56 protein-coding genes and 2 pseudogenes (1 of these 58 running past the window's edge) are annotated in these 55,046 nt (G+C 67.8%); 31 read left to right on the top strand and 27 right to left on the bottom strand.

The features are described from left to right. The 13 genes from ureC to BMY19_RS18815 all read left to right on the top strand — a co-directional run. Positions 1-157 carry the 3' portion of an urease subunit alpha gene (gene ureC / locus BMY19_RS18875; protein WP_020095175.1) on the top strand. 1,556 nt of this gene lie to the left of the window's left edge, so only the last 157 of its 1,713 coding nucleotides appear in the window; the start codon falls outside the window, past its left edge; its stop codon occupies positions 155-157. Between the two features lie 42 nt (positions 158-199). Next, on the top strand, positions 200-826 hold the full coding sequence (gene ureG / locus BMY19_RS18870; RefSeq protein WP_100252589.1) for an urease accessory protein UreG: 627 nt from the start codon (positions 200-202) through the stop codon (positions 824-826). 2 nt (positions 827-828) lie between these two features. Continuing rightward, entirely contained in the window at positions 829-1,665 is an 837-nt protein-coding gene (locus BMY19_RS18865; protein ID WP_100252588.1) for an urease accessory protein UreD, read from the top strand. Positions 1,666-1,841: 176 nt separating this feature from the next. Then, positions 1,842-3,074, top strand: a complete 1,233-nt coding sequence (gene urtA, locus BMY19_RS18860) for an urea ABC transporter substrate-binding protein (RefSeq protein ID WP_091681517.1) — start codon at positions 1,842-1,844, stop codon at positions 3,072-3,074. Between the two features lie 298 nt (positions 3,075-3,372). Further along, positions 3,373-3,834, top strand: a complete 462-nt coding sequence (locus BMY19_RS18855; RefSeq protein ID WP_020095607.1) for a (2Fe-2S)-binding protein — start codon at positions 3,373-3,375, stop codon at positions 3,832-3,834. Positions 3,835-3,848: 14 nt separating this feature from the next. Further along, complete coding sequence (locus tag BMY19_RS18850; protein ID WP_100252587.1) at positions 3,849-6,044, top strand: xanthine dehydrogenase family protein molybdopterin-binding subunit; 2,196 nt, start codon at positions 3,849-3,851, stop codon at positions 6,042-6,044. Then, on the top strand, positions 6,041-6,334 hold the full coding sequence (locus BMY19_RS18845) for a c-type cytochrome (RefSeq protein WP_056531349.1): 294 nt from the start codon (positions 6,041-6,043) through the stop codon (positions 6,332-6,334). The genes BMY19_RS18850 and BMY19_RS18845 overlap by 4 nt, the downstream gene beginning before the upstream one ends. Next, complete coding sequence (locus BMY19_RS18840) at positions 6,334-7,593, top strand: NAD(P)/FAD-dependent oxidoreductase (protein WP_020095604.1); 1,260 nt, start codon at positions 6,334-6,336, stop codon at positions 7,591-7,593. The genes BMY19_RS18845 and BMY19_RS18840 overlap by 1 nt, the downstream gene beginning before the upstream one ends. A gap of 20 nt (positions 7,594-7,613) precedes the next feature. Further along, a complete protein-coding gene (gene soxX, locus BMY19_RS18835) occupies positions 7,614-8,060 on the top strand; it encodes a sulfur oxidation c-type cytochrome SoxX (protein ID WP_234083010.1) in 447 nt (148 codons plus the stop codon). A gap of 29 nt (positions 8,061-8,089) precedes the next feature. Continuing rightward, entirely contained in the window at positions 8,090-8,542 is a 453-nt protein-coding gene (locus tag BMY19_RS18830) for a SoxY-related AACIE arm protein (RefSeq protein ID WP_020095602.1), read from the top strand. Between the two features lie 5 nt (positions 8,543-8,547). Then, entirely contained in the window at positions 8,548-8,868 is a 321-nt protein-coding gene (locus BMY19_RS18825) for a thiosulfate oxidation carrier complex protein SoxZ (protein ID WP_020095601.1), read from the top strand. A gap of 9 nt (positions 8,869-8,877) precedes the next feature. After that, on the top strand, positions 8,878-9,669 hold the full coding sequence (soxA, locus tag BMY19_RS18820) for a sulfur oxidation c-type cytochrome SoxA (RefSeq protein WP_100252586.1): 792 nt from the start codon (positions 8,878-8,880) through the stop codon (positions 9,667-9,669). A 175-nt stretch (positions 9,670-9,844) separates the two neighbouring features. Further along, the gene (locus BMY19_RS18815) at positions 9,845-10,531 is read left to right on the top strand and encodes a zinc metallopeptidase (protein WP_056531341.1); all 687 of its coding nucleotides are present in this window, start codon (positions 9,845-9,847) and stop codon (positions 10,529-10,531) included. Positions 10,532-10,788: 257 nt separating this feature from the next. On the opposite strand, the gene BMY19_RS18810 is transcribed toward BMY19_RS18815, so the two are convergent. Both BMY19_RS18810 and BMY19_RS18805 read right to left on the bottom strand, forming a co-directional pair. Next, a complete protein-coding gene (locus BMY19_RS18810) occupies positions 10,789-11,277 on the bottom strand; it encodes a DUF302 domain-containing protein (protein ID WP_091926754.1) in 489 nt (162 codons plus the stop codon). Between the two features lie 82 nt (positions 11,278-11,359). Next, positions 11,360-11,800 (bottom strand): hypothetical protein, encoded by a 441-nt coding sequence (locus BMY19_RS18805; protein WP_100252585.1) that lies wholly within the window; start codon positions 11,798-11,800, stop codon positions 11,360-11,362. A gap of 243 nt (positions 11,801-12,043) precedes the next feature. On the opposite strand from BMY19_RS18805, the gene BMY19_RS18800 reads away from it, so the two are divergent. Then, positions 12,044-12,988 (top strand): LysR family transcriptional regulator, encoded by a 945-nt coding sequence (locus tag BMY19_RS18800; RefSeq protein WP_100252584.1) that lies wholly within the window; start codon positions 12,044-12,046, stop codon positions 12,986-12,988. Positions 12,989-12,997: 9 nt separating this feature from the next. On the opposite strand, the gene BMY19_RS30955 is transcribed toward BMY19_RS18800, so the two are convergent. Then, positions 12,998-13,159: a hypothetical protein gene (locus BMY19_RS30955; protein WP_170862999.1), complete on the bottom strand. Its 162-nt coding sequence runs from the start codon at positions 13,157-13,159 to the stop codon at positions 12,998-13,000. Between the two features lie 331 nt (positions 13,160-13,490). On the opposite strand from BMY19_RS30955, the gene BMY19_RS18795 reads away from it, so the two are divergent. Together BMY19_RS18795 and BMY19_RS18790 are read left to right on the top strand one after the other, a co-directional pair. Beyond that, the gene (locus tag BMY19_RS18795; protein WP_026605312.1) at positions 13,491-14,597 is read left to right on the top strand and encodes a cyanuric acid amidohydrolase; all 1,107 of its coding nucleotides are present in this window, start codon (positions 13,491-13,493) and stop codon (positions 14,595-14,597) included. A 462-nt stretch (positions 14,598-15,059) separates the two neighbouring features. Then, the gene (locus BMY19_RS18790) at positions 15,060-16,253 is read left to right on the top strand and encodes a tyrosine-type recombinase/integrase (protein ID WP_100252583.1); all 1,194 of its coding nucleotides are present in this window, start codon (positions 15,060-15,062) and stop codon (positions 16,251-16,253) included. 184 nt (positions 16,254-16,437) lie between these two features. Here the strand turns inward: BMY19_RS18790 and BMY19_RS18780 are convergent, their stop codons facing one another. Continuing rightward, positions 16,438-17,727 carry a hypothetical protein gene (locus BMY19_RS18780; protein WP_100252582.1) on the bottom strand — a complete coding sequence of 430 codons (1,290 nt, stop codon included), beginning with the start codon at positions 17,725-17,727 and terminating at the stop codon, positions 16,438-16,440. Positions 17,728-18,683: 956 nt separating this feature from the next. Further along, positions 18,684-19,046: a hypothetical protein gene (locus BMY19_RS18770; RefSeq protein ID WP_139215650.1), complete on the bottom strand. Its 363-nt coding sequence runs from the start codon at positions 19,044-19,046 to the stop codon at positions 18,684-18,686. 205 nt (positions 19,047-19,251) lie between these two features. On the opposite strand from BMY19_RS18770, the gene BMY19_RS18765 reads away from it, so the two are divergent. Together BMY19_RS18765 and BMY19_RS30510 are read left to right on the top strand one after the other, a co-directional pair. After that, on the top strand, positions 19,252-19,440 hold the full coding sequence (locus BMY19_RS18765; protein ID WP_100252579.1) for a hypothetical protein: 189 nt from the start codon (positions 19,252-19,254) through the stop codon (positions 19,438-19,440). A 126-nt stretch (positions 19,441-19,566) separates the two neighbouring features. Further along, positions 19,567-19,938 carry a PilZ domain-containing protein gene (locus tag BMY19_RS30510; protein WP_139215649.1) on the top strand — a complete coding sequence of 124 codons (372 nt, stop codon included), beginning with the start codon at positions 19,567-19,569 and terminating at the stop codon, positions 19,936-19,938. 309 nt (positions 19,939-20,247) lie between these two features. Here BMY19_RS30510 and BMY19_RS30950 read toward each other — a convergent pair whose 3' ends face one another. Then, complete coding sequence (locus BMY19_RS30950) at positions 20,248-20,406, bottom strand: hypothetical protein (RefSeq protein ID WP_170862998.1); 159 nt, start codon at positions 20,404-20,406, stop codon at positions 20,248-20,250. 146 nt (positions 20,407-20,552) lie between these two features. On the opposite strand from BMY19_RS30950, the gene BMY19_RS30505 reads away from it, so the two are divergent. Then, positions 20,553-20,750, top strand: coding sequence for a hypothetical protein (locus BMY19_RS30505; RefSeq protein WP_139215648.1), 198 nt, complete (start codon positions 20,553-20,555; stop codon positions 20,748-20,750). 938 nt (positions 20,751-21,688) lie between these two features. On the opposite strand, the pseudogene BMY19_RS31370 reads toward BMY19_RS30505, so the two are convergent. Continuing rightward, positions 21,689-21,796 (bottom strand): annotated as a pseudogene (locus BMY19_RS31370) (porin family protein); the annotation flags it as partial. A 9-nt stretch (positions 21,797-21,805) separates the two neighbouring features. Between BMY19_RS31370 and BMY19_RS30945 the strand changes: the two are divergent. Beyond that, positions 21,806-21,982 carry a hypothetical protein gene (locus BMY19_RS30945; RefSeq protein WP_170862997.1) on the top strand — a complete coding sequence of 59 codons (177 nt, stop codon included), beginning with the start codon at positions 21,806-21,808 and terminating at the stop codon, positions 21,980-21,982. Positions 21,983-22,427: 445 nt separating this feature from the next. Continuing rightward, the gene (locus tag BMY19_RS18745) at positions 22,428-23,483 is read left to right on the top strand and encodes a winged helix-turn-helix domain-containing protein (RefSeq protein ID WP_244534955.1); all 1,056 of its coding nucleotides are present in this window, start codon (positions 22,428-22,430) and stop codon (positions 23,481-23,483) included. A gap of 167 nt (positions 23,484-23,650) precedes the next feature. Here the strand turns inward: BMY19_RS18745 and BMY19_RS31365 are convergent, their stop codons facing one another. Beyond that, on the bottom strand, positions 23,651-24,439 hold the full coding sequence (locus tag BMY19_RS31365; RefSeq protein WP_244534954.1) for a YqcI/YcgG family protein: 789 nt from the start codon (positions 24,437-24,439) through the stop codon (positions 23,651-23,653). A gap of 417 nt (positions 24,440-24,856) precedes the next feature. Between BMY19_RS31365 and BMY19_RS18735 the strand changes: the two genes are divergently transcribed. The 4 genes from BMY19_RS18735 (at position 24,857) to BMY19_RS18720 (ending at position 27,973) form a co-directional block, all read left to right on the top strand. Then, positions 24,857-25,762, top strand: coding sequence for an SDR family oxidoreductase (locus tag BMY19_RS18735; RefSeq protein WP_100252575.1), 906 nt, complete (start codon positions 24,857-24,859; stop codon positions 25,760-25,762). 409 nt (positions 25,763-26,171) lie between these two features. Beyond that, positions 26,172-26,885 (top strand): cobalamin B12-binding domain-containing protein, encoded by a 714-nt coding sequence (locus tag BMY19_RS18730; protein WP_170862996.1) that lies wholly within the window; start codon positions 26,172-26,174, stop codon positions 26,883-26,885. A 75-nt stretch (positions 26,886-26,960) separates the two neighbouring features. After that, positions 26,961-27,206 (top strand): DUF6894 family protein, encoded by a 246-nt coding sequence (locus BMY19_RS18725; RefSeq protein ID WP_100252573.1) that lies wholly within the window; start codon positions 26,961-26,963, stop codon positions 27,204-27,206. 2 nt (positions 27,207-27,208) lie between these two features. Continuing rightward, a complete protein-coding gene (locus BMY19_RS18720) occupies positions 27,209-27,973 on the top strand; it encodes a Crp/Fnr family transcriptional regulator (protein WP_170862995.1) in 765 nt (254 codons plus the stop codon). Positions 27,974-27,978: 5 nt separating this feature from the next. Here the strand turns inward: BMY19_RS18720 and BMY19_RS18715 are convergent, their stop codons facing one another. The 6 genes from BMY19_RS18715 to pufL all read right to left on the bottom strand — a co-directional run bounded on the left by BMY19_RS18715 (position 27,979) and on the right by pufL (position 33,043). Further along, positions 27,979-28,476: an HPP family protein gene (locus BMY19_RS18715; protein ID WP_100252572.1), complete on the bottom strand. Its 498-nt coding sequence runs from the start codon at positions 28,474-28,476 to the stop codon at positions 27,979-27,981. Beyond that, positions 28,476-29,132: a photosynthetic complex putative assembly protein PuhB gene (gene puhB / locus BMY19_RS18710; RefSeq protein WP_100252571.1), complete on the bottom strand. Its 657-nt coding sequence runs from the start codon at positions 29,130-29,132 to the stop codon at positions 28,476-28,478. The genes BMY19_RS18715 and puhB overlap by 1 nt, the downstream gene beginning before the upstream one ends. Continuing rightward, complete coding sequence (gene puhA / locus BMY19_RS18705; protein ID WP_170862994.1) at positions 29,129-30,052, bottom strand: photosynthetic reaction center subunit H; 924 nt, start codon at positions 30,050-30,052, stop codon at positions 29,129-29,131. The genes puhB and puhA overlap by 4 nt, the downstream gene beginning before the upstream one ends. Continuing rightward, the gene (pufC, locus tag BMY19_RS18700) at positions 30,049-31,143 is read right to left on the bottom strand and encodes a photosynthetic reaction center cytochrome PufC (protein ID WP_100252569.1); all 1,095 of its coding nucleotides are present in this window, start codon (positions 31,141-31,143) and stop codon (positions 30,049-30,051) included. Before pufC ends, puhA begins: the two co-directional genes overlap by 4 nt. Next, a complete protein-coding gene (pufM, locus tag BMY19_RS18695; RefSeq protein WP_100252568.1) occupies positions 31,140-32,141 on the bottom strand; it encodes a photosynthetic reaction center subunit M in 1,002 nt (333 codons plus the stop codon). The genes pufC and pufM overlap by 4 nt, the downstream gene beginning before the upstream one ends. A gap of 62 nt (positions 32,142-32,203) precedes the next feature. After that, positions 32,204-33,043, bottom strand: coding sequence for a photosynthetic reaction center subunit L (gene pufL, locus BMY19_RS18690; protein ID WP_100252567.1), 840 nt, complete (start codon positions 33,041-33,043; stop codon positions 32,204-32,206). Positions 33,044-33,188: 145 nt separating this feature from the next. On the opposite strand from pufL, the gene BMY19_RS18685 reads away from it, so the two are divergent. The 3 genes from BMY19_RS18685 (at position 33,189) to BMY19_RS18675 (ending at position 35,491) form a co-directional block, all read left to right on the top strand. Further along, positions 33,189-33,548 (top strand): SH3 domain-containing protein, encoded by a 360-nt coding sequence (locus BMY19_RS18685; protein WP_100252566.1) that lies wholly within the window; start codon positions 33,189-33,191, stop codon positions 33,546-33,548. Positions 33,549-33,591: 43 nt separating this feature from the next. Next, the gene (locus tag BMY19_RS18680; RefSeq protein ID WP_348529858.1) at positions 33,592-34,323 is read left to right on the top strand and encodes a DUF6629 family protein; all 732 of its coding nucleotides are present in this window, start codon (positions 33,592-33,594) and stop codon (positions 34,321-34,323) included. 139 nt (positions 34,324-34,462) lie between these two features. Next, positions 34,463-35,491 carry an SDR family oxidoreductase gene (locus BMY19_RS18675; protein ID WP_100252564.1) on the top strand — a complete coding sequence of 343 codons (1,029 nt, stop codon included), beginning with the start codon at positions 34,463-34,465 and terminating at the stop codon, positions 35,489-35,491. Positions 35,492-35,515: 24 nt separating this feature from the next. Here BMY19_RS18675 and BMY19_RS18670 read toward each other — a convergent pair whose 3' ends face one another. From BMY19_RS18670 to BMY19_RS18615, 12 genes are all read right to left on the bottom strand, one after another. Further along, positions 35,516-35,956, bottom strand: a complete 441-nt coding sequence (locus BMY19_RS18670; protein WP_244534952.1) for a cytochrome o ubiquinol oxidase subunit IV — start codon at positions 35,954-35,956, stop codon at positions 35,516-35,518. Then, on the bottom strand, positions 35,956-36,579 hold the full coding sequence (locus BMY19_RS18665) for a cytochrome c oxidase subunit 3 (RefSeq protein ID WP_100252563.1): 624 nt from the start codon (positions 36,577-36,579) through the stop codon (positions 35,956-35,958). The genes BMY19_RS18670 and BMY19_RS18665 overlap by 1 nt, the downstream gene beginning before the upstream one ends. Then, positions 36,576-38,678, bottom strand: a complete 2,103-nt coding sequence (locus BMY19_RS18660; protein WP_100252562.1) for a cbb3-type cytochrome c oxidase subunit I — start codon at positions 38,676-38,678, stop codon at positions 36,576-36,578. Before BMY19_RS18660 ends, BMY19_RS18665 begins: the two co-directional genes overlap by 4 nt. Next, a complete protein-coding gene (locus BMY19_RS18655; RefSeq protein WP_244534951.1) occupies positions 38,675-39,544 on the bottom strand; it encodes a COX aromatic rich motif-containing protein in 870 nt (289 codons plus the stop codon). Before BMY19_RS18655 ends, BMY19_RS18660 begins: the two co-directional genes overlap by 4 nt. 61 nt (positions 39,545-39,605) lie before the next feature. Beyond that, positions 39,606-41,309 carry a GMC family oxidoreductase gene (locus tag BMY19_RS18650; RefSeq protein WP_100252560.1) on the bottom strand — a complete coding sequence of 568 codons (1,704 nt, stop codon included), beginning with the start codon at positions 41,307-41,309 and terminating at the stop codon, positions 39,606-39,608. A 15-nt stretch (positions 41,310-41,324) separates the two neighbouring features. Beyond that, a complete protein-coding gene (locus tag BMY19_RS18645) occupies positions 41,325-41,984 on the bottom strand; it encodes a gluconate 2-dehydrogenase subunit 3 family protein (protein ID WP_100252559.1) in 660 nt (219 codons plus the stop codon). 13 nt (positions 41,985-41,997) lie between these two features. After that, entirely contained in the window at positions 41,998-43,056 is a 1,059-nt protein-coding gene (locus BMY19_RS18640; RefSeq protein WP_348529857.1) for a hypothetical protein, read from the bottom strand. Continuing rightward, on the bottom strand, positions 43,046-44,140 hold the full coding sequence (locus BMY19_RS18635) for an enolase C-terminal domain-like protein (RefSeq protein WP_100252557.1): 1,095 nt from the start codon (positions 44,138-44,140) through the stop codon (positions 43,046-43,048). Before BMY19_RS18635 ends, BMY19_RS18640 begins: the two co-directional genes overlap by 11 nt. 15 nt (positions 44,141-44,155) lie before the next feature. Beyond that, complete coding sequence (locus BMY19_RS18630) at positions 44,156-45,943, bottom strand: thiamine pyrophosphate-requiring protein (RefSeq protein WP_100252643.1); 1,788 nt, start codon at positions 45,941-45,943, stop codon at positions 44,156-44,158. 167 nt (positions 45,944-46,110) lie between these two features. After that, complete coding sequence (locus tag BMY19_RS18625) at positions 46,111-47,043, bottom strand: SMP-30/gluconolactonase/LRE family protein (protein WP_100252556.1); 933 nt, start codon at positions 47,041-47,043, stop codon at positions 46,111-46,113. A 74-nt stretch (positions 47,044-47,117) separates the two neighbouring features. After that, on the bottom strand, positions 47,118-48,884 hold the full coding sequence (locus tag BMY19_RS18620; protein ID WP_100252555.1) for a glycoside hydrolase family 15 protein: 1,767 nt from the start codon (positions 48,882-48,884) through the stop codon (positions 47,118-47,120). 77 nt (positions 48,885-48,961) lie between these two features. After that, positions 48,962-50,530: a GMC oxidoreductase gene (locus BMY19_RS18615; protein ID WP_100252554.1), complete on the bottom strand. Its 1,569-nt coding sequence runs from the start codon at positions 50,528-50,530 to the stop codon at positions 48,962-48,964. Positions 50,531-50,763: 233 nt separating this feature from the next. Here BMY19_RS18615 and BMY19_RS18610 point away from each other — a divergent pair, with 233 nt between their 5' ends. Together BMY19_RS18610 and BMY19_RS18605 are read left to right on the top strand one after the other, a co-directional pair. Next, positions 50,764-51,234 (top strand): DoxX family protein, encoded by a 471-nt coding sequence (locus BMY19_RS18610; RefSeq protein WP_100252553.1) that lies wholly within the window; start codon positions 50,764-50,766, stop codon positions 51,232-51,234. A gap of 424 nt (positions 51,235-51,658) precedes the next feature. Continuing rightward, the gene (locus BMY19_RS18605; RefSeq protein ID WP_100252552.1) at positions 51,659-53,038 is read left to right on the top strand and encodes an HD-GYP domain-containing protein; all 1,380 of its coding nucleotides are present in this window, start codon (positions 51,659-51,661) and stop codon (positions 53,036-53,038) included. 551 nt (positions 53,039-53,589) lie between these two features. Here the strand turns inward: BMY19_RS18605 and BMY19_RS18600 are convergent. Next, complete coding sequence (locus BMY19_RS18600; protein WP_210186926.1) at positions 53,590-54,624, bottom strand: catalase family protein; 1,035 nt, start codon at positions 54,622-54,624, stop codon at positions 53,590-53,592. 267 nt (positions 54,625-54,891) lie between these two features. Between BMY19_RS18600 and BMY19_RS31785 the strand changes: the two are divergent. Then, positions 54,892-55,046, top strand: a pseudogene (locus BMY19_RS31785) (catalase); the annotation flags it as partial.

The following is a 55,046-nucleotide window of genomic DNA, read 5'->3' as shown; positions in this document are numbered from 1 at the left end:
GACCCGCACGCTGACGAAGGCCGACATGCTCTGGAACGACGCCTGCCCGGAGATCCGCGTCGACCCACAGACCTTCGACGTCTTCGTCGACGGCGTGCTCGCCACCTGCGAGCCGGCCCGGACCCTGCCGCTCGCCCAGCGCTACATGCTGCGCTGAGCGGCGCCGAACCCCGCCACCCCTCTCACGGCCCCGCTCCCCATGACCGACGTGACTCCCGCGAGCGCCGCCCGGATCGGGATCGGCGGCCCGGTCGGATCCGGCAAGACCGCGCTGATCGAGCGGCTGATCCCCGTGCTGCGGGCGCGGGGCGTCGATCTCGCGGTGATCACGAACGATCTCGTCACCAAGGAGGATGCCGAGCGGCTGCGCCGCTCCGGGCTGATCGATCCGAGCCGCGTCGAGGCGGTGGAGGCCGGGGCCTGCCCGCACACGGTGATCCGGGAGGACCCGACCCTCAACATCGCCGCGGGCGACGCGCTGGAGGCGCGCTTCCCGGGCCTGCAGCTGCTCGTCTTCGAATCCGGCGGCGACAACCTCGCCTCGACCTTCTCCCTCGACCTCGTGGACTGGTGGATCTTCGTGATCGACGTGGCCGGCGGCGACGACATCCCGCGCAAGCGCGGCCCGGGCGTGCTGCGCTGCGACCTCCTCGTGATCAACAAGATCGACCTCGCGCCGCATGTCGGCGTCGACCTCGACGGGATGCTCGCGGAGGCCGCGCGGGTCCGGAGCGGCAGGCCGGTCCTCGCCACGAACGCGCGCGCGGGCCTCGGCATCGACGCGGTGGCGGATGCCATCGGCCGGGCCGTCCTGTTCGCGCCCTAGCCGTGCCCGACGACGTCCAGACCGGCCGCCGCGCGACGGCCCGCCTCGGCTTCGTGCGCGGCGGCGGGACCAGCGTGCTCGCCGACCAGCACGTGCCGTACCCGTTCCACATCACGAGGCCGTTCCGCCTGTATCCGCAGCGGCCGGAGCTGATCACGCTGTACCTGCAATCGGCCTCCGGCGGCCTCTACCGCGGCGACCGTCTCGGCCTCGACATCGCGATGGGTCCGGGCTCGGCGGCGCACGTCACCACCCAGGCCGCCACGGTCGTCCATCGCAGCGCCGACCAGCCGGCCCGCCAGGACACGCGGATCCGCGTCGGCGCCGATGCCTTCCTCCACTGCGTGCCCGATCCCCTGATCCTGTTCCCCGGCGCCGCCCTCTCGGCCTCGACCCGGGTCACGCTCGAGCCCGGGGCCCGTGCCGTCGTCTCCGAGAGCATTGCGTGTCACGACCCGGAGGGCCGCGGCAGGCCGTTCGAGCACGTCGAGCTCGCCCACGGCATCGAGACGGCGGCGGGGGCAGTCCTGGTCCGCGAGCGGGCGCGCATCGCCGGCGCCGAGTTCCGCGATCCGGCCTCGCCGCTCGGCCCGTGGCGGGCCTACGGCGCCCTCGTCATCCTCGGTCCGGCCCCGTGCCTGCCGGATCCCGGGGACGTCCAGGCCGCGGCCGACCGCACCGGCTGCCGGGCCGGGCTCAGCCCGCTGCCGAACGCGGCCGGGCTCGGCCTCCGGCTCCTCGCGCCCGACGGCGGCACCCTGGCGGCGGGGCTGGAGGCGGCCGCCGGTCGCGCCTTCGCGGCGCTGACCGGGCTCGCCCCGGCGCGCCGCCGCAAATAGGAAGCCGGCGCCCGGGAGCGCCGCCGCCGATATGGGCAGGCTGCCGATGTTTTCATCTTGCGAAATTTATTTTCTTTTGAAGAAATGTACCGAAGGAGACGATCCCGTGCGTGACGGCTGATCCGGTGCGGACGGGGCGGCCCACCTTCTCGAACGATCTGAAGGATTTGCCCCCCATGGCGACAGACGATCCCGCGCACTTCACCCTCCGCCGGCGCCTGCTGCTCGGGCTGGCGGCGGCCCCGCTCGCGGCATCGCTGCCGCGCGTCGCGGCGGCCGCCGAGGCCGGCGCTCTGGCGGTGACCGACAGCGAGGTGACGGTCGGCATCCTGCACTCGATCACCGGCACCATGGCGATCTCGGAGACCGGGCCGAGCCAGGGCGAGAAGCTGGCGATCCAGCAGATCAACGACGCCGGCGGCGTGCTCGGCCGCAAGATCAAGATCATCCAGGAGGACGGCGCCTCCGACTGGCCGACCTTCGCCGAGAAGGCCAAGAAACTCCTCGTCAACGACCATTGCGCCGCCGTGTTCGGCTGCTTCACCTCGGCCTCGCGCAAGGCGGTGCTGCCGGTCTTCGAGCAGTACAACGGCCTGCTGTACTACCCGACCTTCTACGAGGGCCTGGAGCAGTCGAAGAACGTCTTCTACACCGGCCAGGAGGCCACCCAGCAGATCCTCGCCGGCCTCGACTGGGTCCATAAGGAGAAGGGCGGCGACAGCTTCTACTTCATCGGCTCGGACTACATCTGGCCGCGCACCTCCAACAAGATCGCCCGCCGGCACATCGAGACCGTGCTCAAGGGCAAGGTCGTCGGCGAGGAGTACTTCCCCCTCGGCCACACGCAGTTCAACTCGGTCATAAACAAGATCAAGCTCACCAAGCCGAAGGTGATCTTCGCCACGATCGTGGGCGGCTCGAACGTGGCTTTCTACAAGCAGCTCAAGGCGGCGGGCATCGACCTGTCGAAGCAGGTGCTGATGACGCTGTCGGTGACCGAGGACGAGGTCGACGGCATCGGCGGCGAGAACATCGCCGGGGCCTACTCGTGCATGAAGTACTTCGAGTCGATCCAGAACGAGAACAACAAGGCGTTCGTGGCCGCGTTCAAGAAGATGTGGGGCGAGAAGACGGTCATCGGCGACGTGACGCAGGCGGCCTATCTCGGCCCGTTCCTGTGGAAGATGGCCTGCGAGAAGGCCGGCACCTTCGACGTCGACAAGGTCGTGGCGGCCTCGCCCGGCCTCGAGTTCAAGGGCGCGCCGGAAGGCTACGTGAAGATCGACGAGAACCACCACCTCTGGTCGAAGACGCGGGTCGGCCGGGCCAAGCCCGACGGCCAGTTCGAGATCGTCTACACCAGCCCCGAGCTGATCAAGCCCGATCCGTTCCCGAAAGGGTACCAGTAGGCCAGGCTGACGGCTGGGAGGATGCGCGTCGATCCGCTCGGAGAGCAGCGTCAGGCCAGCGGCCACGGCTCGGTGCTCGGTTCCGATCCAGCTGACGGCGGCCGGGATCTGCGGGAAGTCGGTTCGATGGCAGGAGAGGTCACGCCTTGGGCCTCAAGAGCCTTGGCGCCTTCGGGTCGCAGACGTCGACCTGTCCGAGCGCCGGATGGCTGCTGCCGACGGTCGCTCACGCCCTCCCTTGAGGCCTCCCCCGCTTTGAGGATACTGGATACATAATCTCGTTCGGGAGAGGGGTCAGATGGCACGACTGAACGTCAACGGCGTCGTGCGTGAGGTCGATGCCGAGGCCGACACCCCGCTCCTCTGGGTCATCCGCGAGCAGATCGGTTTGACCGGCACCAAGTACGGTTGCGGCATCGCCCAATGCGGCGCCTGCACCGTGCATATCGACGGGGCGGCCGTCCGCTCCTGCTCCGTGCCGCTCTCGGCGATCGAGGCGGGGCAGAAGATCGTCACGATCGAGGGGCTAGCGCCGGATGCCCGCCATCCGGTCCAGCAAGCCTGGGCCGAGCTCGACGTGCCGCAATGCGGCTTCTGCCAGCCCGGGATGATCATGGCTTCGGCGGCGCTGCTGGCGCAGAACGCGCGTCCGAGCGAGGAGCAGATCCGCCAGGAGATCACCAACATCTGCCGCTGCGGCACCTACAACCGTGTGCTCGCCGGCATCAAGATCGCCGCCGAGCGCGGCCAGTCCGGCTGACGGGGGACGAGCAGATGAGCCTCGAATCCAAGGCCTCCCCGAAGGCTGCCCGCCCCAGCCGCCGCACGCTGCTCGCCGGCGCTGGTCTCTTCACCCTCGGCTTCCACATCCCGTTCCCCGCACGGGCTGCAACCCTCGACGCGGCGCCCACCGCGCCGGAGGTCAATGCCTGGGTCGTGGTGAAGCCGGACGAGACCGTGGTCATTCGCATCGCCCGTTCGGAGATGGGCCAGGGCACGCTCACCGGCCTCGCGCAACTCGTCGCCGAGGAGCTCGACTGCGACTGGGCCAGGGTCACCACCGAGTATCCGAGCCCGGGCCAGAACCTCGCCCGCAAGCGCGTCTGGGGTGATTACTCGACTGGCGGCAGCCGCGGCGTGCGCGATTCTCACGAGTACGTGCGAAGAGGCGGCGCCGCCGCCCGCACGATGCTCGTTGCCGCCGCCGCGAAGGGCTGGGGCGTACCCGCCGCCGAGTGCCGTGTCGAGCGGGGCGTGATCACCCACGGCTCCTCCGGCCGCAGCATCACTTACGGCGCCGTCGCCGCGGAGGCGGCCAGGATCGAGCCGCCGAAGGACGTGGTGCTCAAGGATCCGAAGGACTGGACCATCGCCGGCAAGCCGCTGAAGCGGCTCGACACCCTGCCCAAGCTCGACGGCAGCCAGGTCTACGGGATCGATCTCAAGCTGCCCGGCCTGCTCAACGCCGCGATCCGCGACTGTCCGGTGACCGGCGGCAGCGTGAGGAGCTTCGACGCCGCGGCTGTGTCGGGCATGCCCGGTGTCCGAAGAGTGCTCCAGGTCGGCGACAGCGCGGTCGCGGTGGTGGCCGACACGTTCTGGCGCGCCAAGACCGCCCTCGACGCCCTGCCGGTCGCCTGGGACGAGGGACCGAACGCGACGGTTTCCAGCGAGACCATCGCGGCGACCCTGCGCGAGGGACTCGACGCCGAGCAGGCCTTCGTCGGCAACAAGGCCGGCGATGTGGCCGGCGCCCTCAAGGGCGCCGCCAAGGTGGTGGAGGCCGTCTACGGCGTACCGTTCCAGAATCACGCCACGATGGAGCCGATGAATGCCACCGCGCTCTGGACGCCGGAGCGCTGCGAGGTCTGGACGCCGACGCAGAACGGCGAGGCGGCTCTGGCCGCGACCGCCGACGCCGCCGGGCTGCCGGCCACGTCGTGCGAGGTCTACAAGATCCATCTCGGCGGCGGCTTCGGCCGGCGCGGCGCCACGCACGACTGGGTGCGTCAGGCGGTGCTCATCGCGCGGGAGATGCCGGGCACGCCGGTCAAGCTGATCTGGACCCGCGAGGAGGACATGACGCATGGCCGGTACCACCCGGTCACGCAGTGCCGGATGCGCGCCGCCCTCGACGGGGACGGCAACCTGACCGGCCTGCACATGCGCATCTCCGGCCAGTCGATCCTGGCCTCGGTCGCCCCCCAGCGCATGGTCGAGGGCCGCGACCCGGTCACCTTCCAGGGTCTCAATCCCGGAGGTCCGGAGGCCGCGATCGGCTACACGATCCCCAACATCCTGGTCGATCACGCGATGCGCAACCCGCACATCCTGCCGGGCTTCTGGCGGGGCGTGAACCTGAACCCGAACGCCATCTATCTCGAATGCTTCATGGACGAGCTGGCCCACGCCGCCGGCCAGGACCCGCTCGCCTTCCGGCTGAAGCTGATGGACAACCACCCGAAGCACCGGGCCGTGCTGCAGGCGGTGGCCGAGCGGATCGGATGGGCCAGCAAGCCGCCCGAGGGGGTCTACCGCGGCATCTGCCAGACGATGGGGTTCGGGAGCTACGTCGCGGGCGCGGCCGAGGTCTCGGTCTCCGACCGGGGCGAGCTGAAGATCCACCGTATCGTGGCGGCGACCGACCCCGGCCACGCGGTCAACCCGCAGCAGATCGACGCACAGGTGGCGGGCTCCTTCGTCTACGGTCTCTCGGCCGCGCTGTACGGCGCCTGCACGGTGAAGGACGGGCGCATCGAGCAGACGAACTTCGACAGCTATCCCGTGATGCGGATGGACGCGATGCCGGCGGTCGAGGCCATCCTGATGCCGTCCGGCGGTTTCTGGGGCGGCGTCGGCGAGCCGACGATCGCGGTCGCCGCGCCGGCCGTGCTCAACGCGATCTTCGCTGCGACCGGCAAGCGCGTCCGCCAGCTTCCGCTGAAGGACACGGATCTCCGCCGGGCATGAGGGCGATGACGCCGGCGCTCGCGCTGCTCGCCGCCCTCGCCGGCGGAACGGGCGCGTGCGCCGCCGAGATGCGGCCGCCGCCCGGCGCCTCGTCCTGCACCGGATGCCACGCCGAGGGCTCCGCGATGGGCGTGCTCGCGGGGCGGCCGGAAGCCGAGATCGTCGGCGCCCTCGAGGCCTTCCGGACCGGCGCGCGCCCGGCGACGCTCATGAACCGCATCGCCAAGGGGTTCGGCGCGCAGGAGAGCCAGGCCATCGCCGCCTGGTTCGCGGCGCAGGGATCGCGGTGATGCGCGCTCCTTCTCCGACCCGCCGCGCCCTGATCGGCGGAGCCGCGGCCGCCGCGCTGGCGCGCCCGGCCCTCGGTGGCACAGCGCCGCGCGTCGTGGTCGTGGGCGCCGGGTTCGGGGGTGCCACGGCGGCGCGCTGCCTCGCCGCGGGCGGCGTCGACGTGACCCTGGTCGAGGCGGCCGAGCGCTATGTCGCCTGCACGGGCAGCAACGCGGTCGTCGTTGGCCTGCGCGGGATCGAGGCCCAGACCTTCGGCTACGAGGCCCTCGGCCGGGCTCGGCTCCGCTTCGTGCGCGGAACGGCGGATGCGGTCGACCCTGTGGCGCGCCGGGTGACGCTCGGCGACGGCACAGTCCTGCCCTACGACCGCCTGGTGCTCTCGCCGGGCATCGCGCTGCGCTTCGACGCCGTGCCGGGCTACGACGCGAAGGCCGCCGAGGCGATGCCCCATGCCTGGAAGGCCGGGGCGCAGACGGTGCTCCTCGCCCGCCAGCTCGAGGCCATGCCGGAGGGCGGCACGGTGGTCCTCTCGGCACCCGCCAACCCGTATCGCTGCCCGCCCGGCCCCTACGAGCGCGCGAGCCTGATCGCGCATTTCCTGAAGACCCGGAAGCCGAAGGCGAAGCTCGTCCTGCTCGACGCCAAGGACACGTTCTCGAAGCAGAAACTGTTCGAGGCGGCCTGGGCGAAGCTGTACCCGGACGTGCTCGAATACGTGCCGCTCGCCTCGGGCGGTGCGGTCACGGAAGTCGACGCCGCCGCGATGGTCGTTCGCACGGACTTCGCCGAGTACAAGGCCGATGTGGCGTGCATCATCCCGCCCCAGCGCGCCGGCCCCATCGCGGCGCAGGCCGGCTGCGCCGACCGCAGCGGCTGGTGCCCGATCGATCCGGTGACCTTCGAATCGCGCCTCGTGCCGGGCATCCATGTCATCGGCGACGCGGCGATCGCAGGGGCGATGCCGAAATCCGCCTTCTCGGCGAACGCGCAGGCCAAAGTCTGCGCGCAGGCGGTGATCGACCTGATGGCCGGACGGGAGCCCGAGAGCCCGAGGCTCATCAACACCTGCTGGAGCCTCGTCGCACCGGGCAACGGCATCTCGATCGCGGGCGTCTTCCGCCCGACCGACGGACTCCTGGCGGACGTTCCGGGAGCCGGCGGTATCAGCCCCCTCGACGCGCCCGACGCGGTGCGCGCGCAGGAGGCGGCCTACGGCGAGAGCTGGTACCGGACGATCACCCGGGACGTGTTCGGATGAGGGAAGGCCGCGTGGCCGCCATGCTCGTGCTGGCAGTCGCCGCCCCGCCGGCGCAGGCCGGGGAGGGCCTGGTCCCCACCGCGATCGTCGGCGACGCCATCCCCGAGAGCCTGACCGGCGCGCCGGGCGATGCCGCGCGCGGCCGGGCCATCGTCGTGGACCGGACCCGCGGGCTCTGCCTTCTCTGCCATACCGGGCCCTTCCCGGAGGAGCGGTTCCAGGGCAACCTCGCCCCGGATCTCGCGGGCGTCGGCGGGCGGCTGGGCTCGGGTCAGCTGCGCCTGCGGCTGGTGGACGGACGGGTCTTGAACCCGGAGACGATCATGCCACCGTACTATAGCCTGACCGGGCTCACCCGCGTGGGGCGGCCGTGGCAGGGGCGGCCGATCCTGAGCGCGGCCGAGATCGAGGATGTCGTCGCCTTCCTGGCGACGCTGCGCGAGGCGGGTCCCGAGGAAGGTCGATGAGCAGGCACAGGAGTCGGAGCGCGCGTTCGATGGACCGGCGCGGCGTGCTCGCCGGGGCTGTCGGCACCGCGCTCGCCGTCGCGCTGCGCCCCGCCGCCGCGGCGACGCTCCCGCGCACGGAAACGACGGAATCCGCCATCCGACGCTTCGCGGGTGACAACCCGATCCGACCGGGCCGGGTGACCCTCGACCTGCCGCCGCTCGTGGAGAACGGCAACACGGTGCCGCTCACCGTCGCCGTCGAGAGCGCGATGACGCCCGAGGAGCACGTGCGCCGGATCGGGGTGTTCAACGAGAGGAACCCGCAGCCGAACGTCGTGACGGTCCACCTGCGGCCGGGCGCCGGCCGCGCGCAGGTCTCGACACGCATCCGGCTCGCCGACACGCAGCGCATCACCGCCATCGCCGAGATGAGCGACGGGACCTACTGGTCGGCGAGCGCCGATGCCATCGTGACCCTCGCCGCCTGCCTGGAGGGCTGACCCCGATGGCCCGCACGCTGATCAACCTGCCGAAGACCGCCGAGCCCGGCGACACGATCACGATCAGGACCCTGATCTCGCACCCGATGGAGACGGGCTTCCGCCCCGGTGCCGACGGCCGGATCCTGCCGCGCAACATCGTGACGGACTTCGTCTGCCGCTTCGAGGACGAGGAGATCTTCCGGGCCGAGCTGTTTCCCGCTTCGGCGGCCAACCCCTACCTGACCTTCACCTGGGTCGCGACGCGCAGCGGCCGCTTCAGCTTCACGTGGCGCGGCGACGGCGGCTTCGATCAGACCGAATCCGCGGCGATCACCGTGGCCTGAGTCTCCGCCGTGCCGCGCCGCTCGGGCTCCCCGCTGCAGACGGCGCTCGTGGCGCTGCTCCTCTCCAGCCCTCTCGCGCGGTCGGAGCCGGTCCCGCCGGCCGAGCGACGCTCGGGCTTCGACCAGATGAGCCCCGAGATCCAGGCGATGCAGCGGGACGACGGGGCCAATCCCGGCATGCTCGCGGTCGCGGACGGGGAGGACCTCTGGGCGAAGGCGCCCATCTCCGGGGGACTCGCCTGCGCCGGCTGCCACGGCGAGGCCTCGTCCACGATGCGGGGCGTCGCGGCACGCTATCCCGCTTGGGACGCGCGGACGGGCAGGCCCATCGACCTCCAGTCTCGCGTCAACGCGTGCCGCCGCGAGCATCAGGGCTCCGAGGCCCTCGCCTACGAGACCCCCGACCTGCTGGCGCTCACGGCCTTCGTCGCCGCGCAGTCCCGCGGGCTGCCGATCGCTCCGCCGGACGATCCCCGGCTCGAGCCCGCGCGGGCGGCGGGTCGCGCGCTGTTCGAGACGCGCCAGGGCCAGCTCGGCCTGTCCTGCGCCATCTGCCACGACGACCATCGGGGTCACCGCCTCGGCGCAGCGATGATCCCGCAGGGACACCCGACCGGCTACCCGCTCTACCGCCTCGAATGGCAAGGTCTCGGCTCGCTGCAGCGGCGCCTGCGCAACTGCCTCACCGGCATGCGCGCCGAGCCCTTCGGGTACGGCGCGCCGGACTATGTTGCGCTCGAACTCTACCTCGCGACGCGCGCCGCGCCGCTGCCGCTGGAGACGCCGGCCGTGCGCCCCTGATCGAGCTCGGACTGGCCACCGTTCGACGCCGCGCGCACCTCGTCGACCGCCGCGGTGACCCGCCGGACGGCCGAAGCGCGAACGCCTCAGCCACCGGTCGATCCACGACTGTGGCTTCAGCGGTCGAGCCGGCGCCGCGCTTCCACGGATTCGGCCCCGCGCCTACATACCCGGTATGCCGATCCTCCTGGCGCTCGGCGCCGCCCTGCTGTTCGGTCTCGTGTTCGGCCCCCAGTGGTGGGTGCGCCGGGTGATGCGGCAACACGCCACCGAGCGGCCGGACCTGCCCGGGACCGGCGGCGAGCTTGCCCGCCATCTGCTCGACCTGGCACGGCTCGAGCACGTTCCCGTCGAGATCGCGCAGGCCGACCACTACGATCCGGTCGCGAACGTCGTGCGCCTGTCGCCGGAGAACCATGAGGGCCGCTCCATCACGGCGGTCGCGGTGGCGGCACATGAGGTCTCCCACGCGCTCCAGCACGCGGCGGGGGACCGGCTGCTCGCGGCGCGGGTGACCTTCGCGCCGGTCGTGCAGGGCTTCGAGCTTGCCGCAGGCTTGGTGATGATGACCGCGCCCATCATGCTCGCCGTCATCAAATCCCCCGCCCTGCTCACCCTGCAGGTCGGGTTCGGCATCGCGCTCCTCAGCGTTCGCCTCGTGTTTCACCTCTTGACGCTGCCCGTCGAGCTCGATGCGAGCTACCGGCGGGCTCTGCCCATCCTGGAAACGGGCCGCTTCCTCGACGCTGACGACATGCGTGGCGCCCGCACCGTACTGCGCGCCGCAGCCCTCACCTACGTGGCCTCGTCCCTCGTGTCGCTCGTGAACATCGCCCGCTTCCGGCGATTCCTCCGGTTCTGAGACCTACCAAACGCGCGTCCGTTCCTGCTCTGCTCGGCCGCGAGCGGGTTGCCTTCGATCAGCCAGCCTCTGTCACCACCGAACGACCGCTCGAACGTCTCGGAGGGGTGGCTTTGGGAAGGTCTGGTCGCGGCCGAAGCTGCCGTGAAGCCGAACAAGCGTCGGAACCGCGCGTGGAACAGAGCTGCCGCGTCACGGCGCGCCCCGCGGAACGGAGACACTCGGCCCCGATCCGCGGCGTTCTCGAGCACCTCACCTCACGCGGCGGCCGCGGCGAGCGTGCTCCGAAGCAGTTCATCGAGTTCGCCAGCGACGCGGTCGACCTGCGGATTCTCGAACTGGCCGAAGGTGCTGACCGGGCGGTCGTACTCGAAGGCGACGCCACCCTCGGAATCCTCACGCAGAAGCACCCGGATCGGCGCGTACAAGGCGGCAGAAACGGCGTGCCGGGTCATCGACGCGGCCGTCAGCGGGTTGCCGATGTCGTACTGGACGGCCTTGCGGCTCAACCCGGCGGTGCGCAGCACGTCGCCATGGTCTCGGGAGCCGAAGATCGAGAGCGGCGCCTGCCGTTCGAGGAGGTCGCGCGCCTCGTCCACTCGTCCAGCCTTCAGGAGCTTGGCGTAATCGAGGTCGATGACGGGCACCGAAGCCTCCAAGGCGGATCGGACCGCCTCGAAAGACTTGGCCGAGGAAAGGGTGACGTGCTCGACCGCGATTTCGGTCGACGCGAAGTGGTCGGACATGATCTGATCTCCTGACTTCATGCAGCGGGCGGCTCGCCGGGCGGGCCTCGACTGCCCGTCCTCGGCCTGTCCGAGTGCTCGCTCAGTTCATGGCCTCAAGCGACCCGAGCTTGACCGTGTTCGTGTTGGCCTCGACCGCAGCAGGCGCGTCGGGCAGCCACCGGACGACGCCCGCGGTCGCGAAGCCCCCCTGCTTGAGGACCTGCGCGGCATGCGTCGCGACGTCTCGGCTCCGATAGGCGACGGTGATGGTGGCGGGCGCCTTGAAGGGCTCGACGGAGGCGATGGCCGGCCGAGCCTCCTGCCAGCGCGTGAGGGCCGGTACGAGGAGACCACCCTGCGCACGGACGTCGGCGGCGCTCAGCGCGAGACCCGGCGTATGGTGGGCCGCGCCGATGACGGCGGGGACGGAGAAGGCGCCGTGCGCGGCGGTGTCGAGGGTCACCTCCGACGCGGCGGCCGGCAGGAGGGACGCCACGGTCATCGTCAGGGCGGCGGTGAGGGTGATGGTACGATGGGTCATCTCTCGATCCTCTCGGTGTGACGGGGTGGCCCGTCTTTCGATGAGGAGGAGATGCTGCCGGGAGGCGTATTCATCAAACAGATGCGGTTGATACCCAGTATCTACGCCGTAAATGATGGTTCGGTTTTCGACGGCCGCGATGGCGCGGCCGATGCGGCTCGGAAGCCTGATGGTCTCGCTCGGTCGGATGCCGCATTGTCCGGTCGCCGAGACCATGGTCGAGAGCCACCGGCGGACCTGACCATGACGATCAAGCACCGTGACCTCGCGGGCATCGACCTGAACTTGGTCGTGGCGCTGGACGCACTCCTCACCGAGAGCAGCGTCACGCGCGCTGCCGCGAAGGTCGGCATCACGCAATCCGCCATGAGCAGCAGCCTTGCCCGCCTGCGCAGGCTCCTCGGCGACGAGCTCCTGACGCGCACGCCGGACGGCATGCGCCCGACACCGCGGTCGCTCGCCCTCCTCGAGCCGGTCCGCGCCGCCCTGCGCCAATTCCAGGGCATCGTCCTCCGGGAGGACGACTTTGTCCCCTCGCAGGTCGAGCGGTCCTTCACGCTCGCCATTCCCGGCAGCGTCGAGGTACGTCTCATCCCGCGCCTGCTCGCGTTCCTCGCCTGCGAGGCGCCCGGCATCCGCCTGCACCTGGTCGGCCTCGATTACGGGAGCGTGCTGGGGGACCTCGACGCCGACAGGATCGACATGGCCGTCGGCATGATCTCCGAGGGCCAGGTCCACCACAAGGTGCGGCCCCTCTATCGCTTCGGCTTCCTGAGCCTGTTCAATCCCCGGCTGCTCGGCGTGAGCGGTCCGCTCTCGCTCGACGACTTCGTCCAATTCCCGCACATCCTGACGTACCTGACCGGCGTCGGCCCGGGGGTGGTGGACAAGGCGCTCGCGAAGGTGGGCCGGACGCGGAGGCTGGCGGCGACGACGCCGCGCTTCGCCACCGTGCCGTTTCACGTGCAGGCCGCGCCCTTGATCGCCACGATGGCCGACGAGCTGGCCACGACCTTCGCGACCCAACTCGGCTTGGCGACGAGCCCCGTGCCGGTGCCGACCGAGGAGATCGTCATCTCCATGCTGTGGCACGCCTCCTATGACCGCGATCCCGCCCATCGCTGGCTGCGGGAGGTCATGGTTCGCCTGGGACGGGAGGCCGGTAGCGCCCGCGAAGACGCGGTATAACTCGTAGCCTCACGCCCCTCGGTCCCTGAGCCACCTTTCCGTTTGGGTGCCCCTGGAGGCAGCAAAGGCATCGACGACCCGGACAGGGTTGTCCTCGGCGATCCGATCTTCGAGATAAGGCGGGAACAGCGTCGTCTGATCGCGCTCGGCGCCGACAACGAACCGTTCCATGCCGCCCCCCGGGCGTGCCGGACAAAGCTACCACCATCGAGGTTTCGACACAGCCAGGGTCGCTACCGGAACGGCGGCATGGAGTGGTCTAGAGACGATCTGCTTCTACCACAGATTGGGCCATCCTGCTGGTTCGGCGTCGGGAGCCGATCAACGCGTTGCTTCTCCCGCGCAGTAGAAGGCTCGGGGATTCTCCGAATATGGTCCGGTCTGTGCTTGCCCCTGATGGCCACCCGATCGTGCCGGTCCCTGTCGTCGCTGGACGCGGACAGACGACGGGATCGCCCCAGTGGAAGGGCGGCGCCCCTTCTTGTTCCACCCCGGTTCCCCCATGCCCGAATGCCTCGTCTTCCGCGTGCCCGCGCAGCATCCCGCCGACGTCTCCGAGGTGATGGGCCTCGTCGCCTCCGGGGCGGTGGACGCGACCGAGATCGTCGCGATCTTCGGCAAGACCGAGGGCAACGGCTGCGTGAATGACTTCACCCGGCAGCTCGCGGTGATGGCCCTGGAGACGGCGCTCGCCACCGCCCTCGGCTGTACGGCGGCGGAGGTCGGAGCGCGGATCGCCCTCGTCATGTCCGGCGGCACCGAAGGCGGGCTGTCGCCGCACTTCCTCGTCCTCGCCCGGCGTGAAGGCCCCGCGGTGCCGGAGGGCAAGGCGCTCGCCATCGGCACGGCCTTCACCCAGGAGTTCCGCGCGGAGGAGATCGGCCGGATGGCGCAGGTCGAGGCGACTGCGGCGGCGGTTGGCCGGGCCATGGCAGAGGCGGGGCTCACCGATCCCGCGGACGTGCATTTCGTGCAGGTGAAGTGCCCGCTCCTGACGAGCGCCCGGATCGCCGAGGCGGCCGCCCGGGGCCACGGCGTCGCCACACACGACACCTACGCCTCGATGGGCTTATCCCGCGGCGCCTCGGCGCTCGGCATCGCGCTCGCCCTAGGAGAGGTCGACCGCGAACATCTCGCGGATTCCGCCATCGGCACCCGACGCGATCTCTTCTCCGGCCGCGCCAGTTGCTCGGCGGGGATCGAGCTGATGCGCAACGAGATCATCGTGCTCGGCAACGCCCAGGGCTGGACCGGCCCGCTCGCCATCGCCCACCGGGTCATGGACGACGGCATCGACCTGTCCGCGATTCGGCGGGTGCTTACCGACCTCGGCTTCCTGGAGGCGGGGCAGTTGCCGCCTCCTGAGGCGGAGCGCGTGATCGCCCTGCTCGCCAAAGCCGAGCCCTCCCATGACGGCCTGATCCGGGGACGGCGCCACATCATGAACGACGACAGCGATATCAACGCCACCCGGCACGCCCGCGCCCTGGTCGGCGGCGTGGCCGCCGCGGCGATCGGCCGGACGGACCTCTTCGTCTCCGGCGGCGCTGAGCATCAGGGGCCGGATGGCGGCGGCCCGGTAGCGGTCATCGCCCGCGTGAGGGACTGAAGCCGGGGGCGGGGAAGCAGAAGTGCGTCCGCATTGCCGAGAGTGAGGGACAAGGCCGCTCGGCCCGTCCCCTGCACCGGCCCTCCGCAACCGCACGTTGGTGAAAATCAGGCTGCGAGAGTGGGCGCAAGGCCGCAACAGCGAAATCGGCCTGCGCATCAACGGGCGATGAGGAACAACCCAAGCCGCGGGTACACGGCAGGAGCCATTTCGCCCGGAATTCTTCCCAAGAGAAGCTAGGCAGGCCGTCAGATGCAGCCAAGTGCTTGATTTTATTGGCGCGCCCTACGGGAATCGAACCCGTGTTTTCGCCGTGAAAGGGCGTAGCCAATTGTCCAGGAGCATCCAATTACGTCCAGCTAAACCATTGACTCGACTGAATTTCCGCCCAAACTAGCGTTTGGCCTACCCAACTTTGTGTGTCATGGTCCGAGCACGCCCACGGGACACTGGCGGGACACCATGGCTCGTAACACGCGCTCATCGAAGCTCGAAACTCGCACCAGCCGCCTGCGCCTGCCGGTGGCCAAAAAGCCCGTTTTCGCCCGCGTCGCGCCCGGTGTGTCGCTCGGCTACCGCCGCAACGAGACTGCCGGGACCTGGGTGCTACGGGTTGCTGACGGGAAGGGCAGTTCCTGGACCAAGCGGATTGGGCAGGCCGACGACTTCGAGGATAGCAACGGCCGGAGCGTGCTCAACTTCTGGGAGGCACAACAACAGGCTAAGGCGACAGCGGGTGGTGAGAAAGGGGAGGGCGCTCAGAAGACGCCGCTCACCGTCGAGGTTGCTGCTCGGACCTACCTTGCTGGGCTTGAGGCCCGAAACCAACGTACAGCTTACGACGCCCGCCGCCGCTTGGAACGCCTCTTCCTGCCCCGCTTTGGTTCGAGCCGCATCGAGAACCTAACGCGCCGCCAGCTCGAGGCTTGGCGCGATGGCTTGGTGCGAGCCGGCAGTGACGCCGAGCAGCGTCGCCGCAGCCAGGACACCGCCAATAGGGTACTCAGCATTGTCAAGGCGATGCTCAACCACGCGGTGGGCGATCCAACGAATGGTTTATCGGACGACAGCGCTTGGCGGCTGGTGCGCCCGTTCCAACGGGTTGGCCGGGCCCGTGAGGTCCACTTCACGGCCGTGGAAGTGCTGCGTCTCCTTGAAGGCTGCAGCGACGCAAGCTTCCGCGACCTGCTGACGGCCGGGTTTCTAACGGGCGCGCGCTATGGCGAACTCGCCGCCTGTCAGGTCCGCCACTTCGATGTCGAAGGCGAAACGCTGAACGTGCCACGGGGCAAGACGGGTGCGCGAATCGTCATCCTGCAGCCCGAAGCAGTAGGGTTCTTCTCACGGCTGGTGGGCGGCCGCCCGCAGGAGGCTCCGCTTCTGTGCCGCATCGACGGCGGAGCCTGGGGGGCAAGCCACCAGGTTCGGCCGATGAAACGGGCGCTCGTGGCCGCCAAGCTCGATCCGACTGGGACGTTCTATGCGCTGCGGCACTCGTACATCTCACGCGCGATCGAGGCCGGAGTGCCTCTGAACGTGGTGGCGGAGAACTGCGGCACCAGCGTGCGGATGATCGAGACAACCTACGCCAAGGTGCTCGCGGCCAAGCGGCGCGAGTTTATCGTCGCCGGAGCCCCAACGTTGTTCGCCGCCTAATATCTGTGCTCGGACACAGCCCCAAAAGGAAGTTGAATGCGTTCGCTTACGGTGGTCCTAGGGTCCGCGTAGAACAGCCGCCTTCTAAGCAGCAGGTCGTAGGTTCGAGCCCTACCGGGGTCGCCAGTAATTACAACGACTTAACTCTATTTTAGGGCCGCCGTTCCGACAAGCGGGCGGCTGCTCATTCCGACAAATTACCCCGATTTGTTCGAGTGAGGCGCCGCTTGCGCGTGCCGGCGATGATCTGGCGCTGCGTCCTTTTCACGTAGCGAGGTAGGGTTCGAGCGTTCTTGTGCCGGCTGATGGCCCGGATCTGGGCGTCGGTAAGCTCGGCATCCCCAAGCTCGGTCATGCCTCCATGGCGCCACGAGCGGAAAGACAGATCGAGCGGCAGATCGGCCGCCCGGATCATGTCCTTGGTGACGTGACGCATGTACGTGAGGTCGCCGGACCGGGCGAGCCATGGCACCGGCACCCCAGAGGCCTTGTCCACCCAATCACGGACGATGAGCAGGCCACCGATCCGCTCTCGCTTGATGGCATCGAGGCGCTCCATCAATTCGGGGAACAGGGGCTCGCCAGCGTCGAACAGCGGGATCCAGACCTCCTCGCCGGTCTTCGGATGGATGATGAACACCTCGTCGGGGCGCTCGCGCGGACGGTAGTGCTCGACGGTCAGCACGCCGAAAATGTGCTCCTCGCGCTGCAGCCATTCCCAAGCGACCATGGCAGCCGAGCCGAGGGATGCGTGCCCGTTGGCGTCACAGGCTGCCACGAAGGCGAGAAGCTGCTCATAGGAGCCGGTCGGCGTCTCCTTCGAGGTGTCCTTGAGACCCATCCGGCTGAATGGGTTCTGCTGCGGCACGATCTTCGGGTTTCCACGACGTACGACGTTCCAGGCCCGACGGCAGGATTTCATCGCGTGGTTGACGGTGGTCCGCCGCTCGCGAGGGCGCGTGACGGGCTGCCCCTTGCCGTCGAGCATCGGTTTGCCGTCAGGGCCAAGCACCGGCTCGTGGACGATCAGGAGCTTGTCGAAGAGGCGATCAACCACGTCGGTGGTGATGTTCTTCAGCGGCAGAGACCCGAACCGCCTGCCGTCCCGCAGGGTGTAGCCGGCGACGAGCGAGTACCCGAGATCGTGGTTGGTACGCTGGCTGCGGCTGAGCTTGGTGTACTTCTCCGACGCCTTGTAGGTCGCTGCGAGCCAGTCGAAGGATCCTTCGGCGGTCCGGTCCGGGATGAGGTCCGGCCGGCCGGCGGTGCGCCAGGAGTTGAGCTGTTTCAGCAGCACGGTTTCGGCCCGCCGACAGGCGACATCGTAGTCGGTCCCGAGGGCCTCATTACGCACCGGGCAGCCCGCCTGTTTCGCCCAGGTCGGCACTTCGAAGAAGTGGCCCCACGCCCGCTCCCCGCGCAGCCATTTCCGGCGCACGTAGCGGGGTAGGGGAAGGCGGGGCGGGCGCACCATCAGATCAGATCCGCGACGCTCTCAGCGACGGCCTCATGTTCGGAGATCTGGTGGCGGCGCGCAATGAACCGCTGGCAGGACTCAAGCGCCCAAACCGGCTCACGCTTCCGCCCCATGCCCCGAAGCGCTGTCGGGGGTGGGATGTCCCCATCGCGGACCCGACGAGCAAGCTCACCGGTATCCCGGCAGTCGAAGAAGGCTGCCACGAGATCGGCGCGCATGACGCCGGGCCAAGCGCCATGAGGCGGAAAGCGGGCAGGGAGAGCGCGCTCGGGCATCGGCTACCGAGCCCCCGCCAGTTTGAGCACGTCCGAATTTTCGTCGTGGCGACCGATGCCGAACTCCTTGAGAATTGCCGCCGGAACGAGGGTTTTCGGGCTGTTCGGCGCTTCGCTGTCCCGTCACGGCCAGTGCCCACGAGTGTCCTGCCAACGCTGTACCCGTGACCCCCTTTCGGCAGCGGGCTCCGAGGGGGTAGCGAAATGCGCCCCCCTTTCCTCAACCGCAGCCTGCGCGGCCAGCCGCGACTGGGTGACGTCTCATTCACCCTTTCCATGGCACCCGCGCACGCCCGCTGGTCGTTTTCTGCGACCCGCGGCTCAACCACAGGAGGTCTGACCATGACGCACCTGAAGATGCTCGCCGCCACTGCCGCACTCGTTGGCAGTCTCGGCTTCGCATCCGCAGCCAGCGCTGCACCTCTTGCGCCGATCGGTGCCGGAACCCTAGCAGGCGCTGCCCACGTCAGCACCGTAGCTATGGGCTGTGGTCCCGGCTTCGCTCGTGGCCCCCTCAGCCGCTGCCGTCCGATCGCCCGTGGCTTCCGGCCTGGTCCGCACTGCTTTGTGCGTCGGACCCCGGTCGGCCCGCGGCGCATCTGCCGCTAAAGAACATCGCTGCGTCGGGGCATCTGTCCCGGCGCACTTGGCTCTAGGCAGTCGGAATAGACCGAGCCCTTACCGGTGTCCCCCGATCAGGCCTCGCATCCTCAGGCTGTTGAGGTAGGCCCGCTGGAGAGGACACCAGAATGCGGCACCGCTTTCGCGGAGCGCCGCTGTGTCTTCAGTCTCGGCGACATTCATCGCCTTCAGCAGCCGGTCCTGGCCGAAGCGGTCGAGCGACTGCGAGAAAAGCGTGGTTCCGATCTCCTGCAGTTGAGCTTGATCGACAGCGTAGAACGGTGCGCAGTTCCGGCCAATGAGCGTCACGCGGACGATCATCCGTGCGGCTTGGTCGAGGCGGGTAGCATCTTGAGGCAGCGTAGCTTCAGGCGCCTTGGTCGGCCCGGCGACCGCATTGCAGCTCGTGAGCGCGAGCATGACCAGTGCGCAACGGGCGACAGAGCGGCGACCGCGGGCAAGAGATCGAGCGTGCACAGCCAAGCCTCTCCGTGAGGCGAGCCTCTTCTGTGGGTCGTAGGTCTGATCCTGTCGCTTGAGCATATCTTCAGGATGGCGAACGTCGCAATGGGTGTCGAGGCGCAGCCATTGGCCCTGCCGTCATCTTGCAGCTACAGGTCCACCCATGCCCGACAAGCTCGACGCTCTCCTCGAACGCCTAAAGGCGCACCAGCGCACTCTCATCCTGGCGATGGCCGAACACGATGGCCTGCCGGCGCAGAGCGCGATCCGCCAGGTCGCTGAGCTGGAGAACGTGATCGCCGCGGTTGAGGCGGTTGCGGCTGAGGAAGCGGATCGGAAGCGAAGGAGCTAAATGCTGTTGCCGAGCCCTGCGCTTGTGTGAGCAGCATTACCCATCAAAAGATATCCCGACCACGATTTAGAAGTCTTCAGAATGACGTTTATCCATTTTTAAGGAGCATAGATTGAATATGACGGAATGGGAAACGGCGATATCACTTGGTCGGATCAGAAAGTAGATCAGGCCGACCGCCATGAGACAAGCTGGATCGCACTAATTCGCCTGCCCGATGGCACGGAAATCCCGACGGTCGCGAAGGACCTCACCCTATCAAGCGCTCGACTTGCGGTTCCAGGGTCCTACGACTTACCTGACAGCTTCATGTTCAAATTGATCGGTCGCGATTTCGTCTGTGCCGCTCTGCTGGAATGGCGCTGGGGCGATAATGTGAAGGTTCGCATCGATCGGGTCGGAAAGCTGCCTCCTCCAGCAATGAAGGCACCTGCATCGACAAGCGTTGGGCCCACCGCGACGCTGCGAGCCCGTCGCAGCCCCTTTTCTCAAGGCTGACAGCACCGCCGTCCCATGACACCGTTTACCATGGCAATTTCTGACAAGAACGGATGCGAGGTGCGGATCGAAGGTACGTGGCAACTCGTGCCGCTGACCGAGGCACATGCCCACCACCGTGCGGCTGAGAAGCGTTGTCCGACCTGTCATGGTCGACTGCGCACCCAAGGGCTCTACTCAGGGCAGGGAGGTGTCGCGATGATGCATCACAACGCCCACGATGGTTGCCCAAGGATCCCCAAGCGCTACGCCGGCACGCCGAGGCCGCACCCCCAACCCTTGGACTAACGTGGACTGCCCGTGTGGCCACTATACGCGCGTCGGCTCCATATCGATCACGGGGCCGCCGACATCGAAGAACTCGTCCTCGAACCCGAAAGTCGCGTCCCTGTCCGCCTCGGGCTTCGGTCCCAGCGGCACGAGAACCGACATCATGCCGAGGCTCAGCGCGCCGGCGACCAAGGCCATCAGGATTGCGGCCGACGTTCTGACCACCGACTCGCGCCGCGCTGCAGGCACGGTGTTCCGGTAGGCTTAAGATTGGGCTCTAGCGATCGCCACTCGCTTTAACGCCAAGCTCGATTAGGGTGCATCTCTCAACTGGAGGATGCATCTTGATCCGGGCCGTACTACCGATCCTGCTGGCTCTTGCTGGCCCGCTGCTGTTCACCACCGTGCCGGCCTCCGCCACGCCGGGCATGCTCAATGCCCGAGGCTGCCATGGCCATCCGCGGCACTGCCATCCGCGTTCGGAGTGGCGCACGAACCGCCGCGGCAGACACTACGTCGCCGGCCGCTTCTTCCGCGACTGAGGCGGTTCATGCCTTCGCACGAGCGCCGCGGGGCGTCAGTCCGGCTCCTCGCCCTCGCTCTTGCCTTCCTGGCCGCCTCGCTCGGCCCCCAGGCTGAGGCCTTAGCACGCGGATCGTGCAAGCTGTTCGCGCCGGAGGAGATGCAGCACGGGACTTACACGAACCGGGATGGCTGCGAGGTGCCACGTCCCGAGCAAGCCAAGGGTTCGGCCTGCGCCAAGCCTGTCGACGCCACGGCTCGCTGTCGCGATGGCGACTGGAGCTACAGCCAGCATCGCCAGGGGACATGCTCGCATCATCGCGGAGTCGCGTGTTGGGTCTCTGCTAGCCGCGACTGCTGCTAGATCGCGCTGAGACCGGGCCATGAACGACAACGGCGCAGCAACCCGTGAGGTCACTGCGCCGCTGGATCGGGCCGCAGAGGGGCGATAGCGGCCTTGGAGAAGGGCTACGCCCGACGCTGCCTCCGTGAGGTGTGCCTGAGCACATCCAAAAGGATGTGGCTCGGTAGCGACAGGGATCAGCCATCACCTGTGGACAGCGAAAAGCGCCCCTGATCCGTCAAGGTTCAGGAGCGAGCGTGCTGACCTCACTCCCGATCCGGCCTTGCCATGTTCGCCAGCCCTCACGCCTTCGCTCTCCACCACCGCGAGCGCCTTGCCGTGCTCGTCTCCTCAGCCCTGTTCCTGGCCGGCGCGCTACCGCTGCTCTGGACGATCGCCTAACTGTCTCGGCACTCCATCCCAGAACGAAGAAACACCCCAGGAGCTTGCGCTCCCAGGGTGCTGCCGACCTCGCGGCCAGTTTGATCGGGCTGGGGATGCGAAGGTCAGCCGATCGGCTGCTCTTCGGCGGCGGAGAGCGATGAGGAGGACCAACTACCCCTCGCCCGCCGCCGCATCTCCCGGCACAGCCGCCGGGAGCAGCGCGACCGGATCTTAGTACGAGCCGAACTTGTAGTTCAGGCCGGCGCGGACGACGGCGAACTCGTCGTCGCGGCGGCCGATGGCGCTGTAGGCGACCGGGACGAGGTTGGCGGCGTTGACGGCAGTCTCGTGCTGATCACCGAGGGCGAGGAGGACGGCTGGTACGAGGCGATCGTTGTCGCCTCAAAGCCGGGTGGCGAATTTACGCTGCAGTGGCGCGACTGGCCGGATCTGCCACTGTTGATTCGTCGACGCGATGAGATGGCGCTCCTACATCCGAACGCTGCCGCCGCAGCTGCAGCCTAACCGCGGACAAGGCCGGCCGGCAATTCGGCGTACGATTTGCCGGCCGATGAGCTCGTAAGCGCAGCGATACCCCATGTCGGAAATGCGCCCATCTCGGCCACTCAACGGTTTCCTTCAACTTCTCTAAAGCAGACAAACCCGGGCCGCAGATCGTCCGCGAAATGGCGGTCTGGCAGGTCGAGCGCACGACGCCAGCTCGTTCATCATCGGTCCGAGAATGGGACGACAGTCTCAGCCGTCTCGAAAACCTGGATTGCCACGAACTGTCCCAGAGGCCTATCGATCGCGACATGCGGATGATCTGGCTCCGCCCTGCCCATCAGCCGCACGGGATCCGGAGGGCATCCTGACGACCGAACTGTCAGATACCGAGGCACGCCGCATCGCCCTGACCGCGCAGGGTTTCGGTGCGCGGCCGCGATTGCTTGATGTAGACGCCGCACAGATGCGCCGGGCGATCGGCCGGCTCGGCCTCCTTCAGATCGACAGCGTGAACGTCCTGGTCAGTGCCCACTACATGCCGCTGTTCTCGCGTCTGGGAGCCTACGATCGCGGCACGCTCGACACCCTGACGATCGCCCGGTCGAAATGCGTCTTCGAGTACTGGGGCCACGAGGCGTCTCTGCTGCCAATCGAACTCCAGCCCCTGCTGCGCTGGCGCATGGACCGCGCTCGCGAGGGCCGCGGCGTCTGGAGCCGGCTCGAACCGTTCGCAAGCGAGCGCCGCGCGGAGGCCGACGCCCTGCTCGCCCGTATTGAACGGGAAGGCCCGTTGGCGGCTTCGGAGATCGCGTCACCGAAGTCTTCTAAAGGCATGTGGGCCTGGAGCGATGCCAAGCACGCGCTCGAATGGCTCTTCTGGGCGGGCTTGGTCGCGTCGACGCATCGGCGGGGCAGCTTCGAGCGCGTGTACGACCTACCCGAACGGGTGCTGCCCCGGTCCGTCCTCGCCCGGCCGACCCCAGATCCCGTGGATGCCCGTCGGGAGCTCGTCGCGCGATCGGCGCAGGCGCTCGGCATCGGAACCGCGAACGACCTGCGCGACTATTACCGGCTCTCGCCAGCTGACGCGCGTCTGTCCATCGGGCAACTCGTCGAGGAGGGCGTCCTCGTCCCGGCGACCGTCCGCGGCTGGCAGCAGCAGGCCTATCTGCACAGGGATGCCCGGTCCGGCCGCCGGCACCGCGGGGCGGTTCTCCTGTCGCCGTTCGACCCGCTCGTCTGGCACCGTCCGCGGACCGAGCGTCTGTTCGGGTTCCGGTACCGCCTCGAGATTTACACGCCCGCCCATAAGCGCGAGCACGGATACTATGTGCTGCCGTTCCTGCTAGACGGCGCGCTCGTCGCCCGCGTCGACCTGAAGGCAGACCGCAGGTCCGGCGCGCTGCTCGTCCTGCGCACGCACCTTGAGCCCGGGGCGCCGGCGGAGACGAGGGAACGGTTGTCCGAGGGACTGAACTCGATGGCGATGTGGCTCGGGTTGTCCGATGTCCTGATCTGAGCGGCCGCCGGCCCCGAAGTGTTTCGACTTGGTTGGCGCAAATTGGGTCGCATCGAAGGCGCGCGCCCTTTCCTTCCGCCCGCTGGCGGGTCAGTCTTCGCGCACGACGCGGACTAAGCCGTCGCCATGCTCGTCCGGGTCGAGGATGAACGCCCCGGCGTCCAGGTTCACCCGGAGAAAGGCGACCTGCGCGGCGTTGATGAGCTGCCCCGGGAGCAGGCGGGGAATGGCGGGGGGACGACCGCGACCGACTGCCCGGAGATCCGTCCGACAGCCTCCTCGTAGGGCACGCGATCGAACTTCGCCGCTGCGGCCTGCGGGGGTGGAAGTGCGGGCGCCGTCGGAATTGCCGAAGCAAGCGAGGCGTAGTCCGGCGCGTCGTTCGGGATCGCGAGGAAGCGGGCATCGCCCCCTCTGGCCGCAGCGGCCAAGTCGCGGACGCCCTCGACGAGACGCTCGGCGTCCGCATCGGTCGTGCCGAGCGAGAAGCTGAACCCAATGTGGCGCAGGTCGCCCAGCAGCGCGCTCACCTTCCGTTCGGCCTGGAGCCACTCGTCCGCCTCGTAGCCGGACATCCCGAGCTTGCGCACATCGAGGATCAGGAAGGTCGGGTCTAGGTCGTGCGCGCCGGGGCCGCCGATCATCTCCCGCCCGTAGATCGCGATCCCGTCGACGGACGCGACCCCCACCTCGTCGAGGTCGCCCGGCCCCTCGAAGACGACGGCGAAGCTCTGGAATAGATCGGGCTGCGCCTTGTAGCTCGCGATGAAGGCCAGCAGGGCGGGGTAGATTCGCATGTCGTCCCAGCTCGACCGGATGTCGCGGGCGACGACAATCCTCAACCGCCCCCGCACGAGGGCGGATTTCGCACCTACGCAGGGAAACGGGGCATCGCGGATGAAGGCGCGGAACGCCTCCGCGCTGGGGTGCACGCGATCATCCGGTGGCAGTCGCATGGCGCAGGAAGCCTAAGACGGGCGCAGAGTTGCGCTGAACGGCAGCATAGGGCGGCGACGGTTTGGGCAACTGCGCTCGACTGGCCCCGTTTCCGGGCCGTAAAGTCGAGAGCCTGCGGCATTTGAGACTAGATCTCGCGTCGCCAGATAAAGGTACTGCGGCGCATTTGACCCATGTGTCGTAGTTTCACGAAGGATACGAACGGGTTGGCGACGTTAAGAGCGCGATCTGTTTTCGGGTGATGACAACTGCGTGATCCTGCATGGCCGGCTTACATACCTCGATCGGCTGGATCCGAGAGTGCGACTTCGGATGCGCGGGCAGGAACATCCTGGTTCGGCCTTGAATTACGACCCACTCTATTGCGACCGCGGCGATGGTCGTCCCGGTCGCGCATTCAGATTCCAGGACATCCGATGACCGACTCCGCCGACAAGCGCCTCGCGATGCAGGACCCCCGCACGCAGTACCCACAGCCTCCGTTCCCGCGGCAGCCGCAAGAAGCGCCAGGGCTGGCCGAGGCGATGGACCCGAAGCCCGACCACGGCGAGACCAGCTACAGAGGGCATGGACGTCTCGCAGGCCGGAAAGCTCTCGTGACGGGTGCCGATTCCGGCATCGGGCGGGCGGCGGCGATCGCGTTCGCCCGCGAGGGAGCCGACGTGGCGCTCAGCTTCGTCGAGGACGAGATGCCCGACGCCCGGGAGGTCGCCAAGCTGATCGAGGCGGAAGGCCGCAAGGCCGTCCTGCTGCCGGGCGACATCACCGACAGGGCGTTCTGCGACATGCTCGTGAAAAAGGCCGTTGCCGATCTGGGCGGCCTCGACATCCTGGTCAACAATGCCGGCAAGCAGACGAACCAGAAGGACATCGGCGACATCACGGACGAGCAGTTCGACCGGACGCTGAAGACCAACCTGTACGCGATGTTCTGGATCACCAAGGCCGCCCTGCCGCACATGCCAGCGGGCGCCTCGATCATCAACACGGCCTCGGTCGTGGCCTACAACCCGCCGCAGATCCTAGTGGACTACGCGACGACGAAGGCCGGCATCGTGGCCTTCTCGAAGGCCTTGGCGAAGCAGCAGATCGCAAAGGGCATCCGTGTGAACGCGGTGGCGCCGGGGCCGTTCTGGACGGCCCTGCAGCCGTCTGGCGGCCAGCCGCAGGAGGCAGTCGAGAAGTTCGGTTCCGACGTCCCCCTGGGCCGGCCCGGGCAGCCGGTCGAGCTCGCGCCGGTCTACGTGTTCCTGGCAAGCCAGGAGGCGAGCTACGTGACCGGAGAGGTCTACGGGGCGACAGGCGGAAACGGCACCGCCTGATTCGAACGATATGATCCCGATCGGCCGCCTTCGCGGACGAACGAAGGCGGCCGGCTGATGAGTTGAAGGGAGGCGGCTCACCAAGTTTGGCCAGACAGCCGCAACCCTATCTACCTGTAGTTGAGGGACAACAATATTTTGCACCCAAATACGAAGTGATGCCGCCAGCTTATCGGCCGGCATGTTCAACCTGAATGCGCAGGAAAAGGTGGATTGACTTTTATCAATGTGGCTCATTCTTGCATGTGCCATCGATTGATCGATGAGTATGCCGTTTCCAGACGATCCTGTTCGACCGCAGGGATCGTCATCGATATATCTTGACGCGAGACGATGCCGAAATTCCTGCCGCCTATCGCTTGAGCCTGAGAGGCGAGCGCACAGTCTCGCCGTCGGCGGATCCACCAACATGCTATCGGGCCTCGTCGAGCGAGAGATTCTTCCGAAACTTCGCAGTATCTATCGCCCGCATGCTCAGGCCGCCGCGCGGGATATTCACGAACTGACTAGGTTTATACTTGACAATCCTGGCGGGTTTCAAGCGGAAATTACCCGGCACGCGGTCGGCGGCACCCCATGGCACGTCCTGGCCGGGGAAATGCTGGTGCCGGTGGCGCAAAATCTTGGTGTGATGTGGGAGCAGGATCTCTGTGACTTCCTCCAAGTCACGGACGCGATGGGACGGCTCCAATGCCTTCTGCGAGAGGCGATCGGGCCGCAGGTCGGGCATGGGGATGGGCAGTCCAAGGGCCGTATTCTTCTCGCTGCGGCGCCAGGCGAGATCCACACCTTCGGCCTCTGCACCGTGGCCGGGCATTTCCGCGATGCGGGCTGGGCGACCGCGATCGCCGGCGGAACGACCCCCGATTCTCTGGAAACGCTTCTCGCGGACCTCGCCAGCGGCTGGTACGATGTCCTCGGTCTCTCTCTCGCCTGCGATGTCCACTCGCCCGCACTGAGCCAGGCGATGCCGGCGATCCGTCGGGCCTCGCGCAATCCCGCCTTGCGCGTCGTCGTCGGGGGCGCCCTCGTTGCCCGGGGTGGCGCAGCGCCCGCGATGTGGGGCGCCGATGCCTGTCTCACTGATCCCACCCAGCTGCGGCTCGCGCAGCCGGCCGTGTGAACGCAAGCGGACGACCTGCAACCATTCCTGTCGCGCTCAGTTTGGACCGAACCGGCCCGCCCCGAGACTTTCGCATTGGCACGCTATTTCTTTGAGATTGAGAACGGCGGCCTGCATAAGGACGAGACCGGCACGGAATGCCGTAATCTCGACGAGGTCCGAGCCATCGCCGTGCGGACCCTCACGGGCATCGCGGGGGAGGAGTCCGTCGCTCACGACCGGCACACGATCGCGGTCGTCGTCCGCGATGCGACCGGGGCCTCCGTGCTGGATGCGATTCTGACCTTGACGACTGTCTGGTCGAACGGGCCCGAGGCGTGACAGTGGCTGACTCTCAACCCCCGACCCTGGCGCCGCTCCTTCGCAAGCTCGACAGCGTCATCCGCCTCAACGAGGAGGAACGGCGGGCGGTGCTCGCCCTGCCGCACATAATCCGGCAGGTCGGCCCCCACGAGGATGTCGCCACCGTCGGCGAGCGACCTGCCCATTGCTGCCTTGTCCTTAAGGGCTGGGCTCACCGCTACGCCTATACCGCGACGGGCGACCGTCAGATCCTGTCCTTCTACATCGCCGGGGACATCCCGGACTTGCAGCATCTCTACCTGCCGGTGATGGATCATTCCCTGGCGAGCCTCACGGCCTGCACGCTGGCCTTCATCCCCCATGAGGCGATGCGCGCCCTCGTCGTCGGCCGGCCGGGAGTCATGGCGGCGCTCTGGCGCGACACGCTGGTCGATGCCTCGGTCTACCGCGAGCGGATCATGACGCTCGGCCGCCGGCAGTCCCTGGGCCGTACGGCCCATCTCTTCTGCGAGATGTACATGCGCCAGCGCGCCGTGGGACTGGCCGGCGACCTGTCCTGTCCCCTGCCGCCGACGCAGGCGGAACTGGCCGATGCGGTCGGCGTCACGGCGGTGCATTTCAACCGGTCGCTGCGGACCCTGCGCGCGCAGCGCCGGATCGTCCTCCAGGGTGGCCACCTGACCATCGGCGACTGGCCGGGCCTCGTGACCACGGCCGAGTTCGATCCCGTCTACCTGCACTTCAATGAGGACCGACGCCGTTCCGACGAGGGGGCTTCGGCTTAGGGGATTCAGCGGCGAAGCCGCAGCGAGAGGCGGCGCGCCCCTTCTCCGAGGGCGGTCAGGAGCAGCACGGCGGCCGTCAGCCGCGCCGCCCCCACCCAGGTGGCGGCCTCCGAGCCGAGGGTGACGATCAGCGCCGTCGCGCCACCGGCCGGGTTGATCGCGCCGAGGAGGGCCTGCGACAGCAGGGTTCCGGCAACGGCCGCCGTCGTCGCCGCCACCCGTCCGGCCGTCAGGGGATGAAGCCCGCTGAAGCTCGGGTCGTGCGCGGCGCCGAGCGCGGCGAGCGCCGCGAAACCGCAGGCGGCCCCGCAGAGCTGGCCGACGGCCGTATTCCACGCTCGCGCGCTCGGCAGGTCCGGCAGGTGGACCTGCAGCAGGATCGCAGCGCCGAGGCTCGGCACCAGCAACGGCTCGCCCACGGCGATGGAGAGAATGCCGACGAGGCCGAGCACCAGCGCGGCCATGAGGGCCTGGAGGAGATCCGTCGCCAAGGCCGCGCCCATCAGGCCGCCGTCGCGTGGGGCGACATCAGGGGCCGGACGTCCTGTTCGCTCAGGGCCGGGGTGGGACCGTCGAGACGGCGCGCGAGCTGGGTCCCGAGGACGGCGGCGTCCGGCAAGCCGCGCAGCATCGGCACCGGGGCGGACAGGTTGAGTCCCCGGACATGCGGCCACAGCTTACTGAGGCCGACCCCGGCGCCGTCCCGCACGGTCAGCGCCACGTCCCCGGTCCCGTCGTGATGGATCCGCACGGCGACGCTGCGGATCGCGCGCATGGGGATGTCGACGCTGCCCTGGAGGGCGATGCCGTGTCGGATGACGATCCGCAGGCTCGTCACGGTGTAGGTCGTGCTGCGGGCGAGGGCCCAGGCGAGGTAGGCTAGGATCACCGCGAGGGCCGCGCCCTGGGCGAGCAGCACGGCGGTGTCGAACACCTCCTGGGGGCGCAGGCCCCGGAGGGCCACGATCAGCGCGAGCTTCCAGCCGAGGAGGAGCACGAAGTAGGCGGCGAGCCAGCGGCCTTTCAGGAGGTGGCGGCGCAGGGCCGAGGCCAGCGGCCTCCCCTGCCACAGGATCCGCTCCCCCGGCTCCAGGCGGACGCCCACGGGACGCGTGGGAGCGCCGGCCGGGGCGGCGGGGTGGGGAATGCGCATCGTCATGCCGTCGTCCTCCGACCAAATCCGTCCCGGGGCGAGCCACCGAACGCCCCCCGGCGCACGCCCTCGGCGAACATCTTGCCCCCGGCGAAGTACGCGCTAATCCGATCCTCCTCCCGGGCGGTGATCCGGTCGGGATCCTTCAGTTCGGGAATCGCGGCGAACTGCTCGGCGTAGATCGAGCGCGTCTTCACCCGGCGGAACTTCGGGCTGACATTGGCGAAGAAGACCGGCATCAGGCGGCGGCGCCCGTCGTTCAACTCCACTTCGAGGTAGCGCAGCAGCTTGGCGCCGCGATCCACCCAGAGGTCGCGGACATATCCGGCGACCTTGTTGTCGCGACCGACCACCGGCATTCCCACTGGATCGGAATCGCCCCCCTGGACGTGCCACGCGTCGCCGACCTCGCGCAGCGGCACGAGTTGCAGCTTCTCGCCCTCCAAAAGGAGGGGCTCCTCATCACGCAGGACGTAGGAGGCCGGACCGACGGGGTCGCGCATCGGGTTGGCGCCGGTCGGCACGAGAGCCGAGCCGGGGAAGGGATGGAGGTGGCGGGCGGGCACCTCCGGGGGCGAGATGAAGTTCGGGAGGGTGACTGTCCCGCCCTTCTGGAGCGTGAAGGTCTTGGGCGCGGGGGGGGGCGGGAAGCCGACGAGGGGATGGGCGCGCGGTGGCTGCGTCGGGTCCTCCATCGGATAACCCTCGCGCTTGTCCTCCGCCCGGAGATACCAGCACAGGGTTCCGAAGAAGAGCGCGAAGGCCCAGAACAGCACCACGACACCGTCGATGTGCTGCGTCACCGCCCCGAGGTGGAATCCCCAGGCGCCCACGGCTTCGGTGGCGTTGGTGCTGCCGAGGAGTCCGGTGGCCGGGGGGATCCCGTGGCCGGCGGCCCCGGCGATCTGGCTGACGCCCTCGTTCACGGCTGACCTCCCTGGTCGGTGGCGGAGGCGGCGTGCTCGCGTCCGGGGCCCTTCAGCCCGGGGAAGACCGTGAGCAGCTCCTGCGCGTGGTCGGCGGGCTTGGGCAGCCCGTAATGGCAGGTGGCGCAGAGGACGAAGCCGTTGCCCTCCTGCGGGCCGCGCATCCGCTCGGGCAGCACGATCGTGTGCGGGTCGTCCGCCGTCTCCCGGGTCTGCGGCATCCGCACCGCCAGGGGCAGCAGCACGTTGCGGTTGATGTCCCGGACCATCTGGATACCGGAATAGCCGGTCCAGCGGGCGGGCAGGCTCTGGCCCCAATCGTAAAAGGCGCGGGAGTTGTGGCAGTAGGTGCAGTTCACGCCCATACCGGCGGACATCTGCATCATCACCTCATAGAGGCGCTTCACCACGACCTGGTCGGCCACCTGCCCGTTGGGCAGCGCCGTGTAGGATTGCGCGAGGCCCGGCGTGTCCTGAAGCAGGTAGAGTTCGTAGCCGGCATTCGGGAAGAATTGGCGCACGCTGTCGCCGGACTCGTTCCAGTTCTCCGGCTTGTCCATGTGGGCGCCCTGCGGGTGGGGCGGGCGCGAGAACCAGATCTCCGCCGGCACCGGCTGGCCCCGGTGGCAGGACCAGCAGGTCACGCCGGCGCCACCGACATGCTCCGTCCAGTCCGCGTTGAGGTGGCGGACCATCTTGAGCATGTCCCGGGCGGCCGCCTTGGTCGGCTTCTCGTCCGAAGCGAAGTCGCCCCCCGCGTGGCAGAAGTCGCAGCCCTGCTGCGGGGCGACCCAGTTGGTGATCGCCTGCTGCAGGCGCATGAACTCGCCGGCATTCAGGTCGGTGAGCACGGTGACGTTCTTGTAGGCGTCCGTCGCCTTGCGGGTGTCCTCGATCAGCGGCGGGTTGGCCGGCGGCGGGCCGTTCCGGGTCTGAAACAGGGGGCTGCCGGTAGGGGCGTACTGCACGAGGGACGGGCCGTTCGGCCCGGTCTGGGTTCCTTGCGTCGGCAAATTCCAGGTCGGCACGAACAGGGTGAACAGGCCGGCGCAGACGAGGCCGACCGCCAGGATGGGAGGGCCGATCCTCATCGTCCGAGCACCTTGTCCTGCATGGTCTTGAGCGCCTGCGCCGGCGGCGCGGCGGGGAGGTCCGGTGCGGGCCGGTATTGCGGGGCGAGCCCGTTCTTGACGCCCCAGAGGTACCAGTTGTCGACGAGGGTGCCGGTGGCCAGGATGCCGATGCCGCCCGTCAGGGTGACGAGGGTGGCGAACCAGTAGAGCCAGCGGTGGATCGACTCGTAGTTTGAGTTGAAACCCATGGTCCAGCGCCAGAACAGAGCCGCGCGCTCGGCGGCTGTGCCCCGGTCGGTGATCTGATGGGTCTCGCGCTCGCCGCCGAGCGGCGTCACCGCCAGGATCGTCCCGGCATGCATGGCGAACAGCATCGTCGATCCGTAGAGGAACGAGATCGAGAGCATGTGGAACGGGTTGTAGAAGATGTTGCCGTAGCGGACCGAGAACGTCGCGGTCCAGTTCAGGTGCGGGATCACCCCGAACGGCACCGCCTCGGACCACGAGCCCATGGCGATGGGGCGGATGAAGCCGAGCACGAGGTAGAGCCAGATCGCGCTGGCGAAGCACCACGGGATGTGGGTGCCCATGCCGAGCGCCCGGGCGCGGCGGTACATTTTCACCCACCACAGCAGGATCGCGGCAGTGAGGAAGAAGCCGGCCATCAACCACCACCCGCCCTCGCGCAGGGGCGGGAACGGGTTGAGGCCGTATTTCGCCGGCGGTGGATCGAGGGACAGGAACGGCAGCAGGCGGATGAACCGCACCGGGTTCCAGTCCACCGAGGCCAGCATGTTCAGGCCGATGATCTCGATGGCGATGAAGCCGCACAGCAGGGAGGCCACGCCGGTCGGCCCAAGATGGGTGGGCAGCACCTGCATCTCGCCGATACGCCCGAGCCATTGCGAGTGGAACGGTTTCCCGATCCGGCCGGGGGAGCCGATCTGCAGCGGCGGCCCGGCCTCGTCGGGGCCGCGCAGCTCGATATGCGTCCACAGGGTGTGGAACTGCGGCATCCGCGTGATCTCCGTCGGGCAGTCTTCGGCAAAAGCAGTGGGGGGCGGCGAGGACGCGGCGGCTAGATCTTGCCGCCCGTGCTCCAGACCGGGAGGTTCAGGTACCAGTCCCACCAGTAGGGCCAGCCCTGGGTCCAGAACGGCCCGGAGATGATGATGCAGACCGCACTCCACAGCCCTGCATTGAGGGCGAGGAAGTAGCCGAGCCGGTGAATGCCGATCTCGCCGATCGAATACATGATCGTGTCGCGGAAATAGGCGCTCTCGTACTCGTCGTACTTCACGGGCTTACCCTTGCCGGGATTGGCCGCCGCCAGGATCTCGCCGGCATGGAGGCCGAGCGCGAAGGTCGTGGTGAAGAAGCACGTCACCGCGATCATGTGCGCGGGATTGTAGTGGAAGTGGAGGTGCTGGTAGCCGACGTTCGACACCCAATCGAGATGGCTCATGATGCCGTAGGGGAAGCCGTAGCCCCAAGCCCCGAGCAGGATCGGCCGCACCACGTTGAGCGAGGCGTAGGCAAGGATCGCGAAGGAGAACGCCACCGGCACGTGGTAGCCCATGCCGAGCTTCCGGCAGATCTCCACCTGCCGCAGCGCCCAGGAGACGAAGGCGCCCAGCGCGCAGACCGTGATGATCTGCCAGAGACCGCCTTGTTTGAGCGGCGCGAAGGCCAGCCCGTTGGCGATGGGCGGAGGATCGATGCTGATCTGGAACAGCGCCCAGGTGGGGCCGATAGCGGCACCGTAGACGATGAGCAGCGTACCGAGCAGGGCGAAGACCGCCGCCGTGACGCCGAAGAAGCCGACGTAGAACGGCCCAACCCAGAAGTCGAACAGGCTCCCGCCCACCAGCGTCCCACCGGCGATCCGGTACTTCCGCTCGAACGAGAGCATCGCCATGCCTGCGGCCCCTGTCACCCCATCTGTCAACATGAAATGACATCTCCGCTGTCAGTTCAGTATGACATTTATCAAGTCACCCTTGCGGCGGGCGCGATAGCGTGCGGCCTGCCGACAGGATCGGCGCCAGCGGGAAACGGTGTCGATGGGACGGATCTGGCCGATGGCCCTGATGGCCGGCGTGCTCGGTTGGGCGGTGGCCCCCGCCTCGGCCGCACCGGAGGCTGCCCGCTGGGACACGTATTTCTACGCGGCCCCGCGCAGCAGCGCCCGCGTCCTCGATGAGGTGGAGCGCGAGACGCCCCTCGACGTCCGGTCGTGCGAAGCAGGTTGGTGCCGCGTCGTCTACGGCGAGACGGAGGGCTTCGTGCGCGAGGAGATCGTGCACGGGCCGTCAAACGACGTCCTACCGAACGGCCGGCGGCCGGAGGGCGCCTGCTTCACGACGGTGCAGCCGGGCGGTGGCGCGTGGCAGGACGAAAGGTTCTGCCCCCCGAAACGGTAGACGGAAGCCCTGGCGGGCGCGTGGCGGGGGCCGTCGGGGACGGATGGCGCGCGTTCGCGCCGCCTCATGGCGGACCGTCATCAATGGTGAGCGACCCCCGATGTGCTTTTCCCCCGAGGTGGACTTCCTTGCGAGTGGGCTTATCGGCCTCGTAGGCGTGGCGACGCTCGCGCATGTGAAGCATTCACGCACCGTTCTCTTCGCGGCGACACCGATCTTCTTCGCCCTGCACCAGTTCACGGAAGGCTTCGTCTGGCTCGGGCTGAGAGGCGCGATCAGGCAGGAGGCGCAGGGCCACCTCGTCTTCCTCTACATGCTCTACGCCCAGGGCATCCTTCCGCTTCTGATGCCGCTGGCCGTCCTCCTGATGGAGCCCCCAGGGTGGCGACGCCGGCTGATCGGCGGGCTCACGCTGATCGGGGCGGGCCTTGCCGCCTTCGTGTTCCGCGGCCTCGTCGTCTATCCGAGTACGGCCTGCATCGAGCATCACTCGATCCACTACGACAACCCGGGCACGGCGCTGTCCGGTGTCGCGGCGACCTACGTCCTGGCGACGTGCGGCGCGCTGATCCTGTCGAGCCACCGGGTGGTGCGCTGGTTCGGCTGGCTCAACCTCGCCGGGGTGATCGCGACCCTGGTGGTGAAGGGCTACGCCTTCACGTCGGTCTGGTGTCTCTACGCCGCGGCTGCCAGCGTGATCCTTTACGCCCAGTTCCGCGCCCGGCGCATCGTCATTCCGGAAACGGACCCCGCTGGCGCACCCGCGGCCGCGTGAGCGGCGGCTGATGCGATGCTTTCGGGGCGGGGGCGCAGCTCCTCGACGCACCGAACCGAAATCCAGGGGCGGCAGGGATGCGCGAAGCATCTCTCGTCCGTGGATCGGCCTTCACGGAACGGACTTTGAGAGGTGAGCGATGACACACGAGAAGCGCCAGCACAGGCATCCCACCGTCGTCGTCACGGGGGGCAGCGCCGGCGTCGGGCGGGCCATCGCCCATGAATTCGCCCGGCATGGCTGGAACGTCGCGGTGCTGGCCCGCGGCGAGGCTGGGCTAAACGGGACCGTCCGGGACATCGAGCGGGCCGGGGGACGCGCCCTCGCCCACAGGGTCGACGTCGCGGATGCCGACGCCGTGATGCGGGCGGCGGACCGGACCGTCGAGGAGTTCGGAGCCATCGACGTCTGGGTCAATGTCGCGATGGTCACGATCTATGCCCCCGTCCAGGAGACCACGCCGGACGAGTTCAAGCGGGCGACCGAGGTGACCTATCTCGGGCAGGTCTACGGGACGCTTGCCGCCCTCAAGCACATGCAGCCGCACAACGCCGGAGCGATCGTCTGCATCGGGTCGGCGCTCGCCTACCGGTCGATCCCGCTGCAGGCGAGCTACTGCGCCGGCAAGGCGGCCATCCGCGGCTTCCTCGACAGCCTGCGCAGCGAATTGCTGCATGACGGGAGCCGGGTGCGACTGACCATGGTCCAGTTGCCGGCGGTGAACACGCCGCAATTCGATTGGGCCCGCACCCGCATGCCCCGCCGGCTGGAGCCTGTGCCGCCGATCTACCAGCCGGAGGCGATCGCCCGGCACGTCTACCGCGCAGCCCAGACCATGCCCCGCGAGCTCTGGATCGGCGTCCCGACCTGGAAGGCGATCATCGGCAACATGATCATTCCCGGTTGGATCGACGGCTACCTCGCCCGGCACGGCTATCGCGGCGAAATGACGAGCCAAGCGGCCCTCGAAGGGCGCCCGGACAATCTGGATCGACCAGTCGATACGGATCCGGGGGCGCATGGGCGCTTCGACGGTCGTGCGCTCCCCTCCGTGCCGGCGGCGGACCCCCGCTGGCTGAAGCTCGGCCTCGCCGCGGCGCTCGGCGCGGCATTCGTCGGCGCCGTGGCCGTGGCCCGCGCGACCGAGCCGCCCCGCAGGTTGCGGTGACGGCTCGGGCGGCACCCGGTCCGGCTACATCATCCGCATGCGCAGGTTGAACAGCACGACCAGGGTGCCGCCCACCATCAGGCAGACGATGAGGCTCGAGAACAGGATGAGTTGGAGGTCGTCGCGGTGCGAGCGTCGCAGATCGATGTGCAGGAAGCAGCGGAAGTGCACGATGGCCTGGACGAGGGCCAGGGCGAAGACGATGCCGAGCGCCGTCGTCCCCGCGGCCCAACCCCAGGTCACCACTGCGAAGGCGAGGCCGGTAAGCGCGAGCGCCAGGACGTAGCCGATCCCGTAGGTGGCGAGGTCGCGGCGTTTCTCGGCGTCCATGTCGGCGTAGGCTTCCTCACGGGGGTCGCGGGGGGGGCGCCTGCCGCCCGTGGCGGCGCGTGCGACGCCCAGCAGCGCCGCGGCTCCGACGGCCTTCAGCAGCACCGCGCCCTTCGAGGGGGCGTGCGCGCTCATCAGAGTACTCCCTGCAGGTAGACGATCGAGAAGATCGCGATCCAGATGATGTCGAGGAAGTGCCAGAACAGGCCGAGCCGCAAGAGGTCGAGCTTTACCCGCGCGTCGGTCCCATGAACGCCGATCTGCACGAGCATCACGACGATCCAGATGCAGCCGGCGGCGACGTGTAGTCCGTGGGTCGGCACCAGAGCGAAGAAGGCCGAGAGGAAGCCGCTGCGGTCCGGCGTGGCACCGTCGCCGAACATCGTCGCGAAGTCGCGGACCTCCAACCCCAGGAAGGCGAGACCGAGGAGGAGGGTCACGCCGAGCCACAGCACGAGGGCGGTGCGGGTCCGGTCGTACTTCAGGGCGATCCCGGACAGCCCGAAGGTCAGGCTGCTGGTCAGCAGGATGACCGTCTCGGTGAAGGCGGGGCCGAGCTTGAACTCCGCCGCCGGTCCGGGGGCGCCGGCGGTGGCGGCGAGCTGCGTGCCGTAGATCGCGAACAGCAGCGCGAACAGGACGGCGTCGCTCATCAGGAAGATCCAGAACCCATAGATCCCGAGTTCGGCCTCCTCCGGCGGGTGCTGATCCGGGCCGGCGAGGTTCAGCCCGATATGGGCTTGGCTTGATCCGCTCACGCCGCCACCTCCGCCGGATAAGGCTCCGCCAGGCCGAAGTTGGCGGAACTCTCCTCCAGCCGGCGCGGGACCGGCCGGGTCCTCGCCGCGAGGGCGAGCCAGCAATCCTCGGCGGCCTTCACCTCAGTGGCGGGGATCGTCCGGTGGGTGTCGCGCACGAAACTGCGGGCGATCACCGCGAGCCACGCCAGCGCGAAGCCGAGGAGGCTCATCCAGCCAATGTGCCAGACGAGGCCGAAGGCGCAGACCGCCCCTGCGCCTCCGATGATGGGCCCGACCCAGCTGTTCCTGGGCACTACGATGTCGGTGTAGGTCGCGGCCGGCGTGTACGCCTCACCCCGAGCCTTGAACCAGTAGAAGGCGTCAAGGCGATGCACGGTGGGGATGGTGGCGAAGTTGTACGCGGGCGGCGGGGCGGGGATGGACCATTCGAGGCCGCGCGCGTCCCACGGATCGCCCACCGGCACGCGGTTCTGCTCACGGTCGCGCACGCTGACGAAGAGCTGAACGAACAGCGTCACCAGGGCCGCGAGCAGGATGAACGCGCCGATCACCGCCACGGTGAGCCAGGGCTGAAAATCCGGATCGAGGATCGATTGCGTCCGGCGGGCCATGCCGCCGAGCCCGAGGACGTAGAGCGGCATGAAGGCGAGGTAGAACCCGACCACCCAGCAGCCGAACGAGACCTTGCCCCAGCCTTCGGACAGCCGGAACCCGAACGCCTTGGGAAACCAGTATTGGTATCCGGCGATCATCCCGTAGAGGAGGCCAGGAATCAGCACGTTATGGAAGTGGGCAACCAGAAACACCGAATTGTGGACCACGAAGTCGATCGGCGGAACGGCGAGCATGACGCCGGTGATGCCGCCGAGGACGAAGGTCATGATGAAGGCGACGGAGAACAGCATCGGTGGCGTGAAGCGGAGTTCGCCGCGGAACATCGTCCAGATCCAGTCGTAGACCTTGACGCCGGTCGGGACGGCGATCGTCATCGTCGCGATGCCGAAGAAGGCGTTGACGTTGGCGCTCTGACCCATCGTGAAGAAATGGTGCAGCCACACCGTGAACGAGAGCACCCCGATGGCCATGGTGGCGATGACGAGGGACTTGTAGCCGTAGAGTTCCTTCGACGAGAACGCCGAGATCACCTCGGAGAAGACGCCGAAGGCGGGCAGGATGAGGATGTAGACCTCCGGATGACCGAACAGCCAGAAGAGGTTGACATAATTCATCATGTTGCCGCCGAGGTCGTTCGTGAAAAAATGAAACCCCAGGTAGCGGTCGAGGGCCAGCAGCGCGGTGGCCAGCGTCAGCGGCGGCATGGCGAAGATCATCAGGATCGAGGTGCACAACGCCGTCCAGCAGAACAGCGGCATCCGGGTGAGATGCATCCCCGGGCAGCGCTTCTTGTAGATCGTCGCGGCGAAGTTCAGGCCCGAGAGGGTCGTCCCCAGTGAGGACAGGGTGATCGCCCAGATCCAGTAGTCCGGACCGACGCCGGGCTGGAACGCCCTCTCCGTGTAGGGCGGGTAGCCGGACCAGCCTCCGGTCGAGAACTCCCCGATCGCCAGGGAGATCATCACGAGGCCCGCGCCCCCCGCCGTCAGCATCAGGCTGATCGAATTGAGGAGGGGAAAGGCGACGTCCCGGGCGCCGATCTGGAGCGGCACGACGTAGTTGATGAGCCCGGTCAGGAACGGCATCGCCATGAAGAAGATCATGATGGTGCCGTGCGTGCTGAACAGCTGCGCGAAGTGTTCGGGCGCGACGATCCCTGGGGCGTTCACCGCAAGCGACTGCTGGGTGCGCATCAGCACCGCCTCGATCAGCGCTCGGCTGAGCATCACGCCGGCGATGACGATGTACATGATGCCGATCTTCTTGTGATCGAGGCTCGTCAGCCAGTCGAGGAACAGCGGACGCCACCAGCGCATCCAGGTGAGGAGCGCCACGAGCACCACCGCACCGATCACCACCATCGCCCCGGCGGCGGCGCCGATGATCTCGCTGAGGTTGGGGTTCTCCCAGGCGCGGACGAAGGGCAGCGCGTGCGCGTCGAGCCGACCGAGGAGCGCGTAGCGGAGGGCGGCATCGGTCATCGGTGGTCCTGTGCCTCGGGGGCGCACATATTCGGGTCGTTCATCGCGACGATGGCCCGGAACAGGTCCGGGCTCACAGTCCCGAACTGGCTGGGCGTGGCCTGGACGGAGCGGGCGGAGAGGGTCTTGAAGGCCGCCATGTCGAGGGCCGACCCGGTCGCCCTCGCCCGGTCGACGAAGGCGCGGTAGCCGTCGTCGGCCTCCGCGCGGACGGGGAATTTCTGGTTCTGGAAGCCCATCCCGTTAAACTGGGCGTTCTCCCCGCGGAACACGCCCGGCCGGCTCGCCGCGAGGTTCAGCTGCGTCGTCATGCCGGCCATCGCATAGATCTGGCCGGCAAGCTGCGGGACGAAGAAGGACTGCATCACCGTGGTGCTGGTCAGGCTGAGATGCACCGGCCGCCCGACGGGGATGACGAGTTCGTTGACGCTGGCGATCCCCTCGTCGGGGTAGAGGAACAGCCACTTCCAATCGAGGGCGACCACCTGCACCTCCACCGGCGGCAGGGTCGAGGCGAGGGGCTTGTAGGGATCGAGCCGGTGGGTGTCCCGCCACAGGAACACCGCGAGGATCACCACGATGATGACCGGTGGGATCCAGATCAGTCCTTCGAGGGGCCAGTTGAAGCCCCATTGCGGCCGGTAGGCGCTCTTGGTGTTGGACAGGCGGTAGTGCCACGCGAAGATCGGGGTCAGCACCAGCACGGGTCCGACGACGAAGAGCAGGATGAGGCAGACGGTGAGGAACAGGCTGCGGGTCTGCTCGGCCACGGGGCCGGCGGCGCCGAGCACGCCGTGATCGAGGACGGCGCAGCCGCCGACCGGCGACAGGGAGAGCGCGCAGACGAGTGCGGTCCGAAGGATCACCTGAAGGCGACGATCACCTTCGCGGCCATGCTCCCGACGAGGCGCGGGGAACGCCAATGGGTCAAGCATCGCGTCGGTGTCCGTTGCGAGCCAGGGTTCTGATCCGGTCGGCCGTGCGCAGGGCGATCGCTTGGATCGTGAGAGAGGGATTCACGCCCCCCGTGGTCGGGAAGACAGAGCCGTCGCAGACCCAGAGGTTGGGGATGTCCCAGGACCGGCAATCTCCGTCCACCACGGAGGTCCGGCGGTCATGGCCCATCCGGGCCGTCCCATACAGGTGGTTGGTGTCGTCGCCCTGCTCCCAGATGTTGCGACCGCCCGCGGCGGCGAGCGCCTGGCCCATGAAATCCAGGCCGTGGCGGTTCAACGCCTTGTCGTTGTCGCACCAGGAATAGGTGATACGCGGGATCGGCAGCCCGTACTGATCCGTCTCGTCGGCGAGGGTGACCCGGTTGCGCTCCTGCGCGAGGTACTCGGAGACGATCTTGAGGCCCGCCACATGGTTGTAGCGCTGCATCTCCGCGACCAGCGCCTCGCCCCAGAGGCCATGCGCGCCGGCCTGGGTGCTGCCCCATAGCGTCGGAAGCGGCCCCTGGCTCATGTAGCAGTAGCCGCCGAAGAAGTCCTTGCCCCGGTCCTCGTAGTTCCAATGCTCCGTGAGGCTCAGCGAGGGCGGCCCCTTGTAGCTGCGGATCTCCTCCTCGAAGTCGCCCCAGACAGCTTGATTGCCCTGCACCATCAGGTTCTTCCCGACGAGGCCGGACGAGTTGGCCAAGCCCTCGGGGAACTCGCGATTGGCCGACATCAGGAGGAGACGTGGCGTCTCGATCGCGTAGCCCGCCACCACGACGTTCTTCGCCCGCTGGAACCGCCACCGCCCCTCACGATAGTAGTGGACCCCGGTAGCGCGTCCGTCCCGAGTCTCTATCCGCCCGACCATGGCGAGGTCGCGGATCTCCGCCCCCGCCCGCAACGCGCGGGGGAGATAGGTTACTAGAACGCTCTGCTTGGCGTTCGTGGAGCAGCCGAGCGTGCAGAAGCCGCGGTAGACGCAAGGGGGGCTGTCGCCGCGCGGCGCCGAAACGGTGGCGAGCGGCGTCGGCGTCCAGTCGATGCCCATCGCCTCGGCGCCGCGGGCCAGCACCTTGGCAGCGGCGTTCAGCTCGTGGGCGCGGTAGCGGTAGCGCGGGCGCTTGGGACCCCACGGATAGGTGACCGGACCGGAGATCTTCAGGTCGTCCTCGACCTGATCGTAGTACGACCACATCTCGCGCCAATCGAGTGGCCAATCCGCGCCGTAGCCGAGCAGCGTACGCGACTTGAACCATTCAGGCCGGAAACGCAGGGCGACCATGGCATAGTGCACGGTGGAGCCGCCCACCGACTTGCCGGAATTGTTCGAGCCCATCTGCAGCGGGTTCTCGCCGTCGACGATGCGCTCGTCGGTCCAGTAGAGCTTCGATTGATGCATCTCGTCGGATGCGAAGTCCTCCAACGGGCGCCAGTACGGGCCGGCATCGAGCGCCGCGACCGTGAAGCCGTGCTCGGCGAGGCGGCAGGCCAGCGTCCCGCCCCCCGCACCGGTGCCGACGATGACGAAATCGACCTCCTCCTCGTCGCGGAACTGGCGCATCGGCACCCACTCGCCCCTGCGCATCACGTTGGGCGCGCGCCCATCGACGGCGCGAGGCCGGTGCATCGGATCGTCTGCGGGCGTGCCGCGGCTCGGGTTGTCGGCGGCGGTGCCGGTTCCGGAAAAACGCATGTCGATCAACGATCCTCAGCGGCCGACGCGCAGGTTCTCTTGGTAGGCCTCGTCCTCGCGGCCGGGCTTGGCCTCGGCGGCCTCCCAGGGGTCGCGGCGGTCGAAATCCATGCGGACGTAGCCACGCGGACTCGCCGGACCGCCCCAGCCAATCTCGTTCCAGGCCGTGGGATGGGCGTAGTAGGCCTTCACGAGATCGGGGATGAGCCGCTTCTTGAAGAACAGGTCGCTCGGCATGTCGTCCCAGGCTGGACCGCGCAGCGAGCCGTCTTCGCAAGCCTTGAGCAACGTATCCTGCGCCCAGGCGCCGAGCTCGCCGAAAGCCGCGCCGAAGGCTGCGCGCGCCTCGGCATCGAGAGCTTTGAGGCCGAGGCGCCACGCTGCGCCCTGCTCGGGCAGACCGGCCTGACGGTAGCCATCGTGCTCCCGGCTCGCGAGCTTGTGGTCGACCATCGCTGCCGCCGGTACCGGATCCGTGCGACCGGCCGGCTGGGGCACTATGCGTCCGGCGACGGCCAAGAGGGTGGCGAACTCCGTGGCGTCGAGAAAGCGATGCGTTCTCGGCGTGATCGCCAGCCGCTCGTCGATCACGGAGCGGGTCTTGGGGTTCCAGGAGGGCGTGTCGCGCTTGGCGAGCACGTTGTAGCCGGGAAAGAGGTCTTTTCGGGATTGCACGGGACCTCGGGGGCTAGAACCGGGAGCGGCGACGTTCAAGGAGTTCGAGGGCGGCGAGGCCACCCAGCGCGACGCCGGAGAAGGAGGGAGGCGCCGGGAGTGGCGGCCCGTCGATGAGGTTCTGACGCCAGTTGCCCCAGCCGCCCATCATTCGGGCGACGCCGTAGGCGTGGAAGGCTACGCCGATGATACCCATGGCCGAGACCGCCCACATCGCCGCCTTGGCCTCGGTCTGAGACGCGCCGGGTGCGCGGGTGGCGGCGAGCGCCAGCGCCACGGCACCGAGCGGCGGCAGCGTCACAGGCAGCAGCATGGCCGGGTTCTGGAACGCACCGCGGAAATGCAGCAGTCCCGCCTCCGCGGTTGTGCCGAGCAGCATCCCGGCGGTGGCCAGAGCGAGAACCTTGCCGGCGGGCAGACCGGACAACTCCGGCGCATCCGGATCGGCGTCGCGGACGCGCTCGGCGACGACGCCGAGGATGCCGGCAAGCGTCAGCGCCATCGGCGCGCCGATGGGGGCGGAGTAGAAGAGGTTCTGGAAGGAGTACCCACCCTCGCGCTTGCCGACGTTGTAGGCGTGAAATCCGAAGCCGATCAGCCCGGTCAGCCCGGCCAGCGCCTGCACCCCGTGCCGGACGCGGGACCCGCCGGGATTGGTATCGCCGGCCCCGTGCATGGACGCCGCCAGTGTGACGCTGGACACGATGATCGGCGTGTACATCGCGCGGTTGAAGAACTGGCCGCGATAATGCTCCAGGCCGGAATCGAACAGAACCGAGGCCGCGAGCATCGTCGAGGCGTGGTTGAGGCGCTGTGCGGCGCTCGCCGTCACGGCGCTGCCGCGCGGCGCGTAGCGGCGCCCCCCCGAGGCGGCCGGATCGAGGCGCTTCGAGCGGCCGGAGGCGAACCATGTCAGCAGGCCGGCGCCGACAGCGGCCGCGGCGAGAACCACCACCGGGTGCACCGTGGCCTCGACCCGCACGGGGGCGACGCGCCGTTTCAGGGCGGGCCCGGACGATCCCGGCGCGCCGCGGTCACGTTCCGGCGGGCGGGGGCCGCGGTCAGACAGCATAGGCATCGGCGTCCTGAGTCTTGAGGATGAGGCCGTGGCCTGGCCGGGTCAGGTCGGGAGTGATCGCCCCGTCCCGGGGTACCGGGGCGCCGTCGAACAGCATCTGCTCGATGCGGACGTGGTCGTGAAACCATTCGAGGTGCCGGAATCTCGGCGCCGCCAGCGCGACGGGCAGGTGCAGGGCCGGCGCGCAATGGCCGGAGAGGTCGCGATGCGTCGCCTCGCAGAGAGCCGCGATCTTCAGGAAGCCGCTGTAGCCGCCGCAGCGGGTCACGTCCGCCTGCGCCACGTCGACCGCGCCGGCCGTGAGCAGGCCGTGCAGGTCGTCCAAGGTGTAGGCATATTCGCCCGCCGCGATTTCCATGCCTGCGGGCGCCGCCGCGCGGACAGCAGCCATCCCGGTGGGATCGTCGCTCGTGACCGGCTCCTCGAACCACGTGACGCCGAACCGCTCCGCAACTTGCGCCGCCTCGATGGCACGCTTCGGGGTGAAAGCGCCGTTGGCGTCGATGAACAGGCCCGCGGCGCCGATCGCCTCCTTGGCAGCAGCCATGCGCGCAGGATCGTGCTCGGGCTGGCTGCCGATCTTCATCTTCACCGCCCGGCAGCCGTCCCGCTCGACCCAGCCTGCAAGCTGCTCGCGCAACTGCCGGTCGTCGTAGCTCGTGAAGCCGCCGCTTCCGTAGATCTCCGCGTGTTCCCGCGCCTGCCCGAACAGGCTTGCCAGGGATACGTCGAGGAGACGTGCCTTGAGGTCCCACAAGGCGGTGTCCAATGCCGAGATCGCCGTGGCGGCGAGCCCGGAGCGCCCGAGGTTCCGCACGGCACCCCACAGCACGGCATTGGCCCGCGGGATGTCGAAGGCGGATAACCCGGTAACACGCGATGCGAGCGTGCCTACAATCAAGCGCGCGACACTGGCGTCGGTGTAGCTGTAGCCGAGGCCGGTCTCACCCCCGGCCTCGACATGAATGACGACAATCGTCGTCTTGTCCCAGGCGAAGGTCCCGTCCGCCTCCGGCGCGTCGGTGGGAACGGTGTAGGCTTGCGCCCGCACCGTTCCGATCCCCGGATCGTCACGCATGCCGTGGAAGCCGTCCTACTTGCTGCCGGGTAGGACGGAACTCAGCACCTGACGCGCGGTGTCGACGAGCAGGTGGCGCTCCTTCGGATCGCCTTTGCCAAGCATCGACATGAAGTTCTGCACCTGCTGGAAGGTGAAGAACGGCGGCAGCGGCGGCACTTCCGGGTCGGTCTTGACCTCCAGCACCACCGGCACGGGGCTCGCCAGCGCCTCGTCCCAGGCCGCTCCCATGTGCTCCGGATCGTCGACGTAGATGCCCTTCAGGCCGATCAGCTCGGCAAACTTGTGGTAGGGCACGTTCGGGATGGTCTGGCTCGCCTCGAACTTCGGGTTGCCCTCCATCACCCGCTGCTCCCAGGTGACCTGGTTCAGGTCCTCATTGTTGAACACGCAGCAGATCCAGGTCTTGTTCGACCACCGGTGCATGTATTTCGAAACCGTAATCAATTCTGCCATGTTGTTCATTTGCATGGCCCCATCGCCGACCAGCGCGATCACCGGCCGGTCGGGATGGGCCACCTTCGCCGCGATGGCGTAGGGCACCGCCGCGCCCATGGAGGCGAGGCCGCCCGAGAGCGAGCACATCTGGCCACGGCGCATCTTCAGGTCGCGGGCGAACCAGTTGGCGCAGGAGCCGGAATCCGAGGTGATGATCGCCCGCTCGGGCATGCGCGGCGACAGCTCCCACGTGACGCGTTGCGGGTTCACCGGATTGGCCTTGGCCATCGCCCGATCCTCCGCCTCCTTCCACCAGGAGACCATCCCCTTCTCGATGCCGGTGCGCCAGGAGCCGCCCTCCTTCTTCTGGTCGAGCAGCGGCAGCAGGGCACGCAAGGTCTCGGCGGACTCGCCGCACAGCGGCACCTCCATCGGATAGCGCAGCGACAGCATCTCCGGCGAGATGTCGATCTGTACCCCGCGCGCCTGCCCCTCCTTCGGCAGGAATTCGGCCCAGGGGAAGCCGGAGCCGATCATCAGCAGGGTGTCGCAATCCTCCATCATGTCAGAGGACGGCTTGGACCCAAGGAGGCCGATGGTGCCGGTGACGAAAGGCAGGTCGTCGGGCAGCGCCGCCTTGCCGAGGAGGGCCTTCGCGACGCCGGCCTGAAGCTTGTTGGCGACGGCGATGACTTCGTCGGTGGCATGCAAGGCGCCCGCACCGACTAGGATCGCGACCTTCTTGCCGGCGTTCAGCACGTCGGCGGCGCGGTGCAAGTCGGCATCGAACGGCACGACCTTCGGCGCGGTGTAGCCGACGCCCGAGAAGGTGTTGCCGTGCTTCCGCACCGGCGCCTCGTAGGGAACGTCCTGCAAGTCGTTGGGCAGGATGATGGCCGAGACCTTCCGTTCAGCCTTGGCGATGCGCATGGCGCGATCGACGATGTGGCGGACCTGCGCGGGCGAGGACGCCTGCTGCACGTAGGCCGAGACATCCTTGAAGACGCTGGTGAGGTCGAATTCCTGCTGGTAGTGGGCGCCGTTGACGTTGCGCGCCTGCTGCCCGCAGATGGCGAGAAGCGGGACGTGGTCGAGATGGGCGTCGTACATGCCGGTGAGCAGGTGCGTCGCGCCGGGACCGGAGGTCGCCATGCAGACGCCGACCTCGCCGGTGAACTTGGCGTAGGCCGCGGCCATGAACGCGGCCATCTCCTCGTGCCGGACCTGGATGAACTCGAAGGGCAGATCGTTGCGCTGTAGGGCGCCGAGCAGACCATTGATGCCGTCACCGGGATAGCCGAAGATCTTCTTCACCCCCCACTCGGCGAGACGCTTCCAGAAGAAGTCGGCGACGGTTTCGGCCATGCAGATCCCCATGCGGTGGAGGTTGCTCCAGGGAGCAATCGAAGAAGCTGAGCAGCTGATGTCGCAGCTGCATGTGCGGCGTCGAAGCGAGCGTACGACGAACTACACGATCGGCAACCCGATCGCGCTTGATCTAAGTCTATCGTAACAATCTCGTGAAGCGTCCGTCATCCCGCGACGACTAGGTCGAGAGCATAGAGATGAGCCTTCGACGTAATGAACAGCCGGCGTTCGTCCGGGGAGAAACAAAGGTTGGAGCAGACTTGCGGCGTCGGGATCAGACCGAGCCGATGACCCTCCGGGGAGAACACCTGGACGCCGGCACCGGAACTCGTCCAGATCCAACCGCGGCTGTCGGTGCGCAGGCCATCGGGGATGCCGGGCTCCACCGCGATGAAGACGCGCCGGTTGGTCAGTCTCGGACCGTCGGCGACATCGAAGGCGAAGATCGTGTGGCGGTCCCCGTCGAGAGACCGCGAGGTGTCGCTAACGTAGAGGATTGCCTCGTCCGGGGTGAAGGCGAGGCCGTTCGGCTGCTCGAAATCGGCCATCCGCTCGGCCCGGCCGGAAGCGGGGTCGAAGCGATAGAGGCTGCGGTGATCGAGATCCGGGGCGGCGAGAGTCCCTTGTTTCGGCAGGACGAGGCCGTAGCTCGGATCGGTGAACCACAGGGCCCCGTCACGGGAGCAGACCACATCGTCCGGCGAATTTAGCCGCCGCCCCTCGAAGGTCTCGACCAGGATCTCCCGGCGCCCGTCCGGGGTGGTACGCGACAAGCGGCGGGTGCCGTGCTCGCAATGGACCAAGGCCCCATCCCGGTCGATCGTGTGGCCGTTGATGAAGGGCGTCGCGTCTACGACGACCTCGACGCCGCCGTCCTCGCGCCATCCGAGGACGCGACGCCCCTCGACATCGGACCACACCAGCATCTGCCGGGCCGGCCACCAGACTGGCCCCTCGCTGAAGGTCGCCTGATCGTAGAGGGAGACGAGCCTCGCGCCATGCGCAACGACGGCGGCGAAGCGCGGATCGAGGGCGCGGGGCGCATCGACGTGTGGCACTGGCCGCGGGGGGCCGGGATGGCGCAGCAGGTCGGGCATGGCGTTCCTTGCTGGAAGTTCGACGTTCACTCGGCGGCAGGCTGGCTCGATGCACCCGCAGGAGGCGGCAGCCCTCAACCGCCGCCGCGGTCGATGACCGGGCCGCACAGGCCGAGCGCCGTGTTGACGATGCCAAGATGGGTCAGCGCCTGCGGGAAATTCCCGGCTAGGCAGCGGCCGGCCCCGTCGTATTCCTCCGAGAGGAGACCGACGTCGTTGGCGACCCCGAGCACGCGTTCGAGGTAGGATTCCGCCAGTTCCTGGCGTCCCTGGAGGCGGAGGCAATCGGCCATCCAGAGCGAGCAGGGCAGGAAAGCTCCCTCGTCGTTGTCCTCCCCCGTCGCCCGCTGTCGCCGGATGAGGCCATCCTGGTCGAGATCGGAGCGGATCCGTTCGATCGTCGCCGCCATGCGGGGCTCATCCGCCGGCAGGAAGCCGACGAGGGGAAGGAGCAGGAGGCTCGCGTCGAGGGCGCGGCTGCCATAGCTCTGCGTGAAGGTCCCGAGCCCGGCGTTCCAGCCGTCGTGGCAGATCTGCGCATGCGCTTTGTCACGGTGGGCCACGAGTGCGGCGCGCAGGCCGTCCGGCAGGTCGCCGGTCCGCAGTGCCCGGTCGAAGCCAACCCAGCACATCACCTTGGAATAAGTGTAGCGCTTGGGCTCCCCCCGCGATTCCCAGATCCCCGCGTCGCGCTCCTCCCAGATCCGCCCGAGATGCTCGGCCAGACGCCGCTCCACGTCGCGCTGGTGGTCCGTGGCCGGGATGCCGACCCGCCGGGCCAGTAGCAGAGTGTCGAGGACCTCGCCGTAGACGTCGAGCTGCAACTGGGTCGAGGCCGCGTTGCCGATCCGCACGGGGCGGGCCTCCCGGTACCCCGGCAGGGCGTCCACGGTCCATTCGGACAGGTGCCGGGAGCCGTCGCTGCGATACATGATGCGCAGTTGTTCGGGGTCGCCCGCGACAGCTCGCAGCAGCCAGTCGCGCCATGCCGTGGCCTCCGCATGGAAGCCGGCATTGAGGAAGGCCCCGAGGGTGAAAGTCGAGTCGCGCAGCCAGGAGTAGCGGTAGTCCCAGTTCATACCTCCGGCGGGCACCTCGGGGAGGCTGGTCGTCGCCGCAGCGATCAGGCCGCCGGAGCGGCTATGGGTGAGGGCCTTCAGGGTCAGCAGCGAGCGCTTCACTGCGGCGGGCCACCGGGTTCGATGGGCGTCGAACGCCACGATCCACCGTTCCCAGTAGGCCTGCGTGGCCGCGAGCGCCGCCCCGGGGTCGAGATCCGGAACCTGCGTCACCCAGGAGTCGGTGCGGGTCAGGATGAAGCTGTGACGCTCGCCCTCGCGCAAGGCAAACGCCGCCTGCACCCCGCCGTCGGCGAAGGTGACCGGCAGGCTCGCCCGGAGGGTCAGGCGATGCCGGCCCGCCCGGGCCACGGCGCCGCCCTCACAGGCCTCCCACCAGGGGCTGAGGGTCCCGTAATCGAAGCGGGGCTGCAGATCGCAGGTCATCGCGAGCGTGCCCGACAGGCCCTCGACGATTCGCACCAGCGCGGACACCGTCTCCCGGATCGGCATGAAGTCGGTGATCCGCATCGTGCCGTCGGATGTCGTCAGCTCGGTCTCAAGGATCAGGGTATCGCCGCGATAGCGCCGGGTGGTCCCGACGACCGCGTCCCGCGGCGCGATCGACCACCGGCCGTTCGCCTCGGTGCCGAGGAGCGCGCTGAAGCAGGCATCGTCATCGAAATCCGGCCAGCACAACCAGTCGATCCCGCCGTCGCGGGCGACGAGGGCGGCGGTCTCTCCGTCGCCGATCAGGGCATAGCTCTCGATGGGTTTGCTCAACGGGCGTCTCCCCGACCCCGCCGGCGCCGGATCGCCGCAGAGCTCGTCTGATGGGCTTGTGAGGGTGGACCGGCGCGTCAGGCCAGACGCGCCTTGATATGGTCGGCGACCCGCAAGGCGTTGGCGATGATCGTGAGCGTCGGGTTCACAGCGCCGATCGATGGGAAGAAGCTCGCATCCGTCACGTAGAGATTGTTGAGCTCGTGGGCCTTGCAGTTCAGGTCGAGCACGGAGCTGCGCGGATCGGTGCCGAAGCGCAGCGTCCCCGCCTGATGGGCGGTCCCACTGAGGGGGATGTTTTTGCCGAGGTAGAGCGAGCGCTCGAACAGGTAGGTATAGGCCCCTGCCGGCTTCAGCAGATCGGACAGCTTGGCGCGCAGGCGATCATGCGCCTCCCGGTTGTTCTCCTCGATATTGAGCACGACCCGGCCGTCGCGTTCCAGCATGATCCGGTTGTCCGGATGGGGCAGGTCCTCGCTTTGCAACCAGAAGTCCATGGAATGCCGCGCGGCCATCTCGAACGGGGCGTTCGGTAGGAAGCCCGTCCACTTAGGAAACTCCTCGCCACGGATCTGATCGGGGTGCGTCTTGGCGCACATCTGGATCAGGCCCATCGGATACTGCCAATCCTTTGACTCGAAGTAGAAATCCGAAACGGCCAGTGTTTTCTGGAAGACGGTGTCGTTCACATCCTTCGAGAGCGCCATTAACACGGACATGTTGTGGCGCATGTAGTTGCGGCCGACCTGATCCGACCCGTTGGCGAGACCGTTCGGATGAGCGGCATTCGCGGAGCGCAGGAACAGCAGCGCCGAGGACAGGGCTCCGCAGGCGACGACCACGATGTCGGCGGTGTAGCGCTCCTCCCGGCCCTCGCGGGTCACCCGGACACCGGTAACGGTCCGGCCGGCCGGGTCGGTCTCCAGCCGCGAGACGTAGGCGTTGACGAGGAGCGTGACGTTGCTGTGCGCGGCAAGCGTCGGATCGACGGTCATCACCTGGGCGTCGGCCTTGCCGTTCAGCAGGCAGGGGAACCCGTCGAAGGCATCGCAGCGGATGCAGATGCTGGTCGGCGTCGGCTTGCCGTTGCGTTCGTCGAGCTTGATCCCGAGGGGAAGATGGAAGGGTCGGAGCCCCTCCTTGGTCCAGTCCTCCGACAACCGCTGGATGCGTGGCTCGTGCGTGACGGCCGAGTGGCCATAGGGGCCGCTCGACCACGGCTCGGTCGGATCTTCCCCGCGTGTCCCATGGACCGCGAAGAGCTTTTCCGCCTGAGCGTAGTACGGCTCGAACGCGTCATAGGAGACCGGCCATGCCGGCGAGATGCCGTCCACGTGGCGGACCTCGCCGAAATCCCGCTCGCGCAGGCGAAACAGCGCGGCACCATAAACCTTCGAGTTGCCGCCGACATAGTAATGCAGGGCCGGACTGAACGATTGGCCGTTGCCGCCGAACCATGTTTCTCGGGCTTGGTAGGCGCCGTCCACGAAGACTGTCTTCGCGCTCCAGTTGTCTTGCGAGCGTGGCAGGTAATCGCCGCGCTCCAAGAGGAGGATACGCTTTCCGGTCTCAGCGAGCCGTGCCGTCAGCGAGCCGCCGCCAGGTCCCGAGCCGACAACGATGATGTCGAAATGGTCCTGCGGCATCGGCCAACCTCGTACTGAAGCACACGGATAAGTATGCCGTCGGTCGTTAGCCGACGGCATTGCGAGATGTGGCGAACTAGATGCCTAAAAGATCTTACAATTCCCAACGTGGGGGCTTAGTAATTTCAGGATAATTTGTGGGAAACCGCTTTCTAGTAAGAACGTTGAAGGCGCGAGTTCCTGAGCGCGGTCCTAGGGCCAAGACCGCTTATCCATCCCGACAAGGCTTTCATATGATTTGGATCAATCTGGTCGCCATTCCCCTGGCCGCCAAATTCTGTCTCGTCGGCATGTTTCCCCTGAGCGCCTACGATAAGATTGCCCATTGGGGTGAGGCGATGGGGCAGGCGAAATCTGGCCCGCTGCCGTTTCCCAGCCTCCTTCTTGTTCTGGGCATTGCCGTCGAAGCGATAGCACCGCTGCTGATCGTGGCCGGCTTATGGGACCGAGCCGCAGCTCTCCTGCTCGCCGGTTTCTGCGTGGTGACGGCGGTGATGTACCATCAGTTCTGGACTTTTCCGCGCTTCTGGTCGCGGAATGGTGAGGGACGGGCCCACCTTTGGGACTTCCTCAAGAACTTTGGTCTGGTCGGTGGATTGCTGCTGGTGGTGATCGGTGGAAGCTACGCTCCCGCTTCTCAGGCGGCGACGCATCCGCTTTCGAATGGGCCGTGGGCCGCTTCCGCAACGTCCAGCAAGCAATAAGGCGTAGGACGCGGTTCGGTACTGCTGGGCACGCCGATACACGGTAAAGCTTGGTACGCGTCGGTCTGCTTGTGCCGTCGACTTGCTCTGAACCGCCTACTCCGCTTTCGGCCATCTCCGGTCGCGTGAGTTGGCGCCGCATAATGGCTGGGTTGGGTGGTTTTCCGCCGGTCCGCTTGCGAGAGGCGCATGCTTCGAAGCGGACGTCGACACAGCTTCAGTCCCAGCCGCGCAACGCGGAGGCACTTGCCACGTCGAACGTCTCGATCCCTTGGTGAGAAACTTCAGGCCAACGCTCGTGCTTCCGCGCCGTGGCCAGCGTTTCAGGCGAGTACGATAGGACTATGCGCAACGTTTTGGTCAGGCTCTGCAGGCAGTATCACCACCTATAGAGACCTATAAGACAAGTGACTGGACGAGAACGATGCGGGTCGTGACAGGCGGCGAAGTGGAGGCCACGACGATCCAGCTCTCGGAAATTCTAGGCGCCCTGAGCCACGCCCTCGACCTCACGGAGGGTCAGCCTGTCGGCCATTGCGTCCGCGCGACTTGGATCGGCTTCCACATCGGTCGTGAGCTAAGCCTGCCGGATCTGCAGCTCTGGGAACTCTACCACACGGTGATGTTGAAGGACCTCGGTTGCTCCAGCAACGCCGCGCGCATCTGCGAGCTCTATCTCTCCGACGACCTCAGCTTCAAGCGTGACTTCAAGACAGTGAGCGACAGCCTGCCCAAGGTGCTCGGCTTCGTCTTTTCTCACACGGGTCTCAAGGCAGGCCTCGCCGAACGCTTCCGCGCCGTGCTCAACATCCTGCAGAACGGCGGCACGATCGCCGACGATCTCATCCAGACGCGCTGCCAGCGCGGCGCGCAGATTGCCCGTCAGCTTCGCTTCCCGGCGAGCGTCTGTGAAGCCATCCACGCGCTAGACGAGCATTGGAACGGCAGCGGTCGGCCGGACCGTCTCGCCGGCCCCGCGATCCCGCTCTACGCACGTGTGGCGCTTCTCGCCCAGGTGGTGGACGTGTTCCACACCGCAGCCGGCCCCGGGGCCGCGATTGCCGAGGTGCGGGCGCGCTCGGGCACATGGTTCGATCCTCAGGTCGTCGCTTGCTTCGAGAAAGTCGCCTCCGAAACCGGGTTCTGGGACACTCTGGCCTCGGATAAGGTCGAAGAAGCCGTGTTCGCGTTGGCGCCGGCCAGCCCAATCGTAGTGGACGAGGATTACCTCGACGACATCGCCCGTGCCTTCGCACAGATCATCGACGCCAAGAGTCCGTTCACCTCTGGCCACTCCGAGCGTGTCGCGGTCTACGCCGACATGATCGCGGCTGAACTCGGCTACCCGCCGGAACGACGCCGGTGGCTCAAGCGAGCCGCACTCCTTCACGATGTCGGCAAGCTCGGGGTCTCGAACGCGATCCTCGACAAGAACGGCAAGCTGGACGAGGCGGAGTGGCGTGATATGCGCAACCACGCATCTCTGTCCGAGACCATCTTGGCCCGCGTCGCGGTGTTCCATGAGATGGCCAGCATAGGTGGCGGTCATCATGAGCGGTTGGACGGCAGGGGCTATCCACGCGGGCTCGCTGGCGATGCAATCGCGCCCGAGACCCGCATCGTCTCGGTAGCCGATGTGTTCGACGCGCTGACCGCCGACCGACCTTACCGCGCAGCTATGTCGCTTGAGAAGGCACTCGGCATCATGCGCGCGGACCTCGGAGCGGCGTTCGATCCAGCCTGCTTCGCGGCGCTAGAGCGGGCACTAGTCGCCATCGAGGGTGATCTCGCCCGCGCGGCTTGAACCACGCTCCGGCTGACCAATTGACTACCCGATTGGGACCATCTTGCCAGCGCCGCCGTGGGCGGCCCTGCCGCGGGGTGACGCTTCTCTAAACGCCAAGATAACCATCGTCCGCACCACCCATCCGCAGACGGGCGAGCGCAAGGCCTGGAGGCAGAGCGAGCTGAGGAGGCGGGAGAGCATGTTATGAGCGTCCTAGACTACTGTTGAGCGGCAAGCTTAGATCGCTAGTTGAGCTATCATTGGCGCCTTACGGAAGAATGCACCGTCCAACAGTACATGCTGATAGCAATTTCGATCGCATTTGATACAACCTTAATTGCAGCTTCTAGATGTATAAACCTTCTGGTAATTTCAGCGAGACGTCCCCTCCGTCGGCTTCTTCCCCACCGCCTGAATTGAGGTCAAAAGGCGAAGTTAGGCCGGGCGTGGAAAGGCTGCTTGGGGTGGGTTTCTGCCTGTCTGGTTTCGAGCGGATTAGCGGTGAAGCAGACATCGCCGTCGAGCTCGACCCACGATACCTACGGCAGTTGGAACTTCAGGATATCGCTTCAGCGCGCCGCACCCGGCTCGAGAATCGGGCAGCGGTTGAACCGCTCGCGGAACCCGGCCGAATGCCTGTAGGGGGCGTTGCGGGCGCGGTTGATGTTACCGAGGGGGCGGTGAGCTGCAAGGCCGGTCCAGACGCTGAAGCGCATCTCCTCGTCTACCGCCTGCACCAGGGCGGGGTCCCAACTGTCCTGCGGTTGAACCCGGACGACCCCAACCCGCTGGAACGGTGTCTCGTCCTCCTTCCACTCCATCGTCGGGTCCTCGACCGGCTGGCGTTCGAGGTCGCGGCAGAGTTGGACCCGGAACTCCCATTCGCCGGTAATGCCGATCATTTCAGACTGCACCGTCTCGCGAATGGCGTTCGGGCGGCCGGAGGCATCGATCTCAGTGCCGGTGAGGGAGGTCAAAGCCGGCGCGACGGGGGCCAGCGAGAACTTGGCGATGTAGTCGCCGTACCGGAACGGCGTGACGCTGTAATAGGTCTCGCCGAGCGGGTCGACGTTCGGCGCGCCGCCGAGCGAGCCGATGGTCGGGCTCTCGACCCCTACCGCTTGCAGCGCCTTGTTGACCCCTCGCAGCACCGTCGAGGCGAAGACCTTCAGTCCCTCGGCCCGGTCCGTGGTGCCGGCGAGCAGCTTCAGGCTGCCCAGGAACTTCTTCGCGTTCGGGGTCTGGAAGACGGGCCCGTTGACCATGATGAAGTTCTGGGTCGTGCCCTCGGCGTCCGGCAGGCGTTCGCCCGGCACGTCGAGGACCTTCAAGGCTAGGCCACGCGGCAGCGAGACGGTGTCCGGCAGGATGTCGCCCGCATTGGTGGACAGGCGCATGAGGACCTTGTGCTCGCCCGGCGTCGCGAACAGGCCCTGGGCGAGCTCGGGCGGAAGGCCCGCTTCCACAGTCAGGGTCCCTTCCAGGATGCCGTGGGCCTTGGCGTGCACCGAGCGCACCGCGTGCCCGGAGTCCTTCGCGACCCTCTCCAGGATCGTGTCGAAGGTCTCGTTCAGCCCGGCGATGGTCTCGCCCTCGTCGGGCATCACGTTCTCGACGTCGGGGCTGTAGCGGACAGGTGCGTGCACGGTCGGGCGTCCTTCGTTCGGCTCCGGACAGAACCGGGCGGAACGGGCGACGTTCCGGATTGCGGGCCACTCAATCGCCCGTGAACGATCTCGGGGATGTCGCGTTGCCGGGTTGCCAGTCGTGGGGTGCATCCTCGCGGACTTGCAGTCCCACGGCCTGAGGTCGGGCCAGGAACGTCATGCGTTCGGCTCTTCCCGCGGCCGGGCCGCAACGGAGAGACCGCCATGTCCAGCCTTCGCTACGCTCCCGACATCGAGCGGCCCGCGCCGGATGAACAGGAGACCATCGACGGCATCATCCAGGGGATGACCCAGCAGTCGCAGACGGTCGAGAAGCGCGAGCACCACGCGGTCCGCGCGAGCCACGCCAAGAGCTCGGC

Origin of the sequence: Methylobacterium sp. UNC300MFChir4.1, assembly GCF_900110155.1 — a bacterium.
GTDB lineage: Bacteria > Pseudomonadota > Alphaproteobacteria > Rhizobiales > Beijerinckiaceae > Methylobacterium.
Note: the sequence above shows the minus strand (reverse complement) of the source record. Positions and strands in the feature narration are given on the sequence as shown.

What these genes read in the sequence shown, in the direction of transcription:
- BMY19_RS18855 (WP_020095607.1), top strand. Translation starts at nt 3,373, where the DNA reads ATGGCACGACTGAACGTCAACGGCGTCGTGCGTGAGGTCGATGCCGAG.
- BMY19_RS18715 (WP_100252572.1), bottom strand. Translation starts at nt 28,476, where the DNA reads ATGGGCGCGGCCTTGGCGACGGATCTCCTCCAGGCCCTCATGGCCGCG.
- BMY19_RS18825 (WP_020095601.1), top strand. Translation starts at nt 8,548, where the DNA reads ATGGCCCGCACGCTGATCAACCTGCCGAAGACCGCCGAGCCCGGCGAC.
- BMY19_RS31365 (WP_244534954.1), bottom strand. Translation starts at nt 24,439, where the DNA reads ATGCGACTGCCACCGGATGATCGCGTGCACCCCAGCGCGGAGGCGTTC.
- BMY19_RS30955 (WP_170862999.1), bottom strand. Translation starts at nt 13,159, where the DNA reads ATGGAACGGTTCGTTGTCGGCGCCGAGCGCGATCAGACGACGCTGTTC.
- pufM (WP_100252568.1), bottom strand. Translation starts at nt 32,141, where the DNA reads ATGCCGCAGTTCCACACCCTGTGGACGCATATCGAGCTGCGCGGCCCC.
- soxX (WP_234083010.1), top strand. Translation starts at nt 7,614, where the DNA reads ATGCTCGTGCTGGCAGTCGCCGCCCCGCCGGCGCAGGCCGGGGAGGGC.
- BMY19_RS18735 (WP_100252575.1), top strand. Translation starts at nt 24,857, where the DNA reads ATGACCGACTCCGCCGACAAGCGCCTCGCGATGCAGGACCCCCGCACG.
- BMY19_RS18600 (WP_210186926.1), bottom strand. Translation starts at nt 54,624, where the DNA reads ATGCCCGACGAGGGCGAGACCATCGCCGGGCTGAACGAGACCTTCGAC.
- BMY19_RS18800 (WP_100252584.1), top strand. Translation starts at nt 12,044, where the DNA reads ATGACGATCAAGCACCGTGACCTCGCGGGCATCGACCTGAACTTGGTC.
- BMY19_RS18840 (WP_020095604.1), top strand. Translation starts at nt 6,334, where the DNA reads ATGCGCGCTCCTTCTCCGACCCGCCGCGCCCTGATCGGCGGAGCCGCG.
- BMY19_RS18810 (WP_091926754.1), bottom strand. Translation starts at nt 11,277, where the DNA reads ATGTCCGACCACTTCGCGTCGACCGAAATCGCGGTCGAGCACGTCACC.
- BMY19_RS18830 (WP_020095602.1), top strand. Translation starts at nt 8,090, where the DNA reads ATGGACCGGCGCGGCGTGCTCGCCGGGGCTGTCGGCACCGCGCTCGCC.
- BMY19_RS18680 (WP_348529858.1), top strand. Translation starts at nt 33,592, where the DNA reads ATGGCGCGCGTTCGCGCCGCCTCATGGCGGACCGTCATCAATGGTGAG.
- pufL (WP_100252567.1), bottom strand. Translation starts at nt 33,043, where the DNA reads ATGGCGATGCTCTCGTTCGAGCGGAAGTACCGGATCGCCGGTGGGACG.
- puhB (WP_100252571.1), bottom strand. Translation starts at nt 29,132, where the DNA reads ATGACGATGCGCATTCCCCACCCCGCCGCCCCGGCCGGCGCTCCCACG.
- BMY19_RS18660 (WP_100252562.1), bottom strand. Translation starts at nt 38,678, where the DNA reads ATGACCGATGCCGCCCTCCGCTACGCGCTCCTCGGTCGGCTCGACGCG.
- BMY19_RS18790 (WP_100252583.1), top strand. Translation starts at nt 15,060, where the DNA reads ATGGCTCGTAACACGCGCTCATCGAAGCTCGAAACTCGCACCAGCCGC.
- BMY19_RS18670 (WP_244534952.1), bottom strand. Translation starts at nt 35,956, where the DNA reads ATGAGCGCGCACGCCCCCTCGAAGGGCGCGGTGCTGCTGAAGGCCGTC.
- BMY19_RS18815 (WP_056531341.1), top strand. Translation starts at nt 9,845, where the DNA reads ATGCCGATCCTCCTGGCGCTCGGCGCCGCCCTGCTGTTCGGTCTCGTG.
- ureG (WP_100252589.1), top strand. Translation starts at nt 200, where the DNA reads ATGACCGACGTGACTCCCGCGAGCGCCGCCCGGATCGGGATCGGCGGC.
- BMY19_RS18765 (WP_100252579.1), top strand. Translation starts at nt 19,252, where the DNA reads ATGCCCGACAAGCTCGACGCTCTCCTCGAACGCCTAAAGGCGCACCAG.
- pufC (WP_100252569.1), bottom strand. Translation starts at nt 31,143, where the DNA reads ATGAGGATCGGCCCTCCCATCCTGGCGGTCGGCCTCGTCTGCGCCGGC.
- BMY19_RS18630 (WP_100252643.1), bottom strand. Translation starts at nt 45,943, where the DNA reads ATGGCCGAAACCGTCGCCGACTTCTTCTGGAAGCGTCTCGCCGAGTGG.
- BMY19_RS18745 (WP_244534955.1), top strand. Translation starts at nt 22,428, where the DNA reads ATGCGCCGGGCGATCGGCCGGCTCGGCCTCCTTCAGATCGACAGCGTG.
- BMY19_RS18615 (WP_100252554.1), bottom strand. Translation starts at nt 50,530, where the DNA reads ATGCCGCAGGACCATTTCGACATCATCGTTGTCGGCTCGGGACCTGGC.
- BMY19_RS18780 (WP_100252582.1), bottom strand. Translation starts at nt 17,727, where the DNA reads ATGGTGCGCCCGCCCCGCCTTCCCCTACCCCGCTACGTGCGCCGGAAA.
- BMY19_RS30950 (WP_170862998.1), bottom strand. Translation starts at nt 20,406, where the DNA reads ATGGCCTTGGTCGCCGGCGCGCTGAGCCTCGGCATGATGTCGGTTCTC.
- urtA (WP_091681517.1), top strand. Translation starts at nt 1,842, where the DNA reads ATGGCGACAGACGATCCCGCGCACTTCACCCTCCGCCGGCGCCTGCTG.
- BMY19_RS18805 (WP_100252585.1), bottom strand. Translation starts at nt 11,800, where the DNA reads ATGACCCATCGTACCATCACCCTCACCGCCGCCCTGACGATGACCGTG.
- BMY19_RS30510 (WP_139215649.1), top strand. Translation starts at nt 19,567, where the DNA reads ATGGGAAACGGCGATATCACTTGGTCGGATCAGAAAGTAGATCAGGCC.
- BMY19_RS18635 (WP_100252557.1), bottom strand. Translation starts at nt 44,140, where the DNA reads ATGCGTGACGATCCGGGGATCGGAACGGTGCGGGCGCAAGCCTACACC.
- BMY19_RS18795 (WP_026605312.1), top strand. Translation starts at nt 13,491, where the DNA reads ATGCCCGAATGCCTCGTCTTCCGCGTGCCCGCGCAGCATCCCGCCGAC.
- BMY19_RS18605 (WP_100252552.1), top strand. Translation starts at nt 51,659, where the DNA reads ATGCGGGTCGTGACAGGCGGCGAAGTGGAGGCCACGACGATCCAGCTC.
- BMY19_RS18770 (WP_139215650.1), bottom strand. Translation starts at nt 19,046, where the DNA reads ATGCTCGCGCTCACGAGCTGCAATGCGGTCGCCGGGCCGACCAAGGCG.
- BMY19_RS18730 (WP_170862996.1), top strand. Translation starts at nt 26,172, where the DNA reads ATGCTATCGGGCCTCGTCGAGCGAGAGATTCTTCCGAAACTTCGCAGT.
- BMY19_RS18610 (WP_100252553.1), top strand. Translation starts at nt 50,764, where the DNA reads ATGATTTGGATCAATCTGGTCGCCATTCCCCTGGCCGCCAAATTCTGT.
- BMY19_RS18640 (WP_348529857.1), bottom strand. Translation starts at nt 43,056, where the DNA reads ATGCTGTCTGACCGCGGCCCCCGCCCGCCGGAACGTGACCGCGGCGCG.
- BMY19_RS18675 (WP_100252564.1), top strand. Translation starts at nt 34,463, where the DNA reads ATGACACACGAGAAGCGCCAGCACAGGCATCCCACCGTCGTCGTCACG.
- BMY19_RS18625 (WP_100252556.1), bottom strand. Translation starts at nt 47,043, where the DNA reads ATGCCCGACCTGCTGCGCCATCCCGGCCCCCCGCGGCCAGTGCCACAC.
- BMY19_RS18850 (WP_100252587.1), top strand. Translation starts at nt 3,849, where the DNA reads ATGAGCCTCGAATCCAAGGCCTCCCCGAAGGCTGCCCGCCCCAGCCGC.
- BMY19_RS18685 (WP_100252566.1), top strand. Translation starts at nt 33,189, where the DNA reads ATGGGACGGATCTGGCCGATGGCCCTGATGGCCGGCGTGCTCGGTTGG.
- BMY19_RS18845 (WP_056531349.1), top strand. Translation starts at nt 6,041, where the DNA reads ATGAGGGCGATGACGCCGGCGCTCGCGCTGCTCGCCGCCCTCGCCGGC.
- BMY19_RS18650 (WP_100252560.1), bottom strand. Translation starts at nt 41,309, where the DNA reads ATGCGTTTTTCCGGAACCGGCACCGCCGCCGACAACCCGAGCCGCGGC.